Origin of the sequence: Nonomuraea africana (assembly GCF_014873535.1) — a bacterium.
GTDB classification, from domain to species: Bacteria; Actinomycetota; Actinomycetes; order Streptosporangiales; family Streptosporangiaceae; genus Nonomuraea; species Nonomuraea africana.
Map to the genome: position 1 here is coordinate 4,461,437 of NZ_JADBEF010000001.1, position 56,320 is coordinate 4,517,756.

Here is a 56,320-nt window from a genome sequence, read left to right on the forward strand (position 1 = left end):
CCTGCGGGCGCGCATCGCGCCGAACACCCTGTCGGCCGAGGCCGCGCCGAGCGCGAAGTCGATGCGGCAGCCGCGCTCCAGCAACGCGTCGGCGAGCGGGAACAGGGCGGCCGCGCCGTACTCCGCGCCGACGAGCACGCAGCTGGCGGGGTCGCGGGGGAGCGGGAAGGGCCGCCCGAGCGGCCCTACCAGGTCGAGCGTGTCGCGGGCGCGCCGCTCGGCCAGCCACGACGTGCCGGGGCCCGTGGCGGTGAAGACCAGCTCCACCGTGCCGCCGTAGTCGGGCTTGACGTCATGGATGGACAGGGCGCGCCTGGTCACCATCGAGGTGCGCGGCCCCCCGACGGCGACCGAGACGAAGTGGCCTGGCCTGAACCGCTCCGCGACGCCCGGCGCCACCACGGTCAGCGCATGGTAGGCGTCGACCCGGCGCGTCGTCAGCACCGTGCCCGTCACCTGAACCGGAGTGCCGGCCAGACTCGATCACCCCCGCAGGGCTCGTGCGTGCTCCTGAAGGGACCGTACGCCCACATCGCCCCGCACGATGGCCTGGATGCCCGCAGCCGCCGCGGCGAGTCCCTGGACCGTCGTGATGCACGGGATGCCGCGCAGCACGGCCGCGGTGCGGATGTCATAGCCGTCGAGACGCGGCCCCGACTGGCCGGGGCTGCCGAACGGCGTGTTGACGATCAGGTCCACCTCGCCGTTCAGGATGCGCTGCACGATCGTCGGCTCACCGTCGGGTCCCGTTCCCTCGCTCTGCTTTCGCACGATCTTGGCATGGACTCCGTTGCGGCGCAGCACCTCCGCGGTGCCCTCCGTGGCGAGAATCTCGAAGCCGAGGTCCGCGAGCGCGCGGACCGGGAAGATCATCGAGCGCTTGTCCCTGTTGGCGACCGAGACGAAGGCCCTGCCCTTGGTGGGCAGCTCGCCGTAGGCGCCGGCCTGGGACTTGGCGTAGGCGATGCCGAAGAACTCGTCGATGCCCATGACTTCGCCGGTCGAGCGCATCTCGGGGCCGAGCACGGTGTCGACGCCGCGGAAGCGGTTGAACGGCAGCACCGCCTCCTTGACCGCGATCGAGGCGTCGAGCGGCAGGGTGCCCCCGTCGCCCGTCGCGGGCAGCATGCCCTCGGCCCGCAGCTCGGCGACCGTGGCCCCCATCATGACGCGGGCCGCCGCCTTCGCCAGCGGCACCGCCGTCGCCTTGGAGACGAAGGGCACCGTACGGCTGGCCCTCGGGTTGGCCTCGAGGACGTACAGCACGCCCGCCGCCATCGCGTACTGCACGTTGAGCAGGCCGCGGACCCCGACGCCCCTGGCGATGCCCTCGGTGGCGGCGCGGATGCGCTTGATGTCGTTGCCGCCGAGGGTGATCGGCGGCAGCGCGCAGGCGGAGTCGCCCGAGTGGATGCCGGCCTCCTCGATGTGCTCCATCACGCCGCCGAGGTAGAGCTCCTCGCCGTCGAACAGGGCGTCGACGTCGATCTCGATGGCCTCGTCGAGGAACTTGTCGACCAGGACGGGGTGACCGCCCTCCTGGGCCGCCATGTAGGTGGTGAGCGTCTCGTCGTCGTACACGATGGCCATGCCCGCGCCGCCGAGGACGTAGGAGGGTCGCACCAGCACCGGATAGCCGATCTCCTCGGCGATGGCGAGGGCCTCGGCGACGGTCAGCGCGGTGCCGTGCTTGGGCGCCGGCAGCCCCGCCTCCGCCAGCACGCGGCCGAACGCGCCGCGCTCCTCGGCGAGGTGGATGGACTCCGGCGAGGTGCCGACCACGGGCACGCCCGCGTCCTTCAGCGCCTGGGCCAGGCCGAGCGGCGTCTGCCCACCGAGCTGGACGATGACGCCCGCGACGGGGCCCGTCTGCTGCTCGGCGTGGACCACCTCGAGGACGTCCTCGAGGGTGAGCGGCTCGAAGTAGAGCCGGTCGGAGGTGTCGTAGTCGGTCGAGACCGTCTCGGGGTTGCAGTTGACCATGACGGTCTCGAACCCGGCCCTGGACAGCTCGAAGGAGGCGTGCACGCAGGCGTAGTCGAACTCGATGCCCTGGCCGATGCGGTTGGGCCCGCTGCCGAGGATGAGGACCTTGGGCCGCTCGCCGTAGGGAACCTCGCTCTCCTCGTCGTAGGTGGAGTAGAGGTAGGGCGTCTTGGCCGCGAACTCCGCCGCGCAGGTGTCGACCGTGTTGTAGACCGGGCGCAGGCCGAGCGCGTGGCGCAGGTCGCGCACCCGCGACTCGTCCATGCTGCGGATCTCGCCGATCTGGGCGTCGGAGAAGCCGAGGTGCTTGGCCCGCTCCAGCGTCTCGCGGGTCAGCTCGGGCGCCTCGGCCAGCCCGCGCGCCTCCTCGTCCAGCAGCATCAGCTGGTCGATGAACCACGGGTCGACGTTGGTCGCCTCGAACAGCTCCTCGGCGCCCGCGCCCGCCCTGATCGCCTGCTGCATGGTGCGCAGCCTGCCGTCGTGGGGCGTGCGGCAGTCGTCGAGCAGTTCCTGCTTGGGCGCGACGTGCCCGGCCCAGGTGAAGGACGAGCCCTTCTTCTCCAGCGACCGCAGGGCCTTCTGCAGCGCCTCGGGGAAGGAGCGGCCGATCGCCATGGCCTCGCCCACCGACTTCATGTGCGTGGTGAGCGTCTGGTCGGCGCCGCGGAACTTCTCGAAGGCGAACCTCGGCACCTTGACCACGATGTAGTCGAGGGTCGGCTCGAAGGAGGCGGGGGTCTCCTTGGTGATGTCGTTCGGGATCTCGTCGAGCGTGTAGCCGATCGCCAGCTTCGCCGCGATCTTGGCGATGGGGAAGCCCGTCGCCTTGGAGGCCAGCGCCGACGAGCGCGACACGCGCGGGTTCATCTCGATGACGATCATGCGACCCGAGCGCGGGTTGACCGCGAACTGGATGTTGCAGCCGCCGGTGTCGACGCCGACCTCGCGGATGACCGCGATGGCCACGTCGCGCATGTTCTGGTACTCGCGGTCGGTCAGGGTGAGCGCCGGGGCCACGGTCACGCTGTCGCCGGTGTGCACGCCCATCGGGTCGATGTTCTCGATGGAGCAGACGATGACGACGTTGTCGGCCTTGTCGCGCATGACCTCGAGCTCGTACTCCTTCCAGCCGAGGATCGACTCCTCGAGGAGCACCTCGGTGGTCGGCGAGGCGTCGAGGCCCGCGCCCGCGATGCGGCGCAGGTCGTCCTCGTCGTAGGCGAAGCCGGAGCCGACGCCGCCCATGGTGAAGGAGGGACGCACGACCAGCGGGTAGCCGAGCTCGCCCGCGGCCGCCACGCACTCGTCCATGGTGTGACAGACGACGGACCTGGCCGACTCTGCGTTGAGCCCCTGCTCGCGCGCGACCTTGGCGACGATCTCCTTGAAGCGCTCGCGGTTCTCGCCCGCCTGGATGGCGTCGAAGTCGGCGCCGATCAGCTCGACGTCGTAGCGCTCGAGCACGCCCCCCTCGTGCAGGGCGACCGCGGTGTTGAGCGCGGTCTGCCCGCCCAGGGTTGGCAGCAGCGCGTCGGGGCGCTCTTTAGCGATGATCTTCTCGACGAACTCGGGGGTGATCGGCTCGACGTAGGTGGCGTCGGCGAACTCCGGGTCGGTCATGATCGTGGCAGGGTTGCTGTTGACCAGGATCACCCTGAAGCCCTCGGCGCGCAGCACGCGGCAGGCCTGGGTGCCCGAGTAGTCGAACTCGCACGCCTGCCCGATGACGATCGGTCCTGAGCCGATGACCAGGATCGACCTGATGTCCTCACGCTTGGGCACGGCTCATGACCTCACAGAACTCGTCAAAAAGGTAGGCGGCGTCGTGCGGGCCGGCGGCCGCCTCGGGGTGGTACTGCACGCTGAAGGCGCGCCCGTCGATCAGCCGCAGCCCCTCGACGCACTGGTCGTTGAGGTTGACGTGGCTGACCTCGGCGCGGCCGTACGGCGTGTCGAAGTGCTCGCCGAGCGGCGCGCGCACGGCGAAGCCGTGGTTGTGCGCCGAGATCTCGACCTTGCCCGTGCGGACGTCCTGGACCGGCTGGTTGACGCCGCGGTGGCCGTAGCGCAGCTTGTAGGTCGACAGGCCGAGGGCGCGGCCGAACAGCTGGTTGCCGAAGCAGATGCCGAAGAACGGGATGCCGGCCTCGAGCACCTTGCGCAGCGTCGTGACGTCGGCCGTGGCGGGGTCGCCGGGGCCGTTGGAGAAGAAGACGCCGTCGGGCCGTACGGCCATGACGTCCTCGAACGTCGCGGTGGCCGGCAGGACGTGCACCTCGCAGCCGCGCTCGGCCATCCGGTGCGGGGTCATGCCCTTGATGCCCAGGTCGACCGCGGCGACGGTGAAGCGCTTCTCGCCGATGGCCGGTACCACGTAGGTCTCCTGGGTGGCCACCTCGGCCGCCAGGTCGGCGCCCTCCATGGCGGGCGACCGGCGCACGCGCTCGACGAGGGCCTCCACCGGCTCCGAGGGAGCGGTGAAGATGCCCGCGCGCATGGCGCCACGCTCGCGCAGGTGGCGGGTCAGGGCGCGGGTGCCGGAGATCGCGATGCCGACGACCCCCTGCTCCTTGAGGTAGTCGTCGAGGGAGCGGTTGGCGCGCCAGTTGGAGACCACCCTGGACGGCTCGCGCACGACGTATCCGGCGACCCACACCTTCGAGGACTCGGGGTCCTCGTCGTTGACGCCGGTGTTGCCGATGTGCGGCGCGGTCATGGCGACGATCTGGCGGTGGTAGGACGGGTCGGTGAGGGTCTCCTGGTAGCCGGTCATGCCGGTGTTGAAGACCATCTCACCGAACGTCTCACCGCTGGCGCCGTAGGCGGTCCCGTGGAAGACGCGACCGTCCTCCAGCACAAGAACGGCGTTACTCAAGCGAGCTTCCCTTCGAGGACGGTGGGTGTGCCGCGCAGGAAGGTCGCCACGACCCGGCCGGGGAGGGTCATGCCCTCGTACGGCGTGTTGCGGCTCTTCGATGCGAAGGCGGACGGATCCACCTCGGTGCGCACGGACGGGTCGTACAGGACGATGTTGGCCGGAGCGCCCACCTCGAGCGGCTGGCCGTGCCCGGGAAGGCGGCCGATGCGCGCGGGGGCGGCGGACATGCGCTCGGCGACGCCCGCCCAGTCGAGCAGGCCGGTGTCGACCATGGCCTCCTGGACCACGCTGAGCGCGGTCTCGAGCCCGACCATGCCCATGGCCGCCGCGGCCCACTCGGTCTCCTTGTCCTCGACCGGGTGCGGCGCGTGGTCGGTGGCGACGACGTCGATCGTGCCGTCGGCCAGGGCCGAGCGCAGCGCCTCGACGTCGGCGCGGGTGCGCAGCGGCGGGTTGACCTTGTAGATCGGGTTGTAGGAGCCGTTGGGCGACTCCTCGACCAGGTCGTCGGTGAGCAGCAGGTGGTGCGGGGTCACCTCGGCGGTGACGTTCCAGCCCTTCGTCTTGGCCCAGCGGATGATCTCCACGGAGCCGGCCGTGGAGACGTGGCAGACGTGCAGGCGGGAGCCGACGTGCGCGGCCAGCAGGCAGTCGCGGGCGATGATCGCCTCCTCGGCCACCGCGGGCCAGCCCGCGAGACCGAGCCTGCCGGAGATGACGCCCTCGTTCATCTGGGCGTCCTTGGTGAGCTTGGGCTCCTGGGCGTGCTGGGCGACGACGCCGTCGAAGGCCTTGACGTACTCGAGGGCGCGGCGCATCAGCACGGCGTCGTCGACGCACTTGCCGTCGTCGGAGAAGACGCGCACGCGGGCGGCCGAGTCGGCCATCGCGCCGAGCTCGGCGAGTTGCCTGCCCTCCAGGCCCACGGTGACGGCGCCGACCGGCTGCACGTCGCAGTGGCCGAACTCCTGGCCGAGCCGCCAGACCTGCTCGACGACGCCCGCGGTGTCGGCCACGGGCATGGTGTTGGCCATCGCGTGGACGGCGGTGTAGCCGCCGCGCGCGGCCGACTGGGTGCCGGTCTGCACGGTCTCGGCGTCTTCACGGCCGGGCTCGCGCAGGTGGGTGTGCAGGTCGACCAGGCCGGGCAGCGCGATCGCGCCCCGCCCGTCCACCACCTCGGGAACCCCGGCCCCCGTACGGCTTTCCCGCGAGGAAGCACCGGAAGACCCCGGCCCGGCGGCGCCGGAGAGCGGGCCTCCGGGCGTGGGGGCTCCGGCGTCCGAGGCGGGGGTGATCTCCGCGATGAGGCCGTTCTCGACCAGGATGTCGACGGGCTCGCCGCCCAGGATGCGAACGTTCTTGATCAGCATCAGATCTCTCCCCCGAGCAGCAGATACAGGACGGCCATGCGGATGGTCACGCCGTTGGCGACCTGCTCGACGATCGTCGAGCGCGGCGAGTCGGCCACCTCGGCCGCGATCTCCATGCCCCTGTTCATCGGCCCGGGGTGCATGACGATTGCGTCGTCGGGCATCTTGGCGAACCTGTCGCGGTCGAGCCCGTAGCGGCGGGAGTACTCGCGCTCGCTGGGGAAGTAGGCGGCGTTCATCCGCTCCTTCTGCACGCGCAGCATCATCACGACGTCGGACTTGGGCAGCACCGAGTCGAGGTCGTAGGACACCTCGCAGGGCCACGTGCCGACCGAGACCGGCACCAGCGTCGGCGGCGCGACCAGGGTCACCTCGGCGCCGAGCGTGGCCAGCAGCAGCACGTTGGAGCGGGCGACGCGGCTGTGCAGGACGTCGCCGACGATCGTGACCTTGCGCCCCTCGAGGCCGCCCAGGCGGCGGCGCATGGAGAAGGCGTCGAGCAGCGCCTGCGTGGGGTGCTCGTGGGTGCCGTCACCGGCGTTGACGACGCTGCCGCGCACCCAGTTGGCCAGGCGGTGCGGCGCGCCGGAGGCGCCGTGGCGGATGACGACGGCGTCGGCGCCCATCGCCTCCAGGGTCAGCGCGGTGTCCTTGAGCGACTCGCCCTTGGAGACGCTCGAGCCCTTGGCGGAGAAGTTGATGACGTCGGCCGACAGGCGCTTGGCCGCGGCCTCGAAGGAGATGCGGGTGCGGGTGGAGTCCTCGAAGAACAGGTTGACCACCGTGCGGCCGCGCAGCGTCGGCAGCTTCTTGATGGAGCGTTCCGATACCCTGGCCAGCTCCTCGGCGGTGTCGAGGATGAGCAGGGCGTCGTCCTTGGTGAGGTCCGCCGCCGAGATGAGATGCCTGTTCACTTGATCAGCTCCACTGCGTCGCGCCCGTCGGTCTCCTCGAGGTAGACCTTCACCTTCTCGCTCTTGGCGGTCGGGAGGTTCTTGCCCACGTAGTCGGCCCTGATGGGCAGCTCGCGGTGGCCCCTGTCGACCAGGATGGCCAGCTGGACGGCCGTGGGCCTGCCGAGGTCGTTGAGCGCGTCGAGCGCGGCGCGGACCGAGCGGCCGGAGAAGAGCACGTCGTCGACCAGGACGACGACCCTGCCGTCGACGCCGTCGGCGGGCAGGTCGGTACGGCCGAGCGGGCGGGCCGGCCGGAGCCTGAGGTCGTCGCGGTACATCGTGATGTCGATCGCGCCGACGGGGACCTTGACGCCTTCGAACTGCTCGATGCGGTCGGCCAGACGGTGGGCCAGCGTGGCGCCTCTGGTGGGGATGCCGAGGAGGACGACGCCGTCGGCGCCCTTGGTGCGCTCGAGGATCTCGTGCGCGATGCGGGTCAGCGCCCGGTGGATGTCCGGGCCTTCGAGAACGGCCCTGGGTTCGGACATGGGTGTAGCTCACCACCTTTCCCGCCTCACAGGACGGGGCTTAAAGGGTGTTGGGTCGCAGTCACATTACCAGCAGCTACCAGCAGCGATATGCAGGGGTCACCTCGGCGCTACCCTGGATGATCACACCACGTAGTCGGGGGGGTACGTTGGGCGCCCAGCTCCGCCGGATCCGGCAGCGGATCAGATCGGTGAGGTCGACCGCGAAGATCACCAGAGCGCAGGAGCTCATCGCGGCGTCGCGCGTGGGCAAGGCGAGGGACCGGGCGATGGCCGCCGAGCCGTACAGCAGGGAGATCTCGCGGGCGGTCTCCACGCTCGTCAGCCACCACATGCGGATGGACCACGCGCTGCTCAACCTGCGTCCCGACACCTCCAGGGTGGCGGTGCTGCTGATGACCAGCGACCGCGGCTTCTGCGGCGGCTACAACAACAACGTGATCCGCAGGAGCGAGGCGCTGTCCGAGCTGCTGCGCGACCAGGGCAAGGAGCCCGTCGTCCACGTCGTCGGGCGCAAGGGCGTGGAGTGGCACCGCTTCAGGGAGCGCGAGCTGGCCGGGCAGTGGACCGGCATGTCGGGCCATCCCGACTACGCGACGGCGGCGGAGATCGGCCAGACCCTCATCGACGCCTTCGACCTGCCGACGCGCGAGGGCGGCGTGGGCGAGGTGCACGTGGTCTACACGCACTTCCTGTCGATGCTGTCCCAGCGCACGACCGCCCACCGGATCCTGCCGATGGAGGTGGAGGAGGTGGAGGAGGAGGTGAGCGCGGAGGAGGCGCGGGCCGGCGGCGGCCTGCCCAAGGCGCCCTACGAGTTCGACCCCTCGCCCGAGGCGGTGCTCGACGAGCTGCTGCGCACGTACGTCCGTTCGCGGATCTGGTTCATGATGCTGGCCTCGGCGGCGTCGGAGTGGGCGGCCCGCCGTACGGCGATGTCGTCGGCGACGGAGAACGCCCACGACCTGATCGACCGGCTCACCCGGGAGGCCAACGACGCCAGGCAGGCCGAGATCACCACGGAGATCGCCGAGATCGTCGGCGGCGCGGAGGCGTTGCGGCCCGGCTGAACAATTTGGAAAAAGCAGACAAAAGAGATAAAACCTCCTCCAAGTCTTTTCTTGGGGAGGTCGCAGCATGGCCCTGTCCGATCGCGAGCGTCAGGTTCTCGACGGCATCGCCCGCCAGCTCGCCATGGAGGATCCCGCGTTCGCGCGCAGCTTCGCCGAGCACGGCGAGGGCCTCGCGACCGCCGAACGCGGCGCGGGACGACGGGACACGTGGCCCGCGGCGCTGATCGCGGTCTGCCTCGCGCTGTTCGCCGTCGTGCTGCTCGTCTCCGGCTCCCCTCGGACCTGAACGGCGTTTTGGCGCTCTCCGCATAGGGGAAGTCACCCGATGTCATATGACACGGGGGATTTCTGCGTCGGGGGGCGCTATGCGGGAACCACGACGTCCAGCCGACGTCGGCCTTGACACGGCCGGATCCGAGGTGGCCGGGATCTCCCCCACCGAGGGACGCAGCCTCGGTCTCGGCTCGGGCATCGCGCTCGTCGTCGGCAACGTCGTCGGTACGGGGATCTTCCTGCTGCCCGCAGCGCTCGCCGCCTTCGGCACCGTCAGCCTGGTCGCGATGGCGGCGGTGACCGTCGGCGCCATCGCGATGGCGATGGTCTTCGGCAGGCTGGGCGCCAGGATTCCCGCGGGCGGCGGCCCCTACGCCTACGCGCGCAACGCCTTCGGCGAGTTCACCGGCTTCTGGAACGCCTGGTCGTTCTGGCTGACCGCGTGGATCGGCAACGCCGCCATCGCGGTGGCATGGGTCGGGTACGTGCAGTACTTCGCCCGGCAGGTCTTCGGCCTCGACTGGAGCGGCACGGCCGCCGCGATCGTCATCGCGCTGATCGGCGTCTGGATCCCCGCGGTGGTCAACCTGCTCGGCGCCAGGAACATGGCCGCCTTCCAGTCGGTCACCACGATCCTGAAGTTCGCGCCGCTGCTGTTCGTCGCCGTCGTGGGCCTGTTCTTCGTCCAGGGGGCCAACTTCGGCCCCTTCAACGCCACCGACGGCAGCTGGGTCGGGGCGCTCTCCCTGGCGGGCGCGGTCGCGCTGTTCATCTACTCGGGCGTGGAGAGCGTCTCCATCGCCGCCGAGAAGATCAAGGACCCGGCCCGCAACATCGGCAGGGCCAGCATCATCGGCGTCCTGGCCTGCGCGGCCCTGTACATGCTGAGCACCGTCGCGGTCATGGGCACCGTCCCCCACACGCGGCTGGTCGACTCCACCGCGCCGTTCGCCGACGCGCTCAACAACATGTTCGGCGGCTCGGCCGGCGGCGTGCTCATGGCCGCCTGCGCGATCATCTCCGGCGTCGGCGCGCTCAACGGCTGGACCATGCTGGTGGCCGAGATGCCGATGGCCGCGGCCAAGGACGGGACGTTCCCCCCGATGTTCGCCAGGGAGTCGCGGCGCGGCGCGCCGGTCACCGGCATCCTCGCCGGGACGGTCCTGACCTCCCTGATGCTCCTGGTGGCCTACGCCTCCGAGAACGCCTTCAGCACGATCGTGCTGCTCGCCTCCTTCACCACCGTCATCCCCTACTTCTTCTCCGCCGCCGCCCAGCTGTACTGGCTGGTCACGGGGGCCCGCGCGGTCGACAGGGGCCGGCTGACGCGCGACATCGTCATCAGCGTGATCGCGCTGGTGTTCGCGTTCTGGATGGCCTACGGCTCCGGCGCCGACGCGGTGCTGGGAGGCACGCTGATGCTTCTGGTGGGCGTGCCCGTCTACATCTGGGTGAAGGCCCAACGAGGCGAGTACGGCCCGCAGGTCTAGGAAAGGAAGACACGTTATGACCTTTCATGTCGATTCCGAAGTGGGCAGGCTCTCCCAGGTCATGCTGCACAAGCCCGAACTGGCGCTGAAGCGGCTCACCCCGACGAACAAGGACGCCTTCCTCTTCGACGACGTGCTGTGGGTGCAGCGCGCGGTCGAGGAGCACGAGGAGTGGCAGCAGACCCTGCGCGACCTCGGCATCACCGTCTACATGCTGGCCGACCTGCTGCGCGAGACGCTCGACATCCCCGAGGCGCGCAAGCACATCCTCGACCACGTCGTCGACGAGCGCTGGCACGGGCCGCTGGCCACCGATGCCATCCGCAACACGCTCGACGCGCTGCCGTCCGGGGAGCTCCAGCAGTTCCTGACGGGCGGCATCACCAAGTCGGAGATCATGGAGCGCGGGGCCGACCCCAAGAGCGTCGCCTTCCACGTCCTCGAGGACACCGACTTCGTCCTGCCGCCGCTGCCCAACCACCTGTTCACCCGCGACACCTCGTGCTGGATCTACAACGGCGTGTCGATCAACGCGATGCGGAAGAAGGCCAGGCAGGCCGAGACGGTCAACCTGGAGGCGGTCTACAGGTACCACCCGACCTTCGCCGCCGAGGCCGGCCGGTTCGAGGTGTGGATGCCCGGCACCAAGGTCGCGCCCGCCACCATCGAGGGCGGCGACGTCCTGGTCATCGGGCGGGGCGCGGTGCTGATCGGGATGAGCGAGCGGACCCAGCCGCAGACGGTGGAGATGCTCGCGCGCAACCTGTTCGCCAGGGGCGCGGCCACGAAGATCGTGGCGCTGAACATGCCGAAGGCGCGCGCCTTCATGCACCTCGACACCGTCATGACCATGGTGGACGCAGACGTGTTCACCAAGTACGCGGGCCTCGGCATGCTGCCCTCGTACACCATCGAGCCCGGCGACAACGAGAAGGAGCTCAAGGTCACCGACCACCCCGCCGAGGACATGCACAAGGCGATCGCCAGGGCGCTCGACCTCGACGACATCAAGGTGCTGACCGCGACCCAGGACGTCTACGCCGCCGAGCGGGAGCAGTGGGACGACGGCTGCAACGTGCTGGCCGTCGAGCCGGGCGTGGTCGTCGCCTACGAGCGCAACACCACGACCAACAACCACCTGCGCGCCAACGGCATCGAGGTCATCACCATCCGCGGCAGCGAGCTCGGGCGCGGCAGGGGCGGCCCCCGCTGCATGAGCTGCCCGCTCGAGAGGGACGGCATCTGACCATGGGCTTCAACCTTCGCAACAGGAGCTTCCTGAAAGAGCTCGACTTCACGCCCGCGGAGTTCGCCTTCCTGCTCAAGCTCTCCGCCGACCTCAAGCAGGCCAAGTACGCCGGAGTCGAGCGGCGGCGGCTCAGGGGCAAGAACATCGCGCTCATCTTCGAGAAGACCTCCACGCGCACCCGCTGCGCCTTCGAGGTCGCCGCGCACGACCAGGGCGCGCACGTCACCTACCTCGATCCGACCGGCTCCCAGATGGGCCACAAGGAGTCGGTCAAGGACACCGCGCGCGTGCTGGGCAGGATGTTCGACGGCATCGAGTACCGCGGCTCCAGTCAGGAGCACGTCGAGGAGCTGGCCGCCTACTCGGGCGTACCGGTCTGGAACGGGCTGACCGACGAGTGGCACCCGACCCAGATGCTCGCCGACATGCTCACCATGCAGGAGCACAGCGACAAGCCGCTGCACGAGATCTCCTTCGCCTACCTGGGCGACGCCCGCAACAACATGGGCAACTCGCTGCTGGTCACGGGGGCGATGTTCGGCATGGACGTACGCCTCGTGGCGCCGAAGTCGCTGCAGCCCGATCCCAAGATGGTCGTCAAGCCCGCCAAGGACCTGGCTAAGCAGACCGGCGCGACGCTGACGATCACCGACGACGTGGGCAAGGGCGTCAAGGGGGTCGACTACCTCTACACCGACGTGTGGGTGTCGATGGGCGAGCCGAAGGAGGTCTGGGACCAGCGGATCAAGCTGCTGAAGCCGTACCAGATCAACGACAAGGTCGTGAAGGCGACGGGGAACGACAAGGTCAAGGTGATGCACTGCCTGCCCGCCTTCCACAACAGGGAGACGAAGGTCGGCGAGGACCTCTACGAGAAGACCGGCCTCGACGCGCTGGAGATCACCGAGAGCGTCTTCGAGTCGCCACGCTCCATCGTCTTCGACGAGGCCGAGAACCGGCTGCACACGATCAAGGCCATCATGGTCGCGACCCTGGGAGATTGACGTGCGCTCAATCCACGCCCTGCGGGCGAACACGATCAAGGCACCTGCATACTTCGCGACCCCGGGAGATTGACGTGCGCTCAATCCACGCCCTGCGGGCGAACACGATCAAGGCACCTGCATACTTCGCGACCCTGGGAGATTGACGTGCGCTCAATCCACGCCCTGCGGCCCACTTCGCGCCTCTGGGAGACTGACTGATGCGGGTTCTGGTCGCCCTTGGGGGGAACGCGCTCATGAAGCGCGGGGAGAAACCGGACGCCCACACGCAGCAGGCGAACGTGGCCGTCGCGGTCAAGACGCTGGCCAAGGTGGCCGAGCGGCACGAGCTGATCATCACCCACGGGAACGGCCCGCAGGTGGGGGTGCTGGCGATGGAGAGCGCGTCCGACCCCAACCTGTCCAAGCCCTACCCGTTCGACACCCTGGGCGCGCAGACCCAGGGCATGATCGGCTACTGGATGCTGCAGGCCCTGCAGAACGGCCTGCCGGGCCGCCAGGTGATCTCGATCGTCACCCAGACCCTGGTGTCGGCGGTCGACCCCGCCTTCGAGAACCCGGCCAAGTTCGTCGGGCAGATCTACGACAGGGCCGAGGCGGAGAAGCTGGCCGAGGAGAACGGCTGGACGGTCAAGCCCGACGGCCAGTACTGGCGCCGCGTCGTGCCCTCCCCCAAGCCGCAGCGCGTGGTGGAGACCAGGCTGATCCGCAAGCTGGTCCGCGACGGCGTCACGGTGGTGTGCGCGGGAGGCGGCGGCATCCCCGTCATCCGCGACCAGAACGGCCGGCTGTCGGGCGTGGAGGCCGTCATCGACAAGGACCTGACCGGGTCGCTGCTGGCCGAGTCGCTGGAGTGCGACGCGTTCCTGATCCTGACCGACGTCCCGCGCGTCATGCGCGACTTCGGCACGCCCCGGCAGAGCGAGATCACCCACACCACGCCGCACGAGCTGCGCGCCATCGACTTCCCCGCGGGCTCCATGGGACCGAAGGTGGAGGCGGTCTGCAGGTTCGTCGAGACGACCGGTGACATGGCCGCGATCGGCAAGCTCGACCAGGCCATGGCGATCCTGGAGGGCACGGCGGGGACGATCATCACGCCGAACGCCACCTGGCCGCTGTCCAGCACCCTGTAAGGAGGCTCGCGTGGCGCTCGTCGAGCGGTTGTTCCGCACCAAGCCCACCGACCAGATCGTGGCCGAGGGCGGGCACGGAGAGGGCGGCGAACTGCGCCGCACCATGTCCCTGTGGCAGCTGACGCTGTTCAGCGTCGGCGCCACGCTGGGCACGGGGATCTTCGTCATCCTCGGCCAGGCCGTGCCGAAGGCTGGGCCCGCGGTGGTGCTGGCCTTCGTCCTGGCCGCCATCACCGCGTTGTTCTCCGCGCTGTCCTACGCCGAGCTGGCGGGGACCATCCCGGTGTCCGGCTCGTCCTACTCCTACGCCTACGCGACGCTCGGCGAGATCGTGGCGTGGGTGTGCGGGTGGTGCCTCATGCTGGAGTACGCGGTCTCGGTGGCGGCCGTCGCCGTGGGCTGGGGCGAGTACCTCAACACGTTCCTGCTGGGCGCCTTCGGCTGGACGCTGCCGGCGTCGATCACCCACTCGCCCGGCGACCAGGGCGGCGTGGTCAACGTCACCGCCATCCTGATCGTGGTGCTCGCCACCTGGCTGCTGCTGCGCGGCGCCTCCGAGTCGGCAAAGGCCAACTCGATCTTCGTGCTGATCAAGGTCGCGGTGCTCGCCTTCTTCTGCGTGGTGGCTTTCACCGCCTTCCAGTCGGGCAACTTCGCCACCTTCGCGCCCATGGGCGCCGCGGGGATCACCGCCGCCGCGGCCCAGGTCTTCTTCTCCTACATCGGCTTCGACGCCGCGTCCACGGCGGGCGAGGAGGCGAAGAACCCCAGGCGAGACCTGCCGCTGGCGATCATCTTCTCGCTCCTCATCGTCACGGTGATCTACGTCCTGGTCGCGCTGACGGCCATCGGCGCCATGCCGTGGACCGACTTCGACCCCGACTCCACCGAGGCCAGCCTGGCGCTCATCGTCGACCTGGCCACCGGCGCCACCTGGCCGGGGCTCATCGTCTCCTTCGGCGCGGTCATCGCGATCGCCAGCGTGGTCATCACCGTCCTGTACGGCCAGACCCGCATCCTGTTCGCGATGTCGCGCGACGGGCTGATCCCCAAGGTCTTCCAGCGGGTCAGCCCGCGCCGCCAGGTGCCGGTCGCCAACACGCTCATCGTGTGCGTGTTCGTCGCCGTGCTGGCCGGGCTCGTGCGGCTCGGCCAGCTCGCCGAGGCCACCAGCATCGGCACACTGTTCGCCTTCACCATCGTCAACATCGGGGTGCTCGTGCTCCGCCGTACCAGGCCCGACCTGCCGCGCACCTTCCGCACGCCGCTCTTCCCCGTCACGCCGGTCCTCGGCGTGATCTTCTGCCTGCTCCTCATGTACGAGCTGGCCTGGGCCACCTGGGTGGCCTTCCTGCTGTGGACCGCCGCCGGCCTGGTGGCCTACTTCCTGTACGGCTACGGCCACTCACGCCTCAACGAAGGGATCGTCCGGTGAAGATCGAGCATGTCCTCGCCGGTTTCCTGCCGGACTCCCGTGGCCACGACGGGCTGGCCCTGGCCGTCCTGCTGGCGGGACAGACGGGGGCGCGGATGACCGTGGCGACCGTCCAGCCGCCGCCGTGGCCCTCGCCCGGCCCTGGCAGGGCCGACGAGAGCGCCTGGCGGGCCTATCTCAAGGAGCAGGCGACGACGGGGTTCGACCAGGCCCGCCAGGTGGCGGGCGAGGACGCGGACTACATCACCCGCTTCAACAGGGGCAGCGGACGCGGCCTCGTGGAGCTGGCTCGCACCTCCGACGTCGACGTCGTGGTGATCGGCTCGGGCCCGCGCGGGTCGAAGGGACACATCTCGTTGGGCAGCACGGCCGACCAGCTGCTGCACGCCTCACCCGCGCCGGTGCTGCTGGCGCCCAAGGGGTACGCCGAGGACCCGCCCACGGGCATCGACAGGCTGACCGTCGCCTACCGGCGAGGGCCTGGCTGCGACTCCGCGCTCAGCCTCGCGGTCGCCCTGGCCGCCACGCTGGACGTGCCGCTGCGTCTGGTCACGCTGGTGGTGGGCGCGGGACGGGCGAAGATCGAGCAGCAGATGCTCGAGGACCTGCGCGCGCAGGCCGCCACCGACCTCGAACGGGCCGCCGAGGGCCAACGGCGCGAGGTCGAGGTGGAGACGCTCGAGGGCGGCAACGTCACGACCGCGATGGGAGGGACCGAATGGCGGCAGGGCGAGCTGATCATCCTGGCCTCCAGCGAGTCGGGACCGCTGCGGAGGGTCTTCCTGGGGGACACATCGGTCAAGATCATACGGGCGGCGCCGCGTCCGGTGCTCGTGCTCACCCGTCAGCCTTTCGGCTCTCGGCAAACACTGACGAAGTAGTGTTATCCAGGGGACAACAGTGACGTTTGAGGCGCACCCTCCCGGACCGGATTCGGCATCTTTTTTCCAATCAGCTTGACCTTCGGCCCCCACCGCTTTACCGTCACTGTCCGTAACCACACCTCGCGGCGTTCTGGGGTAAAACCCCAGTGCCATGGCTACCGAAGGTGCCCGCATGGGCGTCCACCCCCCGGTGGTTCAGGCAATAGCCGCAAGGGAGCACAATCTACTGAGAGCTGTACATACGAGCCGGGGGGCCACACGATGCCGTCTGAGTACGCCAAGTCGCTGGGTGCACGACTCCGCGCCATCCGCACCCAGCAGGGCCTGTCCCTGCACGGAGTCGAAGAGAAGTCGCGGGGACGCTGGAAGGCCGTCGTCGTGGGTTCCTACGAGCGCGGCGACCGTGCGGTCACGGTGCAGAAGCTTGCCGAGCTTGCCGACTTCTACGGTGTGCCGGTCTCCGAGCTGCTGCCCGGCGGCGCGGCGCCCAGCCCGCTCGGGCCGACGCCGAAGCTTGTGATCGACCTGGAGCGCCTGGCGACGCTGCCCAAGGAGAAGGCGGGCGCGCTGGCGCGTTACGCGGCCACCATCCAGAGCCAGCGTGGCGACTACAACGGCAAGGTGCTGTCCATCCGCCAGGAGGACCTGCGCTCGCTTGCCGTCATTTATGACAAGTCGCCCAGTGAACTGACGGAGGAGCTGATCAGCTGGGGCGTACTCGACGCGGAGGCCCGCCGCGCCGTCGAGTCTTTCTAACCCCTCGCACGCTCGCACGAAGGGGCGCCTCCGAACTCCGGAGCGCCCCTTCGCCGTTTCCACTACCGCTCCCCGGCCGCGCCGCCCCACCCTCCGCGTGCACCCCTCCCACCACGCCGCTCCCGCCGCTCCCTTCTCCCGCCGCTCCTTCCTCCGCCCTCCGATCTCCGGCTCTCCCTTCGCTCAGGTCTCGGTCAGGCCTGGGGCTGGTAGCGGGCGAACTCCCATGGGTCGTGGGCGGAGAAGACGCTCACCTCGGCCCCGTGCTCACGTGCCAGCTCCCGCAGCCTGCCCTGGTTCTCGATCCGCAGCCTGGCGTCCACCTGCGAGTCCAGCTGCACGACGTCCAGCAGCGGGTGCGACTCGGGGCTGCCTGGCTCCAGCTCGCGGTGGTAGAAGTAGGCGTCCCCCGCGTGCAGCAACCATCCCTGCCCCTCCCGTACGGCGACCGCCGCGTGCCCGGCGGTGTGCCCGCCCAGCGGCACCAGCAGCACGTCCTCCGGCAGCCCGCGCAGCGCCTGGACTCCCGCGAAGCCGTACCACTCCTCCCCCTCGCCCGCGCCGTACGTCTCCCAGAGCGGCCCGTGCGCCCAGTGCGCGGGACGGTAGCGGCGGCTGGGCCCCTCGGCCATCGCCGCCTCGTACTCCGCCGCCATGACGTGCACCTGCGCCCGCGGGAAGTCGGGCAGCCCTCCCGCGTGGTCGACGTCGAGGTGGGTCAGCACGATGTGCCGCACATCGGCGGGGTCGTGCCCCAGCCGGGCGAGCCGGCTGAGCGCGGTCTCGGCCCTGTCGAGCCGCGGCGAGACCAGCTCCACCCACTCGGGGTCGAGGACCTCTCCAGGCCTGTCGACGGAGTCGTGGCCCAGCCCGGTCTCCACCAGCACCAGGCCGTGCGCGTCGGTCTCGACCAGCAGCGCGTGGCAGACCGCCGCCGCGGACTCGAGACCGTCGTAGGTGGGGTCGATGGTGCGCATGGACCCCAGGTTCAGATGGTGAACTGTCGTCATGCGCCCTAGACTGCGACTTGAAGCGCGGTTCAAGTCAAGGGAGCTCGTGAATGCTGCTCGACATCGGTGAGGTGGCCCAGCGGTCGGGGCTCGCCGCCTCCGCACTGCGCTTCTACGAACGCAAGGGGCTGATCAGCGCCGTCGGGCGCAACGGTCTCAGGCGGGCCTACGAGCCCGAGACGCTCAGCCGGTTGGCGTTGATCGCGTGCGCGCGCAGCGCCGGGTTCACCCTGACCGAGATCGCCGCCCTGCTGCACGCCAAGCCGTCCGACGAGACGCTGCGCGAGCGCGTCGCGCAGAAGGCCGACGAGCTCGACGGGCGCATCGCCCAGCTCACCCGCATGCGCGACAGCCTGCGCCATGCGGCATCGTGCGCCCACGACCCACTCGTCGACTGCCCCGCCTTCCGAGACCTGGTGCGCGGCGACCCGGCGAGCACCACCCCGCCCACGACCTGAGACGCGCGCCGGCGGGTGTCGACGGGGGTGTTGACGCCCGGGCGTTGGGCGGACCGTGAGCCGCGACGGGGGCGGCTCACAGGTCAGCCGGCGAGGGGGACGTCGACGGGGAGGACGGGCTGGCCGGGGACGCCGAGGATCTCCTCGACCGTGGAGACGAACGTCTCGGCCTCCGCCAGCAGCTCGTCGGCGTCGGCGAGGGTCACGCCGCGCACCATGCCGGCCTCCGCGGCGGCACGCTTGGCGGCGCTGATCGAGAAGTAACCCGCCCAGTCGGCGAGCCTCGGCTCCGCCTCGGGCAGCAGCTCCCACGCGCTGCGCAGGCGACGCCTGCGGCCCTCCATCGGGCGGGGACGGGCGGCCAGGATCGCCGCCGCCGCGCGCAGTGCCGCGAGATGGGCGGCCACGTATCGGGACGCAGGAGTGCGGGCCGTCGCGGCCTCGGCCAGGCAGCTGCGTGAATCGGTGAGGTGTGCCCTGACCGCGGGCGACAGTCGGGGCCCGTGCGTGTCGCTGAGCCGTGTCGTCATGCCAGCCTCCTTTGAGGGGTCTTGGCGGCTCCCGGCGTTTCCGCCGGTGGAGCCAACATTCGCAGACCCCACCGACATTTCCGCCGGGCGGCCGGACGAGGAGCTTCCCCTCTCCCCGTCCGGCCAGGGCGCGCCCACTCGTCTCCGCCGACGACGAGGACGCGCCCTTCGCCCGGGGGACCCGACCGCGGGCCCCGCATGGGGGTGGCGACGCCCGCGACCAGGTCCTTCGACGTGAGCCGCGAGCCTCACGTCTTGTCATCGAACATAATTTCGATGACCGTGGATGTCAACCGATTCCGCGAACACAGGTTCGATCAATGGGCCGCCAGGGCGCCCGAGGGGCAGAGGGTGACGGCCCGCCTGACGGCCTGCTCCTGACCGGCCGGCACCTCGGCCGTGAGCACCACGACCAGGCCCTCCTCCTCGCTCTGGTCGAAGACGGCGGGCGCGGTCAGCGCGCACATGCCCGCCCCTATGCACACCCCCGTGTCGGCCGTGACCCTCACCACGTCACCCGCAGGCTGTGGACGCCGTAGATGCTCATGTCCGCGTCGAACCTGCGCTGACGGCTTATCGGATAGGTCATGCCGCACTCCTTCGTGAGATCCACTCCTTCCATGAAACATCATCAGATGCAAAATCTCAATCAGTGCAGTATTTTGGTTCCATGAAGGACGACACGGGACTTCGAGCGCGTAAGAAGGCCCGCACCAGGCGTGCGCTCGTCACCGGCGCGATGCGGCTCTTCGCGCAGAAGGGCTACGAGCAGACCACGCTGGCCGAGATCGCCGCCTCGGCGGAGGTCTCGACTCGGACGTTCTTCAGCTACTTCGCGGGCAAGGAGGACGTGGTCTTCTTCGACACCGAGGAGCGCCTGAGCGAGACCCTCGCCATCGCCGGCCGGCGGCTGCCGGGAGAGTCGGTGACCGCGCTGCTGGCCAGGGCGGTGGAGGCGGGCGCGAAGTGGGAGGACGACCTCGCCGCCGAGCGCTTCCACCTGATCACGGCCGTGCCCGCGCTCCAGGCCAGGGCGCTCCATCTGCTGTTCGACAGCCAGCGACGGCTGGCGGAGGCGCTGTGCGCGGCCTACCCCGACGAACTCGACCCCGTGGCGGCGGCGGCCGCCGTGGGTTCCATGGTGGGCGCGGCGAAGCTGGCGGCCGTCATGACCCTGTCGAGGGGCGAGGATCGCGAGGCCGCCTGGACGGCCGCGCGCCGGGCGATCGAGATCGCCGCGAACGGCCTCGACTCGCTCGGCATCCGGAGCTGACAGCCCGGTCGACCAGGGCACAATTCAATTCTTGACGAAGTTAATTACTGGTAGGATGCGCTCATGCTTGCCCCTGAGCGCCGTCCCGAACCGCTCACCAGCCCCGCCGCCGCCACCGTCTTCACCATGGTCCTGACGCAGGGCCCGGTGTCCAGGGTGGAGATCGCCCGCCGTACGGGGTTGTCGTCCGCCGCGGTCACCAAGGCCGCGCGGCCGTTCATCGAGGCGGGCTACCTCGAGGAGCTCGAGGCCACCGAGCGCTCGGGGCCGGGAGCCGGACGTCCGGCCAGCCCGCTGGCGATCAGGCCGGACAGGGAGTTCTTCGGCGGGGTGAAGATCACCGGGGACGAGCTGATCGGCGTGGTCACCGACCTGCGGGCGCAGGTGCTGACCTCGGCGCGCAGGCCGCTGACCGACTTCGCGGTGGAGAGCGTGGTGGCCGACATCGCCGCCCTCGTCGCCGACCTGCTCGCCGCCTCCCCCGCCTACGGCCAGCGCTGCCACTCTCTCGGCCTGGCCGTCTCCGGTGACGTCGACAGGGCCGCGGGCGACGTGCGCTACTCCCCCTTCCTGTCGTGGCGGCAGGTCCCGCTGGCCAGGCTGGTCGCGCGGGCGACGGGGCTGAGCGTGACGGTCGAGAACGACGTCAAGGCGCTCACCGTGGCCGAGCAGTGGTTCGGCGAGGGCATCGGGGCCCCGTCGTTCGCGCTGGTCACCCTGGGGGTCGGGATCGGCTGCGGGCTCGTGGTCAACAACGAGGTGGTCGCGGGCTCCCACGGGGTGGCCGGCGAGATCGGCCACATCCCGGTCAACGGCGAGGGCCCGGCCTGCCACTGCGGCGGGCGCGGGTGCGTGGAGGCCGTCGCGGGGACCGCGCCCATCCTCAGAGCCGCCCGCGCCGCCACGGGCGACCCCGCGCTGACCATCGACGGGGCGATCGCGGCCGCGCACGCGGGCGACGAGGCCGTCATGGCCGTCTTCGCCAGGGCGGGCCACGCGATCGGCCTGGCGATGGCGGCGATGGCCAACCTGGTCGGCCCCGAGCGGATCATCGTGACCGGCGACGTGGCGGGGCTGGCCTCCTACGGCCTGTTCGAGGAGGCGATCACGTCGGCCTTCGCCGGTCAGGCCTTCGGCGCGGCCGCCGACTGCCGGCTGATTCTGCGGCCCAGGCCCTTCGAGCAGTGGGCCAGGGGGGCCGCCGCGGTGGCCATCCAGACGCTCTTCACGCTCTAGAGAGGACCCCCGTTGACGACCACCCAGATCTGGCAGCCCCACGACCAGGCCGACGGCGGCCTGCGCACCACGGAGATCCCGGCGGGACGGCTCGTTCTCGAAGCCACCTCTTCCTCCCCGCTCGCCTGGAATGTCACAGAAAGCCCCCAGGGCGTCCTGGAGCTCCTGGTACGGCCCGCAGCACCAGGAGTGGTCAGGATCGCCTGGCGGCTGCCCTGCGTGGACGTGACGGCCTACTGGACGCACGACAGCAACGAGCACCGAGGGCTGCCGCCCTTCTGGCGCAAGCCGCGCACCGCCTCCCTGGAGAAGGGCGCGCCCGTCGGCTGCCTGATCGGCGCGGGAGACGTGGCGGTGTGCACGTTCGCGGTCGGCGAGGTGGTCAGGCCGGTCCAGACGCGTACGGGGGTGGTGGAGGAGACCGGCGAGTTCGGGTTCTGGGTGGAGCACGAGGCCGCCCCCGAGACCGGGCTCGCGCTGCGCCTCGACCTCAGCCGCCGGCACTTCGCGCGGACGCTGGCCGACGTGGCCGCGTGGTGGGGCACCCCGGGGCAGGTGCCCCGAGCCGCGCGGATGCCCGCCTACTCCACCTGGTACGCGATGCAGCAGCACGTCACCGCCGAGTCCGTCGAACGGCAGGCCGCGCTGTCGGCCGCGCTGGGCTGCGAGGCCATCATCGTCGACGACGGCTGGCACAGCGACGACAGGGGACGCGGCTACGGCTACGTCGGCGAGTGGGATCCGGCGATCCCCCGCGTCGCCGAGCACGTGGCGCGGGTGCGCGAGCACGGCATGGCCTACCTGCTCTGGTACGCCCTGCCCTTCGTCGGGCGGCACACCGCGCTGTGGGAGCGGGTGCGTCCCTACACGCTGACCTTCAAGGAGCACATGAACGCGGCCATCGTCGACCCGCGCTACCCGTTCGTCCGCGACCTGCTGTCCGACCGGCTGGCCAGAGCCGTCGAGGAGTGGGGCACGGACGGGCTGAAGATCGACTTCATCGACCAGTTCGCGGTCGAGAACCCGCCCGAGCCGGGCCCCGAGGCCGACTGCGCGTCGGTCACCGAGGGCGTGCGCCGCCTGATGGCCCAGCTCGGCGCCAGGCTGCCGGAGGGGTCGCTGGTGGAGCTGCGCCAGCCGTACACGAGTCCTGGGCTGTGGCCGTACGCGACCATGATCCGGGCCTCGGACTGCCCGCTCAGCCCCGCGCACAACCGCCAGCGGACGGTGGACCTGCGGCTGATCGCGGGCCCGCTGGCCGTCCACGCGGACATGATGATGTGGCACCCGTCGGAGAGTCCCGCGCGGATCGCGGCGCAGCTGATCAACGTGCTGTTCGCGGTGCCGCAGATCTCGGTGGACCTGGCCGCGCAGACGCCCGGGCAGACCGAGGTGCTCAGGTTCTGGCTGTCGTTCGTGAAGGAGCACGCCGAGGTCCTGCAGGGCGGGCTGTTCGAGCCGTCCAGGCCCGACCTGGTCTATCCGCAGGTGCGGGCGAGCGCAGGCGGGGTCACGATCGTGGGCAGGTACGCGCCGATGCCGGTGGCCGTGCCCGCCGAGGGGACGCTCCTGGTGGCCAACGCCGACGACTGCGACCAGGTGGTGCTGACCGGCGAGGGGCGCGCGACCGCCACGGTGGCCGACTGCGCGGGCCGGCCCGTGAGCGCGGCCGAGGTGACGCTGCCCTGCGCCGTCACGGTCCCGACCGGCGGCTTGTTGAGGGTTCGGGTGTAGCCGTCGAAGGCCCGGCTCCGGCGGCGAAGCGCGCCGGAGCCGGGAGTTCTCAGAAACCGCCGGAGCGCCGCCGGTCGAGGAGTTGCGCCTCGTAGAGCGAGGGAATGGCCAGCCCCGGCCGGTTGGCGCCCTCGATGTATCCCTCGGGCTGCCTGAAGGGGCCGTCGCCGGTGATCGTGCCCCTGCAGCCGATCGCGTAGTTCTGCGCGGTCGGCGGCTTCTGCACGATGAGCCTGCTCGTCGACACGTCGCAGTTCCACGCCACCGAGTGGGCCGCCGACCAGCCGTGCGAGGTGCCGTAGCGGCCCCTGTTGTACAGCCCGAGCGTGTAGCCGTAATGCGGGTCGAGGTCGCGGTGGCCGTCGAACAGCAGGCCCTGCGACCAGCGGCGGTGCCCCTCGCTGGAGTTGAGGGCGTACTCGGAGGTGCCGCGCAGGAACACCACGCCCGAGACCGTGCTGTGGCCGTTGGAGACGAAGGCGTGCCTGGCCTTGTAGGCGTAGCAGTCGCGGAAGAGCACCTGCTGGGAGTAGGTGTAGGCGTTGAAGTTGTAGCGGCGGCTGCCGGTGACGACGCTGACCGGATCGATGGCCCTGCAGTTCTCGATCGTGGCCCTGGTGGTCTCCTGGGTGGCCACGCCCGCCTGGGTGAAGTGCAGCATCGTGCAGTCGCGCACCCACGAGTCCTCGGTGCCCAGCAGCACGATCGCGTTGTAGGCGTGCTCCTCGTCCTGCTCGGGGTCGCCCGCGTACTCGATGTCGACGCGCAGCCGTTCGACGCCCACCTCGCTGACCAGCCCCGACCTGTCCCACCGGTAGAGGTGGGACTGCGACAGGGCCCGGTCGAGATGGTTGAAGACCGGGACGTCGATGGTCACCGTGGAGCCCGACACCTCACGGACGCGGCGGTTGTAGATCAGGGGGTGCTCCCCCACCTTCCACGGCGGACCGGTGTCGTGCCCGCCGTAGTCGATGGCCCGCAGCCACGCGTCGGTGCACGGGTGGACGATGACGATGGTGTCGCCGGGACGCAGCGTCCCGGCGTCGGCCACCTCGAACCGGCGCTCGCCCACCTGGACGACGTCCGTGGTGATGTCGGTGCGGGTGCCCGGCACCTCGCCCTTCCACCCGCCCGCGCCGGAGCCGACCACGATCACGTCACGGTTCCTCGGGTCGTTGCCGGTGGCCTTGATGATCGTGTTGGCGCTCGGGTCGGCGCCGTCGCCCACGCCGCGCAGCACGATGCCGTCGGCGCGGATTCTGATCGTTCCGGCGACCGGGTAATGGCCGGGCAGCAGGAGCAGCGCGCCGCGCCGTTCGCGGGGCAGCGCGGCGATCTCGTCGAGCGCGGCCTGGAGGTGCGCGGTGTTGTCGCCCTCGATCGGCCGGATCGTCCTGACGACGGGCAGGTGCGGGATGGGCCGTTCGCCGTTGCGGTATCCGGCGTGGCTGAAGTCGGGGACGCGGTTGCCCTCGGCGTCCTGCTCGTAGACGAGGCGCCCATGCGTGCCGTAACGGACGAGCCTGGACTGCCAGGGGGTGGCGGCGTGGGCGGGCAGGGCGCCGGTCCAGCCCGCCGCCATGACGAGCCCGGCGCCGGCGATCAGTCCCCGCCGGGAGACGTGGCCGCTCATCTGATCACGATCTTGTCGAGCTCGGGGGTTCGCGCGCCCAGGTGGAAGAAGCGGATGGTGTTGACGCCGGCGATGAGCGGCACCGGCACCGTCGTGGTGGTGATCCGGTCGGGGGTGCCGGTCATGGGCACCTCGATCGAGTCGGCGCCGTTGACGCTGATCCTGAAGGACTGGGCGCCGTTGACGACCGCGTGGACGGTCAGCTGCCTGGTCGCGGTGGTCTCCGAGAGGATGCCCCTGACCACGGTGTAGTCGTAGGTGTTGCCGCCGATCAGGATGGTCTTGCGCCCGCCCGAGCAGATCCTGCAGTAGACGGGCTCGGCCGCGCCCTCGAAGACGTTGCCGGCCCGCTCGGCCTCGTACGCGCCGGGCGAGCGGTCGGGCTCGGGCAGCTGGACGGGCGGGGTGGCGGGACCGAGCTGCCAGGCTTTGAGGTCCTTGATCAGCATGTGGGTGTCCTGGAGCCCCGCGCTCCTGATGCTTCGGTAGATGCCCCACTTGGGACGGTTGTACTGTTCCTCGCTCCAGTAGAGGTCGATGTGGTCGGCCCGCGCGTCGACGAGCGTCGTACGGCCGTCGTGCATCGCCCAGCGCAGGTAGCCGTCGTCGGACGACTTCCACTCCAGCGTGACCGTGACCCACTTGTTCTGGATCGCGGCCAGGTCGTGGGTGGCGAACGGGTGGACCTGGTTGTCGGCGAGCGTCCAGTAGCGGGCCTCGATCTTCGGCACGCCGTTCTTGATCGGCAGCGTCAGCTGCATGACCGGCGTGCCGGTGTCGGAGGTCTTCACCTGCCAGATGTGGGTGAAGGCGGTGGTCGCGTCGAGGGTGTCGGGGAGGTACATCTGGTAGCTGAGGCGCCAGGTCTCGTCCTTGCGTATCTCCAACGGCCTGCCCGCGGAGTCGCGCATGCCCCGCACCTCGTTGCGCATGCGGTCGGAGCCGTCGCGGTCGACCAGGTGGGCGTCGAACCGGTAGGCGTCGCCCTCGGGGTAGACGTGCGGGAAGCCCTCGGGGTGCGAGCCGCGCCTATCGTCCTCCAGCGCCTCGAAGGCGTTGAGCCCGTCCTTGCGCGGGCTGGGGTTCCAGCGCAGCTCCCACTTGGGTCCGTGGGCGCTCGCGCCGGGGTCGGCGACGACGGGCCCGGTGGCAGCGGGAGCAGCGGCAGCGGGGATGGCGGGCATCAGCAGGGCGACGGTTAACAGCAGGGCTGGCAGGCGGGGCATCGGTGTCTCCTGAGGGTGCTGGTCTAGCGGGTCAGGCGGAGGGTGAAGCCGCCGTCGGCGGCCACGGGGATGGCGAGCTTGTCTCCCGCGATGACCGTCACCGTCTCGGCCAGGACGCGGTCGCCCGGGGCGTCCCTGTAGATGTCGGCCGCCCACTCCCCCTCCGCGAGGAAGTCGAGCGGCACGGTGAGCGTGCGGGCGGGCCCGGCGACGCCCGCGCCGACGTACCAGTGCCCGCCCTCGCGCCTGGCCAGCAGGATGTGGTCGGCGGGGTCGCCGGACAGCAGCCTGGTCTCCTCCCACGCGGTGGGCACCTGGGCGAGGAGCGCGGCGGCCTCGGGCCGCGACCGGTAGCTCTCGATGCTGTCGGCGAAGTGCTGGATCCCCGACTCGAAGAGCACCGCGAGCGCGAGCTCGAAGCCCGCGGAGATGGTCCGCACGGCGGTGAAGGTGCAGGGCGTGAAGTCCATGGGCCCCTGCACGTTGCGGGTGAAGGCGAGCGAGAGGTAGTGCGTGGCTGGATAGAGCGGCTCCTTGCCGGGCTTCGGCTTGATCCACTCCGCGCCCTTGACGGCCTCGGCGGTCATGAAGTGCGGCCAGGTCCGTTCGGTGCCGCGCGGGATGGTGCCGCCGTGGAAGACCACCATGAGCTCCAGCCGGGCGGTGGCGGCCAGGATGGCGTCGAACCAGCGCATCCGGTCCTGTCCGTCGGACTCGGTGAAGTCGATCTTCACACCGGCCGCGCCCCACTCCTTCCACAGCGCGAGCTTCTCTCGGTGCTCCAGCTCGGTGTCCACGTGCTGCCAGTGCGACCAGAGGAACACCCCGACGCCCTTCTGCGCCGCGTAGGAGATCAGCGAGGGCATCCACTCCTTGTTCCAGCCGGCGTCGGCGAGCACGTACGGCCAGCCCTGCTCGGCGGCGAAGTCCACCCAGCGCCGCTGCGCCTCGAGGTCACGGGTGGAGGGCCCGTCCGACCACCACGACCAGGCCGCCGCCCCCGGCCTGATCCACGAGGTGTCGGCCACCCTGGACGGCGCGGCGAGGCTGGTGACCAGGTCGCTCTCCACGATCGAGGCCAGGTCGCCGATGACGGCGGTCCGCCACGGCGTCCGCAACGGGCTGGCCGCCGTGACGTAGGGGTCGGGCAGGTCGAGCCTGAACGCGGTGCCGTCGAAGGCCAGCCTGGAGCCCGCGTAACCACTGTCGAGATCGGCCTCCGTCACCAGCAGCCAGCTCTCCCCCACCTGGAACAGCGAGGGGTAGCCGTAGTGCACGGGCTCGGCCGCGCCGACCGTGGTGTGCCGGTGGATCTCCTCGTAGTCGCAGCGCCCGTTCTCGTACGGCAGCAGCACCGCCCTCGCCCCCGGGTCCAGCACGTACTCGGAGCGCTCCTCGCACACGGTCACCGGACCCGACCACGGCACCTCGTAGCGGTAGGCCACCCCGCCGCCGCCGATCCTCACGCGCAGCACCAGCCGGTGCCCGTTCCTGGCGAAGCCGAGCCGCCACTCGGTCGCGGTGTAGCGGTGCTCGCGGCGCTTGCCCGTCACCGTGCCGTAGGACTCCTCGATCGCCTCGCTCGCGATCCCCTCGAACACCAGCCCCCTGGTCAGGTCCTCGTGGGCGGTCACCAGCCCGAGGCGGGAGCGTCGGATGACTGGACAACCGCCCCGCGAGACCTCCCACGTGAGTTCACCGTCGGGTGACAGGCGCAGGATCGCTTCCAGATCCTCGGCACGAAGGTTCCACGTCGGCATGTCAGGGGCCTCTTTCAGGTCTTTCGCGGAGGGGACCGCCTTCACAGTGGGGCAGAGCCTAAGTTGCAAGCGCTTGCAATTCAATTCTTGACGAAGTTAATTACCCGGTCTACGGTACGGCCATGCCTCACGGACCGCATGCCGACGCGCTGAATCATCGGACCTCTTCGGCGCGTCTGGCGGAGTTCCGCGAGCAACGCCTGGGCCTCTTCATCCACTGGGGCCTCTACGCGCTCGCCGCCCGCCACGAGTGGGTCAAGCAGCGGGAGCACCTCACCGACGCGGACTACCAGCCCTACTTCGACCACTTCGATCCTGACCTGTTCGACCCCGACGCCTGGGCGGAGGCCGCCGCGGGCGCGGGGATGCGCTACATGGTGCTGACGACCAAGCACCACGACGGCTTCTGCCTGTGGGACTCGGCGCTGACGGACTACTCGGTCGCCGGCACGCCGTACGGCAAGGACCTGGTGGGCCCGATCGTGGCGGCCTTCCGCGCCAGGGGCCTCGGCGTGGGCTTCTACCACTCGCTGCTCGACTGGCACCACCCCGACTTCCCCATCGACGGCCTCCACCCGCTGCACGGCAGGGTCGAGGAGCCCTGGCGGGACATCGCGAAATATCGGCGGTACCTGCACGGGCAGGTCGAGGAGCTGCTCACCCGCTACGGCCGGATCGACACGATGTGGTTTGACTTCTCCTACTCCACGCGGCTGCGAGACGGGAAGCCGACCCCGGGCGGCAAGGGCGCCGCCGACTGGCGGTCGGCGGAGCTGATGCGGCTGGTGCGAGAGCTCCAGCCGGGCATCCTGGTCAACAACCGGCTGGAGATCCCCGGCGACTTCGTCACTCCCGAGCAGTTCCAGCCGCCGGCGCCACCCGGCGAGGTGTGGGAGGCCTGCCAGACGCTCAACGGCAGCTGGGGCTACGACCGGGACAATCTCGACTACAAACCCGTCGACCTGCTCGTCAGGATGCTCGTCGACACCGTCTCCAAGGACGGCAACCTGCTGCTCAACGTCGGGCCCGACGGACGCGGCGCCTTCGACCCCAGAGCGCTGGAGACCCTGCGGGGCATCGGCGAGTGGATGCGGCTGCACGGCCGGGCCGTCTACGGCGCCGGGCCCAGCGCCTTCGAGGCGCCACAGGACTGCCGCTACACCCAGCGCGGCGACCGCCTGTACGTGCACCTGCTCGCCTGGCCGTACCGGCACCTGCACCTGCCGGGGCTCGCGGGCCGGGTCCGCTACGCGCAGCTGCTGAACGACGGCTCGGAGATCCGAAGGCTGGTCCCCGACCCCGCGCGCGACAGCGGCCACACCAAGCTCGGGGCGCTCCCGCCGGGCACCCTCACCCTCCAGCTCCCGGTGCAACGACCCGACGTGGCCGTGCCGGTGATCGAGCTCTTCCTGTGAAAGGCCACCCCCCATGGACATGAACCGCCGACAGATCCTGGCTCTCGCGGTGGCGGCCGCCGCCGTCCCTGCGCTGAGCGCGTGCGCGGGGGACACCCGCCAGCAGAAGCAGGCCGCCGCGCCGGTGAAGTCGGGCGTGCCGACCCTCGACCCGAACCGGCCGGGCAACGAGACCTGGCCCTTCGAGCAGGCCGAGGCGCTCAACAGGTCGCTGACCTGGCCGAAGACGAACGTGCCCGACCCGTCGTCGAAGGTCGTGATCACGATCGCGAACACCTCCGACGTGATCGCCGAGGTCCGCAACGCGCAGTTCGACTTCTTCTTCAAGCAGCGGCACCCGAACATCGAGATCAGGCGCGAGACCTCGACGTTCGACTCCTTCCTCACCAAGTACATGGCCCAGGCGGCGGGCGGCTCGCTGCCCGACGTGATGTACAACCACTACTCCTGGACGCAGAACTTCATCGCCAACGGCATCGTCCATCCGCTGGACGAGTTCATCGCCAGGACACCCGACTTCGGGATGGCGGACCTGCCCGAGGCGGGCCTGGCCTACTTCCGGCGGGACGGCAAGCTGTACGGCCTGCCCACCGACATGGCGCCCAAGCTGCTCTACTTCAACAAGGACATCTTCGACAAGGCGGGGCTGAAGTACCCGGACGAGACGTGGACCTTCGAGAAGATGATCGAGACCGCCAAGAAGCTCAAGAGCGGCTCGGGCGCCACGAAGATCTTCGGCTTCTCGCCGTCCCCGAAGCCCGCCCCCGACCTGTCGACGGTCTTCCTCATGCCGTACGGCGGGCGCTTCCTGTCTCCGGACGAGACCCAGGTGGTGATCAACTCGCCCGAGGCCGTCAAGACCATGAGCATGTGGCTGGACCTGCTGGTCAAGGACGGCGTCACACCCAGCCTCGCCGAGGAGCTGCTCCTGGAGAAGGTGGACCCGTGGAAGTCCGGCCACGCGGCCATGCACATCAACGGTGCCTGGATCATGACGGAGCTGTCCAAGCAGAAGGCGTTCAAGTGGGGCGCCACGCACGTGCCGAAGGGCCCGCAGGGCCGCTTCAGCCCGGCGGTCGGCAGCGCGCTGGTGATGCCCGCCTCCTCGCAGAACAAGGAGGCCGCGTGGATCTACATGTACGAGTACCTATCGACCTCCGGCTACCAGTTCCGCAGGATCAGCGCCCCCGCCCGCCAGTCGGCGTGGCTGCCCAACGCCGAGGCGCTCGGCATCCCGAAGGAGACCGCCGAGCTGGTGAAGGAGATCCTGGCCGACTACGCCACCAGTGACGGCGTCATGCGGATGCCGGCGACCAAGAAGATCGTGGACACCGCCAAGCCGATCTGGGAGCGCGCGATGATCGGCAAGGTCGACGCCGAGACGGCGCTCAAGGAGATCGCCGACAAGGTGGCCCCGCTGCTGGCCGAGAACAAGATCGCGTGATGAGCACCGTCCTCGCCCGCCGCGAGGCGCGGCGCTTCCACCTGTTCGTCTCGCCGTGGCTGATCGGGTTCGTCCTGTTCACCGCGGGCCCGATCGTCGCCGCGGTCGTCATCAGCTTCATGCAGTGGAACCTGCTCAGGTCGCCGGTGTGGGTGGGGTTCGCCAACTACGAGCGGATGTTTTCCGACCCGGAGTTCTGGGAGTCGCTGGAGAACACCTTCCAGTACGGCCTGGGCTCGGTGGCGCTCGGCGTGACCTTCACCTTCCTGCTGGCGCTGCTGCTCAACCAGCCGCTGCGCTTCCAGGGCCTGTTCCGCACCGTGATGTACATGCCGTCGGTCGTCTCCGGCCTGGCCACCGCGCTGCTGTGGCTGAACATCCTGCACCCCGACTACGGCCTGATCAACAAGGTGCTGGCGGCCGTCGGCGTCCAGGGCCCGGGCTGGCTGGCCTCGCAGGAGTGGGCGATCCCCGCGCTGGTGCTGATGAGCGTGTGGGGCGCGGGCAACACGATCGTCATCTACCTGGCCGGTCTCCAGGGCATCCCGAAGACGCTCTACGAGGCGGCCGAGATCGACGGCGCGGGCTGGTGGCGCAGGTTCTGGAGCGTCACGGTGCCGATGATGTCGCCCGTCATCTTCTTCAACGTGGTGACGGGCTTCATCGCGGCGCTGCAGGGCTACGTGCTGATCCTGGTCATGACCGAGGGCGGGCCCGGCAACGCGACGATGGTGCTCGGCCTCTACATCTACCGCCACGCCTTCGTCTACTTCGACATGGGCTACGCTGCGGCGCTGTCCTGGGCGATGTTCGCGCTCATCATCGCCGTCACGCTGATCCAGTTCGGCCTGGCCAGGCGCTGGGTCCACTACGAGTTCGCCAGGTGAGGACGCCGTGATGTTCCTGAGGAAGACGGCGGCGCCCGCCCAGCTGACCTCGCAGCAGGCCGAGCGGATCAGGCGGATCAGGCGCTCGGGCGCCTACATCCTGCTGGCGATCGCCACCGTGGTGTTCCTGCTGCCGTTCCTGTGGATGGTGACGACCTCACTGAAGTCGGACGAGGCCAACCTGGCCTTCCCCCCGCAGTGGCTGCCCGACTCCTTCCACTGGGAGAACTACGAGCGCGGCTGGTTTGGCTCCCTGCCGTTCAACACCTTCCTGCTCAACACGGTGCTGATCACCGCGCTGTCGATGCTCGGCAACCTCGTCTCGTGCGTCCTGCCCGCCTACGCCTTCGCCAGGATGCGGGCGAGGGCGGCCGGCCTCATGTTCGCGGCGCTGCTGGCCACCATGATGATCCCGCGCGAGATCACGCTGGTGCCGAAGTTCATCCTGTTCTCCAAGCTCGGCTGGGTCGACACCTACCTGCCCCTGGTGGTGCCCGAGTTCTTCGGCGTGGCGCTCTACATCTTCCTGCTGCGCCAGTTCTTCACCACGATCCCGCAGGAGCTCATCGACGCCGCCCGCATCGACGGCGCCTCGGAGCTGCGCATCCTGTGGCGAATCATGCTGCCGCTGTCGAAGCCCGCGATCGCGGCGATCTGCCTGTTCTCCTTCGTGGGCAACTGGAACCAGTACCTGGAGTCGGTGATCTACATCCGCACGACGGAGAAGTTCACGCTCCCGCTGGGCCTGGCCATGTTCACCGACCAGTACGCCACGCAGTACAACCAGATGATGGCGGTCGCCCTTGTCTCCATGCTGCCGATCGTGATCCTGTTCTTCGTGGCGCAGAAGACGTTCATCCGCGGTGTCACGCTGACCGGCATCGCGGGAAGGTAACCGAACCAGATGGGAACGATGTGAACCACGATCGCCAGCCGTACCGCAGGTGTGGCCGTAGCGGGCTGCTGCTGCCCGCGATCTCCCTGGGGCTGTGGCACAACTTCGGCGACGGCAGGACTCTGGAGAGCCAGCGAGAGATCCTGCTCAAGGCGCTCGACCTGGGCATCACCCACTTCGACCTGGCCGACCGCTACGGCCCGCCGCTCGGCGCGGCCGAGCACACCTTCGGCGCGATCCACCGGCGCGACCTGCGCCCGCTGCGCGACCAGATCGTGGTCTCCACCAAGGGCAGCAACCCCATGTGGGACGGCCCGTACGGCAAGGGCAACTCCCGCAAGCACCTGCTTGCCACGCTCGACCGCTCCCTCGACCGGCTGGGCCTCGACTTCGTCGACATCTTCTACCTGCACCGCGAGGACCCCGAGACACCGCTGGAGGAGCAGGCGGCCACGCTCGACCACCTGGTCCGCACCGGCAGGACGCTCTACGTCGGCGTCTCCAACTTCAGCCCCGAGGCCACCACCGAGATCGCCGCCCTGCTGCGCGGCCTGGGCACTCCTCTGCTGGTCCACCAGCCGCGCTACTCCATGATCAGGCGCGGCATCGAGGAGAAGCTGCTGTCCGTGCTCGAGAGGGAGGGCGTCGGCTGCGTGGTCTACTCGCCGCTGGCGCAGGGTCTGCTGACCGACCGCTACCTCGACGGCATCCCCGACGACTCGCGCGCCGCCGAGGGCCGCTTCCTCGGCAGGAGCGACGTCACCCCCGAGGTCGTCGGCTTCGTCCGCGCGATCGGCGCCATCGCCGCCGAGCGGGGGCAGACCGTGGCGCAGATGGCGCTGGCATGGGCGCTGCGCGACCCGCGCGTCACCTCGGTGCTGGTGGGCGCGTCCAGCGCCGCCCAGCTGGAGTCGAACGTCGCCGCCGTCGACCGGCTCGGTTTCACCGACGACGAGCTGGCCGCCCTCGACCGGGCCGCGAAGGAGGCGGACGTCCTTGCGTAGGCGCCCGGGGAAGGGACGGGAACACGATGGGTAGGGGCACCCCCGGCCCGATGGAGGGACGGGAACACGATGCGTAGGTGCACGCCCGGCCCGGGGAAGGGACGGCAACACGATGCGTAGGAGCACGCTGGCCGCCTTCGGGCACGGGGTGGGGCTGCCCGGCTATCGGGTGCACTCGGGCGGGGTGTCCACGCTGGCGCCAGGCGAGATCAGCCACGCCAGGGGCCCGCACACCCACCCCGACCCCGAGATCTTCCTCATTCTCTCCGGCACCGGCCGCGTCCACCTCGACGGGGAGTCCTCGGGCTTCGCCGCCGGCGACGTGCTGATCGTCGAGCCGGGCGAGGACCACCACCTGGAGGCCGTCTCCGAAATCGTCACCACCTGGCTGCACCTGGAGCGCATGTGACGCTGCCCGCTCTCGGACTCGGGGGCGGGCCCCTCGGCAACTACCTGCGCCCCATCTCCGAGGCCCAGGCCGAGGCGGTCGTCGAGGCGGCGTGGGAGGCGGGCATCCGCAGGTTCGACACCGCTCCCTTCTACGGCCTCGGCCTGTCCGAGCGGCGTCTCGGCCGGGTCCTGCGCGGCCTGCCGCGCACGGAGTTCGTCATCTCCACCAAGGTCGGCAGGCTCGTACGGCCGGGCCCCGGCGCGCCCGTTCCGTTCGCCGTGCCCGGCGACAGGCACGCGGAGTGGGACTTCAGCCGTGACGGCGTGCTGCGCAGCGTCGCCGACTCCCTCGACCGCCTCGGCCTCGACCACGTCGACACGCTGCTGATCCACGACCCCGACCAGCACTGGCCTCAGGCGCTCGACGAGGGCTTCGCCACGCTCGCCGAGCTGCGGGCCCAGGGGGTGGTGAAGGCGATAGGGGTCGGGATGAACCAGTCGAAGATGCTGGTGGAGTTCGTCAGGCACGCCGACCCCGACGTGCTGCTGGCCGCCAACCAGGTCACGCTGCTACGCAGGTCCGCCTTCGAGGAGCTGCTGCCGCTCTGCCTGTCGCGCGGCATCCCCGTGGTGGCCGCGAGTCTGTTCCACCGCGGCGACCTGGCCGCTCCCCCGCCGGACGCCCCGCCCGAGGTGCGACGCTACGCGGAGGCCTGCGCCAGGCACGGGGTGCCGCTGGCGACGGCGGCGATGCGCTTTCCCCTCAGGCATCCGGCGGTGCGCTCGATCCTCATCGGCGCCCACACCCCCGAACAGGTCGCGTCCAACGTCGCCGACTTCCACCACCCGGTCCCCGAGGCGCTCTGGCACGAACTGGAGACCTGACCACCCGAGGCCCCCACCGGGCGCGAACTGGGAAGCGGACTTGCCCGGAGTCCCCATGGGCGCGCGCCGGTGAAGGGCGCGCCCGGGTCGCGCGGGACCGGCGCGGCCGCCCCCGGTCTAGCGGGAGAAGCGGCCGCGGACGTGCACGGGAACGCCCTTGGCGAGCAGGCCGGGCAGCACCTCGGCCACGTTCATCGGCAGCCGCACGCAGCCGTGCGAGGCCGGGTACAGCGGCACCGACAGCGCGCCGTGGAAGGCGATCCCGCCGTTGAAGAAGATCGGGTTGTAGAGCTGCCCCAGGTAGGACCGGTGCCAGCCGGAGGCCCGCCACGTCGTCCTGAAGTTGCCCGTCGGCGTGGTCGCCGACCCGCAGAAGCGCTGGGACTTGCCCTGCCACACGGCCGTCTCGCAGTAGGCCACGCCGCTGCCCGAGGAGATGTGCGTGATCAGCTTCACCTGGTCGTCGACGTAGAGGACCATGATCTGCTTGGACAGGTTGACCTCGGCCCTGGAGGGCTTGCCGTTCGGGACCAGGACCTTGGGCGTCTTCGGGTTCTCCAGCGCCGCCCACGTGCGCTTGCCGATGGTGCTGGACGGCTTGATGCCGTTCACCTTCTGGAAGGCCCACACCGCGGCGAGCGTGGTGCCGCCGTACCTGCCGTCGACCTTGCCCGGCAGATAACGCAGGTTCTTCAGGCGCTGCTGGAGCCACTTGACCGCCGAGCCCTTGGAACCGAGCTTGAGCGTCTTGCCCGGCGCGGTGACCGCACCGGCCTTCACCAGCACGCCGGCCGCGGCGACGGGGGCCTGCACGACCCGCGTGGCCCCCGCCACGGGCCGCACGTCCTGGGGGGCGGCCACCGAGCCACACGCTGAGAGAACGACGGTCCCAGCCGTCAGGAGAGCAGCCAGACCGAGCTGACGTGGAGGCCTCATGCCATCCATCCCCTCAAATGGTTAACAATCGAATCAAAGGACCCTAGCGCACCACCATGCCTCGGCAATCCATTGGTCAATCTGTTTAGAGTGGGCCCATGCCCGAAAAGTTGCACCCCAACGCCGCCCGCGTGGCGTCGGCCCTGCGCGAGCTGGGTGCCACAGGTGAGATCGTGGTCCTGCCGGACTCCGCGCGCACCGCAGCCGAGGCGGCGTCGGCGGTGGGCGTCGACGTCGGCGCCATCGTCAAGAGCATGCTCTTCGACGCCGACGGCGCTCCCCTGCTGGTGCTCACCAGCGGCGCGCACAACGTGGACGTGAATTTGATCGCCCGCACCGCGGGAGCCGCCAAGGTGCGCAGGGCCACGCCCGAGTTCGTGCGCGCGGCGACCGGGCAGCCCATCGGCGGGGTCGGTCCCGTGGGGCACCCCGCGCCCATCCGCACCCTGGTCGACACCTGGCTCGGCAAGCACGAGGTGATCTGGGCGGCGGGCGGCCACCCGCACGCGGTCTTCCCCACCACCTTCGACGAGCTGCTGCGCATCACCGGCGGTACGGCGGTCGAGGTCGAGTGATCGAGATCCGCGGCGCGGGACCTGCGGAGTTCACCGACCGTCTCGAGACGGTGATGAGCATCTACACCGCCGCCATGCACCCTCCTGTGGAGCAGATCACCGGGCGGCAGGCGATCATGCGCGGCCACGGCGCGAACCCGGGCTTCCACTGCCTGTTCGCCGAGCTGCCCGGCGGCACGACGGCGGGCTTCGCCTACGGCTTCCACGGCATGCCCGGACAGTGGTGGCACGACGTCGTCTACCGCGCGATGCAGGAGAAGTCGGGCACCGAGGTGGCCGAGGCGTGGCTCGGCGATTCACTGGAGCTGGCGGAGGTCCACGTCCACCCCGACTACCAGGGCAAGGGCATCGGCAGGACGCTGATCCGCGCGCTGTGCGAGGGGCGGCCCGAGCGCTCGGTGGTGCTGTCGACCCACGACCTCCCCACCGCCGCCCGCCATCTTTACCGCACGCTGGGCTTCATCGACCTGCTCACCCAGTTCGTCTTCCCTGGCGGCTACGAGCACTACGCCATCGCAGGCGCGGTCCTCCCCCTCCGCTGATCCTTTTTCATCCTGTACGGCAAGCCCGGTCATGCCCACCGGGGTCACCGCTGAGCGCCCGTCCATCACGCGTTCTCCAGCGGGACTCCGGCTCGCCGCCGTCACGTCAGGATCGTCGGCCTTGAAACCTTCGCCGTGACAGCGGAGGCGAAGTCCCGCTGGGCGCACCCCCGCGACGGACGGCGCCCCGTGCGGAGCGGGGGCGCCAGACCGGCTTCGCCGTACCGGATGATCTTTGGGGTCAGGCGGACAGCGCCGCCGGCTGGAGGAGTTGGAAGACTTCGCGGGTGGCGCTGGAGCGGTTGAAGGTGATGAAGTGGATGCCCGGCGCGCCCTCGTCGAGCAGCCGCTGGCACAGCTTCGCGCCCTCGTCGATGCCCAGCCTGCGCACCGCCGCCGGGTCGTCGGCGACGGCCTCGAACCGCGCGGCGAGCGCGGCCGGGAACGGCGCGCCCGACAGCTGCTCCGACCTGGCGATCGTGCCGATGTTCGTGACCGGCATGATGCACGGGATGATCGGGGTGTCGCAGCCCTTGGCCGCCACCCTGTCGCGCAGGCGCAGGTAGTCGTCGGCCTGGAAGAACATCTGGGTGATCGCGTAGTCGGCTCCGGCCCGGCACTTGTTGACGAAGTAGTCGGTGTCGGACTCGATGGTGGCCGAGCGCGGGTGCTTGTAGGGGAAGGCGGCGACGCCGACGCAGAAGTCGCCCGACTGCCGGATCAGCTTGACCAGCTCCTCGGCGTAGAGGACGCCCTCGGGGTGCTGGACCCACTCGCCGTTGGGGTCGCCGGGCGGGTCGCCGCGCACGGCCAGGATGTTGCGCACGCCCGCGTCGGCGAAGCGGCCGACGAGGTGACGCAGCTCGCGGATGGAGTGGTTGACCGCCGTGAAGTGCGCGACGGGCGTGAGCGTGGTCTCGTGGGCGATGCGCTCCACGATGTCGACGGTGCGGTCTCGGGTGGAGCCGCCCGCTCCGTAGGTCACGGAGACGAAGGTCGGCCGGAGCGCCTCGAGCTCCCTGATGGAGCGCCAGAGCTGCCTCTCACCCTCCTCGTTCTTCGGCGGCATGAACTCGAAGGAGAAGGAACGTTCGCCGGAGGCAAGCAGATCACGGACGGTGGGGACGCGATCGGGAAGGACGGAGGGTTGACCCAGAGCCATAATCCAAGGCTACCGGTACGAAGCCGGGCCCCGCCGTCACGTCCATATGACGGGAGCGGGAGATCGAAACCCCAGCTACAGCCCGTTACTCTCATGGCATGAGCATGGACACCCTCCGCACCGAGGTGGATCGGTCCCTCGGGGAGTTCCTCGACCGGCAACGCCCCATCGTCAACGGCCCGGATCTCGCACCCTTGCTCAACGCGGCCAGGGAGCTGCTCTCGGGCGGCAAGCGGCTGCGTCCCGCCTTCTGTTACTGGGGCTGGCGCGCGGCGGGCGGCGGCGACGAGCCCGGGATCTTCGTGGCCGCCGCCTCGCTGGAGCTGCTGCAGGCCAGCGCCCTCGTGCACGACGACGTGATGGACAAGAGCGACCTGCGCAGGGGTATGCCCTCGGCGCACCGCCGGTTCCAGCGCCTGCACGAGAAGAGCGACTGGTACGGCTCGGCCGAGCAGTTCGGCGAGGGTGCGGCGGTCCTGCTGGGCAACCTGCTGCTCATCTGGTCCGGGGAGATGTGGCGCTCGAGCGGCCTGCCCCACCTGGAGGTCGCCCAGCCGTACCACGACCACATGCGCACCGAGCTGATGTGCGGGCAGTACCTCGACCTGCTGGAGCAGGCCCACGGCGAGAACACCTTCGACTCGGCGCTGCGGGTGGCGCTGTACAAGAGCGGCAAGTACTCCGTGGAGCAGCCGCTCAGACTGGGCCTCACCCTGGCGGCGGGCGGCGGCGCGCCGTGGATCGAGGAGCTGTGCGTGGAGTACGGCAACCGCGTCGGCATCGCCTTCCAGCTGCGCGACGACATCCTCGGGGTGTTCGGCGACCCGGTGGAGACGGGCAAGCCCGCGGGTGACGACCTGCGTGAGGGCAAGCGCACCATGCTCATCGCCCGCACGCTGGCCGCGGCGACGCCCGAGGACGCGGCGACCGTGCGGCGGCTGCTCGGCGACTCCGACCTCGACGCGGAGGGGGTGGCCAAGCTGCGCGGGATCATCGAGGGGAGCGGGGCGCTCGACGAGTGCGAGGAGATGATCGCCAGGTATCTGGAGGAGTCGCTCGCCTCGCTGGCCGACGCGCCGATCACCGAGGAGGCGCGCTCGGCGCTGGCCGACCTCGCGGTCGCGGCCACCTCTCGCAAAACCTGACCGGGCACCCGGTCCCGAGACCGCTCGCGCCGACAGCGCCGCTTCGGCCCTGTCGCCTGATGGCTGGGGTGGTTGCGGCCGCCGAGGTGTCGTCGGCGGCCTGCCAGGTGGGGCGCGTCAGGGGGCCAGGCGTTTGGCGAATTCGGCCGCCGCCGCGCCGGGGTCCTCCGCCTCGGTGATCGCGCGAACGACCACGACGCGGCTCACGCCGTACGACCTGACCTCGTCGAGGTTGTCGAGGTCGATGCCGCCGATGCCGAACCACGGCCGGCCCTCGCCGAGCCCCGTCGCGTGCCTGAGCAGGTCGGGCCCCGGCGCGTGCCGTCCCGGCTTGGTCGGGGTCGGCCAGATCGGGCCGCAGCAGAAGTAGTCGACGCCCTCCTCCACGGCGGCCGCCGAGGCCTCCGCCGCCGAGTGCGTGGACCTGCCGATGAGGATGTCGTCGCCGAGGATGTCTCGCGCGACGCGCACCGGCAGGTCGTCCTGGCCGAGGTGGAGCACGTCAGGGCGGGCCGCGAAGGCGATGTCGGCCCGGTCGTTGACCGCCAGCAGCGCGCCGTGCCGGTCGCAGGCGTCGCGGAAGACCTCGAGCAGCGCGAGCTCCTCGCGCGCCTCCAGGCCCTTCTCCCTCAGCTGGACGATGTCGACCCCGTTGGCCAGCACCGCGTCGAGGAAGTCGGCCAGGTCACCCCTGGACCGACGGCCGTCGGTGCAGAGGTAGAGGCGGGCGTCAGAAACCGAGCGCTTGGGCACGCCGCTTGACCTCGGTGTGGCGACCGGCCTTGATCGCGTCGATGGGCGAGCCCGGCAGGGACTCGTCGGGCGTGAACAGCCAGCGCAACGACTCGACGTCGTCGTAGCCGGCGTCGAGCAGGAGCGTGAGCGTGCCGGACAGGCCCTTCACCACGTCCTTGCCCTCGAGGAAGGCGGCGGGCACCTGCGGCCCCCCGCCGCCTCGGCGTACGCCGAGGAGCTTGTGGTCCTTGAGGAGCTGCTTGGCCCTGCCGATCGTCAGATCGAGGCGCGCGGCCACTTCGGGGAGAGTGAGCCACTCGCCGACGAGCTGGTCGGTCTCCCGGTCTATCTGTGCAACAGAAAGCGTCACGAATCCACCACTACCACATCGCGTCCTTGCTCAAACAACACAATCACGGAGAGCCACCTCGGGATCGGCCAGGCGCCCCGGATCGAGGCGCTGGCCTGCCTCGATGAGCCTACGGCCCTGGACGAGGTCGCGGGGCCTGTTGACGGTCAGGACGGCGGCCAGCCGGTCGTCGTCGGTCAGCCAGCAGACCGACCACCTGCTCACCGGCGCGGCGGCCGCCGGATCGCCGCGGCGCACCAGGCGGGCGCCCGCGTGGTGACCCGCGTACTGCACCATGTGACCGAACTGCTCCGACCAGAAGTACGGGACGGGATCGTACACGGCCTCGTCGCCCAGCAGGCTGGCCACGGCCACCTCGGGGGCGTTGAGCGCGGTGTCCCAGTGCTCCACCCGCAGCCTGGTGTGGAAGCGGCGCGACCACCAGGCCGCGCAGTCGCCGACGGCGACCACGTTCGGCAGGGAGGTGCGCAGGTGCTCGTCGGCGACGACGCCGTTGTGCAGGTCGATGTCGGAGCCGGCCAGCCACTCGATCGTGGGCCGCACGCCGATGCCGGTCACGACCACGTCGGCCTCGATGCTCCCGCCGCCGACCAGGCTCACGCCGCCGGGGTCCACGGAGCCGACCATGGTGTTCAGCCGCAGGTCGATGCCTTCGTACCAGCGGATGGTCTCGGCGCCCACCTCCGCGCCGACCACGTGCGCGAGCGGGGCGGCGCCCGCCTCCAGCACCGTGACCGCGCAGCCCGCCTTCCTGGCGGCCGTGGCCACCTCGGCGCCGATCCAGCCCGCCCCGATGATCACTACTCGGGCCCCCGGGACGAGCTCGGCGCGCAGGGCCAGCGCGTCGTCGAGGGTGCGCAGGACGTGCTGGCGGCCCTCGCCCGGCAGCCTGATCGGCTCGGCTCCGGTGGCGATGACCAGGCCGTCGTAGGCCATCTCGCCCTCGGTGGTCTCCACCACGCCCTCGGCCAGGCCCTTGGCCGACACCCCCGCCCGGTGCTCGACCTCCATGCCCTCCAGATCGGAGTCGACGAAGCTGGAGTCGGCGTCGCCGAGGAGCACCGCCTTCGACAGGGGCGGACGGTCGTAGGGCCGGTGCCGCTCCTCCCCGATCAACGTGATCGTGCCGCCGAATCCGCGTGCTCTGAGAGCCTCGGCGCTGCGTACCCCTGCCAGTCCCGCACCTACCACCACGACATGGTTCACGGTCAAGACCATAACCAATGGTTCAAGGGTGACGTTCGGCGTGAGTAGGCTGGACGGTGGAAGACGCGCGGGAGTCCGGCCACACCGGGCTGAGAGGAAGGCTTCGACGGGCCTTCGACCGCAAGACACCTGATCCGGATCATGCCGGCGAAGGGAGCGAGATGGACCTGATCGTGGGCGGCGGCGTGGTGGGCCTGTCCGTCGCCTGGCGGCTCGCCAGGGCCGGCCAGGCCGTCACGGTGATCGACCCGGCCCCCGCCTCGGGCGCCTCCCATGCCGCCGCGGGCATGCTGGCCCCCGTCAGCGAGGTCGCCTACACCGAGGAACCGCTGCTCAGGCTGGGCCTGGCCGCGCTGGAGCGCTGGCCGGCCTTCGCCGCGGAGCTGGAGGCCGACAGCGGCCTGTCCGTCGACTACCGCGCCCACGGCACGCTGGACGTGGCCTTCGGCGCCGACGACCTGGCCGCGCTGGAGGAGCTGGCCGCTTTCATGGACAAGCTGGGGCTGCCGGTCGAGCGCCTGACGGGGCGCGAGTGCCGCCGCCTGGAGCCGATGCTCTCGCCGTCCGTGCGGGGCGGGGTGCTGGCGGGCGGCGACGCGTGGGTGGATCCCCGTCGCGTCACCGCGGCCCTGCTGGCCGCGCTGGAGGCGATGGCGGTCCCCCTCGTACGGCGCCGCGCCACCGGCCTGCTCGACGGCGCGGTACGGCTGGCCGACGGCGAGGTCCTGACCGGCGAGCGGGTCGTCCTGGCCGCGGGCGCGTGGAGCGGCGAGCTCGCCGACGTGCCCGTGCGGCCGGTGAAGGGCCAGATCATGCGCCTGCGCTCCCCCTACCCGCTGCTCGGCAGGTGCGTGCGCGGCATGGTGCACGGCTCGCCCGTGTACCTCGTGCCGCGCGGCGACGGCGAGGTGGTGGTCGGCGCGACCCAGGAGGAGCTGGGCTTCGACACCAGGGTGACCGCGGGCGGCCTGTACGAGCTGCTGCGCGACGCCAGGGAGCTGGTGCCCGGCGTCACCGAGCTCGAACTCGGCGACGTGGTGGCGGGGCTGCGCCCGTGCACCCCCGACAACGTGCCGCTGATCGGCCCTTACCGCCGGGGGCTCGCCCTGGCCACGGGACACCACAGGGGCGGCGTGCTGCTGGCTCCACTCACCCCCGCGCTCCTCGAGGGCGAGGAGCCCGAACTGGCCGCCCTGTGCTCGCCACAGCGGTTCTGAACAAGGAAGTGCCGATGCAAGTGACGATCAACGGGGCCGCGCACGAGGTGCCGGACGGCACCACGGTGGCGCAGGCCGTCCAGCGGCTGACGGAGCAGACCACGGGCGTCGCCGTCGCGCTCAACGACGAGGTGGTCACCAGGGGCACGTGGGCGACCACGGCGCTGGCCGACCGCGACAGGATCGAGATTCTCACGGCGGTGCAGGGTGGATGAACTGATCATCGCGGGCGAGAAGTTCTCCTCGCGGCTCATCATGGGCACCGGGGGCGCGCCCTCGCTGGAGGTGCTCGACCAGGCGCTGGCCGCCTCCGGCACCGAGCTGACCACGGTCGCGATGCGCCGCCTCGACCCCGCCGCGCGCGGCTCGGTGCTCGACGTGCTGCGGGCCCGCCAGATCAAGGTGCTGCCCAACACCGCGGGCTGCTTCACGGCGGGCGAGGCAGTGCTGACCGCCAGGCTGGCCCGTGAGGCGCTGGGCACCGAATGGGTCAAGCTCGAGGTCATCAACGACGAGCGGACCCTGCTGCCCGACCCGATCGAGACCTTCGACGCGGCCGAGCGCCTGGTGGCCGAGGGGTTCGTGGTCCTGCCGTACATCGGGGACGATCCGGCGCTGGCCCGCCGTCTGGAGCAGGCGGGGTGCGCGGCGGTGATGCCGCTCGGCGCGCCGATCGGCTCGGGGCTCGGCATCCGCAACCCGCACAACATCGAGCTGATCGTCGAGTCAGCCTCGGTGCCGGTGATCCTCGACGCGGGCATCGGCACGGCGAGCGACGCGGCGCTGGCGATGGAGCTCGGCTGCGACGCCGTGCTCCTGGCCACGGCCGTGACCAGGGCGCAGCGGCCCGACCTGATGGCCGCGGCGATGCGCGCGGCCGTCCAGGCCGGACGGCTGGCCCGCCAGGCCGGGCGGATCCCGAGGCGGCGCTACGCGGAGGCCTCCTCGCCGATGACCCCGTGATGCGCCAAGAGAGGGCTGCCTGAAGGGGCCGTCGTTCATGGGGAGACCTCCTGGGACGCGAGCTCGCTTGCCCGGCGCGGCTCGCCGTTCAAGATCATGGAACAAACGGGCATCGGTTTCGGATTGTCCGGCCCTGCCGGTGGCAAATCGCCCGTAAACTCGGCCGGGTGGACACGACGATTGCGGACCCCCTGGTCGGGAGACTCCTCGACGGGCGCTATCGCATCGAGTCCCGGATCGCCCGGGGCGGGATGGCGACGGTCTACCTGGCACTCGACATCAGGCTCGACCGCACGGTCGCGCTCAAGGTGATGCACCGCTCCCTCGCGGAGGACCCCGCGTTCGTGCGCAGGTTCATCGGCGAGGCCAAGTCGGTGGCCAGCCTGTCGCACCCCAACGTGGTGCACGTCTTCGACCAGGGCACCGACGGCGACGTGGTGTACCTGTCGATGGAGTACGTGCCCGGCAAGACGCTGCGCGACGTGCTGCGGGCGCGGGGCCGGCTGCCCGCCCGCGAGGCGCTGGAGATCATGATCCCGGTGCTGGCCGCGCTCGGCGCCGCCCACCAGCAGGGCATGGTGCACCGCGACATGAAGCCCGAGAACGTCCTGCTCACCGACGACGGCCGGGTCAAGGTCGTCGACTTCGGCCTGGCCAGGGCGATCGAGGCGACCAACCAGACGCGCACCGGCGTGATGATCGGCACGATCGGGTACATGTCGCCCGAGCAGGTCATGACCGGCGGGGCGGACGTCCGCAGCGACGTCTACGCCGCGGGCATCATGCTGTTCGAGCTGGTCACGGGGCGGCAGCCGTACGACGGCGAGACGCCGATGTCGGTCGCCTACCGGCACGTCCACGACACGGTGCCGCCGCCCTCGTCGCTGGTGGAGGCGCCGCCGCTGATCGACACGCTGGTGGCGCAGGCCACCGCGCGCGAGCCGGACGACCGTCCCGCCGACGCCACGGCGATGCTGGTGGCCGCGGTCGACGCGCACCGGATGCTGCCGAGGGAGTCGAGCCCGCCGTACAGCACGGGCCAGCACTTCGCGCCCTCGGGCGAGCATCAGCGCGCCCGTGTCGCTCCCGCCAACCCGACGCTGGTGGCGCCGCGCACCGAGGTGCTGACGGCGCCCGCGGGGCAGTCGGAGCCGCCGCGCAGGGGCGGCTTCAGGCCCAACTGGTTCCTGGTGACGCTGGCCGCGCTGATGGTGGTGGCCGTCGGCCTGACCGGCTGGTACTTCGCGCAGAACCAGTACGTCTTCGTGCCGGAGCTGGTCGGCAAGAACGTCACGATCGCCAAGAACGAGGCCGTCAAGAACGGGTTCGTCGTGAAGGTGGCCGAGGGCCAGTACGACGAGAAGGTCGGCGAGGGCAAGGTGCTGAGCACCGACCCGGTGGGCCGGACCGAGGTGGAGGCGGGCGCGACGATCACGATCGTGCCGTCGCTCGGGGCCAAGCGCGTGACCGTGCCCAACGTCGAGGGCCTCGACCAGAACGACGCAGCGGTCAAGCTCTCCGAGGCGGGCCTGGAGCTGGGCAAGGTGACCAAGGTCGCCAACCCGAAGGTGCAGCGCGGTCTCGTGACGCAGACCAGGCCGAGCATCGGCGACAAGGTCAAGGAGGGCACCAGCGTCAACCTGGTGCTCAGCGCGGGCCTGGTGATGCCCGACGTCAGCGGCATGTCCAAGGACGAGGCCGCCCAGTTCCTGACCGAGCAGGGCTTCCAGGTGCAGGTCAACGAGGTCGACGACGACGCCGAGCCGTGCACGGTCATCGCGCAGAACCCCAGGGCCAAGGCCGAGGTCGATCCCGGCACGATGACCAGCGTCACGGTGTCGCGTTGCGGCGGCGGCTGGAGCGACTGGTTCGGCAGGAACAACGGCAACCACGAGGCCGAGGACCAGGCGGAGTTCAGGATCGTCCCCAACGTGGTGTTCAAGAGCGTGCAGGACGCCACGACAGAGCTGCAGCAGCAGGGCTACAAGGTGAGGGTGCGCAACATCTCGAACGGGGCGCAGGTGCGCTTCCAGAGCCCGCGCGGCGGCGAGGAGCGGCCCCCGAACACCATGGTGACGATCTGGCGCTGACCGTTCGGAACGTGACAGCGCCCGGCGCGGTAGTACGGGTGTGAGACTCTTCCCGGCGGTCGCGGTCCTGCTGGCGGCCTCCGCCTGTGCCTCGGCGGAACCCGCCGCCCCGCCCGTACCCGCTCCCGTCGCGAGCGCACAGAGCACCCCGAGCGGGCCGAACACCGCGAGCGCCGCGCTCGGCCCGTGAGCCCCGTGGACGCCCGGCGGTGTGGACGCCTGGGCGGACGCTCCCCCTAGGCGAGGGTGCCGAACAGGCGGATGCGGGCCAGACCGCCGTCGGGGTAGATGTCGACGCGGACGTACGCCGCGGGCCGGTCGTCGTCCACACGGAAGCGGTGCGGGGTGTCGGGCTGGAGGCGAGTCCTGGGCAGCAGCTCGAACCACGTCTCACCGTCCGCGCTGGCCCGCAGCGAGACCGCGCCGGGCGCGTTGTACAGCAGGTTCGTGGTGTCGAGCTCGATCAGCTTGATCACCCCGAGCGCGGCCAGGCGGATCACCAGCCAGTCGTTGCCACCGTCGCGGCGGCGCGCGGTCTCCCAGCCCTCCGCCTGGTGCCTGGCCAGCCCGGGGGCCAGCGCGTTGTTGGGCGCGGAGTAGAACTCGTTGGAGCAGGAGGTGACCACCGCGCCGTTGGCCAGCGCGGCCAGGTCGAGGCCGAGCCCTTCGTAGACCGACAGGTCGGGGCGCACCTCGCCGTGCACGCGCAGGCGGGCGATGCCGCCGTCGGGGAACATGTTGAGCCTGACGTGGGTGTAGCGGCCCTCGTCGGCGACCTCGAAGTGGTGCTCGGCGTCGCCCTTGAGATCGCTCTTCGGCACGATCTCCACCCACTCGGCCGCCTCCAGCTCGGCGACGCTCGGGTGGCCCTCGACCGCGCAGGCCTCGACCGAGGCGTGGGGCGGGTAGTTGCCCTTGAACCAGGCGGTGTCGATCACGACGCCGCGGATGACGCCGGGCATGCCGAGCCGGACGATCGCCCAGTCGTGGCCTGGCTCGCGGCGGCGGCGGGTCTCCCAGCCGTCGTAGACCTGTCCCTTGTTGCCGAACGTCTCGGCCTGGAAGCCGGGACGGCCCGGCCTGATCAGGCTCTCCTTCTCGGCGAAGGACTCGTCGTTGGCGGCGACGACCGACCCGCCGAGGGTGCGGAGGGACAGATCGGGAAGGGTGGTGAAGCTGGGCATTCGGTGTGCTCTCCTGTCAGAGGAAGGCGCCGCGCGGTGGGGCGGCGAGGTCGACGGGCGCGCCGCGCAGCCAGGTGGTGCGCACGACGCCCTTGAGCAGGCGGCCGTGGTAGGGCGTGACGGGGTTCTTGTGGTGCAGGCCCGCCGCGTCGACGGGGTGGTCGGCGCCGGGATCGAAGGCCACCAGGTCGGCGTCGTTGCCGGGGCGCAGGCCGCCCTTGCGCGGGATCCCGGCCAGCGCGGCGGGGTTGGCCGACATCCAGCGCACGACGTCGGCGAGGCCGTGGCCCCGGCCCGACGCCTCGGTCCAGATCGCCGGCAGGCCGAGCTGGAGCGAGGCGATGCCGCCCCACGCGACGGCGAAGTCGGGGACCTTGAGGTCGGACGGCGAGGGCGAGTGGTCGGAGACGACGCAGCTCAGCACGCCGTTCGCCAGGCCCGCCCAGAGGAGGTCGCGGTTGGCCGCCGAGCGGATGGGCGGGCAGCACTTGAAGGCGGTGTCGCCGTCGGGCACCTGCTCGGCGGTGAGCGTGAGGTAGTGGGGGCAGGTCTCGGCGGAGACGCGCACCCCCTCGCGCTGGGCGGCGGCGAGGGGCTCCAGGCAGTCGGCGCTGGAGACGTGCAGGACGTGGACGCGGGCGCCGGTCTCCCTGGCCAGCTCGATCACCTGCTCGACCGCGCGGCGCTCGGCCGCGCCCGGCCGCGACTCGAGGAACTCCGGATAGGTCGGGCCCGTGGGGTCGGCCAGCAGCGTGGGGTCCTCCGCGTGGACGACCATCAGCCCGTCGAACTCGGCGATGACCTTGAGCGCCTGCCGTACCTCGTCCGGGGTGAGCGGCGGGAACTCGTCCACGCCCGAGGGGGACAGGAAGCACTTGAACCCGTGGACGCCGCGCTCGTGCAGCGGGCGCAGGTCGGCGAGGTTGCCGGGAATCGCGCCGCCCCAGAAGCCGACGTCCACGTGGCACTGGCCGCGCGCGGCCGCCTGCTTGGCGTCGAGGGCGTCCACGTCGACGGTGGGCGGCAGGGAGTTGAGCGGCATGTCGACGATCGTCGTGACGCCGCCCGCCGCGGCCGCGCGGGTGGCCGAGGCGAAGCCCTCCCAGTGCGTCCGGCCCGGCTCGTTGACGTGCACGTGGGTGTCGACCAGGCCGGGCAGCAGGGCCAGGTCGCCGAGGTCGGTGTCCTGCGCGGCGTCGAGCGTGGCGGCGTAGGGGTGCAGCGCGGCGATCCTGCCGTCCCTGACGGCGACCGCCGCGGGACGCTCGCCGTCGGGAGTGACGGCCCTGCGGGACCTGACCACGAGGTCGTACTCGGTCATCTCCTGCCTTCCCACGATGGTCAGAGGCGGTCTGCGGCGACGCGGGCGGCGAGGCGTTCGAGCAGCGGCCCGGCCTCGGCCATGCAGCGTTCGGGGTCGGGTTCGAGGTCGGTGAGGGCGTAGGCGGCCTCGATGCCCGCCGCGCGCAGCGCCTCGTCCGACAGCGTGCGCCGCCCGCAGACGGCGACCACGGGGACGCCCGCCCTGCCGGCGGCCTGGGCGACGCCGACGGGGGCCTTGCCGCGCAGCGACTGCTCGTCGAGCGAGCCCTCGCCGGTCACGACCAGGCGCGCCCCCTTGACGTGCTCGTCGAATCCGAGCAGGTCGAGCAGGTACTCGATGCCGGGGCGGATGTCGGCGTGCAGGAAGGCGAGAGCGGCGAAGCCCACTCCGCCCGCCGCGCCCGCGCCCGGGGCTCCGGCCACGCCCATGGGGCGCGGGGTGCCGTCGTGCTCGACGGCGCCCAGCAGGCCGTGGGTCTGGGTGGCGACGGCGGCGAGGCGGCCGAGCGCGGCGTCGAGGAGGGCGACGTCCTCGGGGGTCGCGCCCTTCTGGGGGCCGTAGACGGCGGCGGCGCCGTGCGGGCCGAGCAGCGGGTTGTCGACGTCACTCGCGACGACCACCTCGACCCCTGAGATGTCGATAAATCCGGAAATATCGATCTTGGCGAGCTCGCGCAGCGCCGCCCCTCCCCTGCCCAGCTCCTCGCCGGCGGAGTTCAGCAACCGCGCGCCGAGCGCCTGGACCATGCCCGCGCCGCCGTCGGTGGAGGCGCTGCCGCCGAGGCCGAGGACGACGCGGCGGGCGCCGCGCCGTACGGCGTCGGCGATGAGCTCGCCCGTGCCGTGGCTGGTGGCGGTCAGCGGCTCGGGGCCGCCGGGAAGGCGGCGCAGGCCCGACGCCTCGGCCAGTTCGACGACGGCGGTGCGCGACTCGTCGAGCCAGGCGTAGGAGGCCGCGACGGGCTCCCCCGTCGGGCCCGTCACCTCCCGCGTGACGCGGGTGAACCCGCAGGCCACAGCAGCGTCCACGGTGCCGTCGCCACCGTCGGCGACGGGCAGCTCGACCGTCGGGACGCCGAGGCCCGCCGACACCCTGCCCGCGACCTCGGCCGCGGACAACGACCCCTTGAACTTGTCCGGGGCGACAAGAACATGTTCAACCACTGCGAAACTCCCCAGCCGATGATGAAGAATGGGCGGACACGCCTTCCTGCCCGGTGCGAGCGGGCAGGAGGGCGTGCCTGCGATGACCCATCATCACACCTCGGCTGGAAGCGGTTCGAACTCGCGTACCGCGTTGATGGACAGCCCGTGCGGGGTGTTGGCCTCGCGCTCGATCATGACCTCCACGAGCACCGGCCGCGACGTGCGCGCCGCCTCCTTGGTCGCCCACTCCAGCGAGGGACGGATCTCGGCGGGGTCGAAGACGCGGACGCCCGCGCAGCCGTACGCCTCCATGATCTTGACGTTGTCGGTGCCGTACTCGTCGAAGTGGATGTCCACCTGGTAGTTCATCTCGTACGGCAGCGACGCCTGCCTGATCAGTCCCAGATACTCGTTGTTGAGCATGATCAGCACGAACGGCACGTCATACTGCGCGGCGACGGCCAGCTCCTCGACCAGGTACTGGAAGCCGTAGTCGCCCACCACCCCGACGACCTGCGCGTCGGGCACGGCCTTCTTGACGCCGATCGCGGCCGGGATCTCCCAGCCGAGCGGCCCGGCCTGCCCGCACACCTGGTAGCGGCGCGGCTTGAAGGCCTTCTGGTGCTGCCCGCCCCAGATCTGGTAAAGCCCGATGGCGGTGACGAAGTAGGTGTCCTCGTCGAAGAAGTCGTTGATCTCCTTGTAGACGCGGGGCGCCTTGACCGGTATGTCGTCGAAGTCCTCGCGCCTGGTGAGCGTCCTGCGCAGCTCCGCCACGCGGGCCGGCCACGCTCCGGGCTCCCGGTTGATGCCGCGGGCCTTGGCCAGGTCCAGCATCGCCCGCAGGAACAGCTTGGTGTCGGAGACGATGCCGAGGTCGGGCTCGAAGACCCGGCCGAGCTGGGTGGGCTCGATGTCGACGTGGATGAAGGTGCGCTCGCCCCGGTAGACGTCGAGCGTGCCGGTGTGGCGGTCGCCGAAGCGGGCGCCGAGGGCCAGGACGAGGTCCGACTCGAGGAAGGAGGCGTTGCCGTACCTCTGGGAGGTCTGGATGCCCGTCATCCCGGAGAACAGCGGGTGGTTCTCGTCGATGGAGCCCTTGCCCATGAGCGTGACCTGCACCGGAACCTGCAGCAGCTCGGCCAGCTCGACCAGTTCGGCCGAGGCGTCGGCGATGACGACGCCGCCGCCCGACAGCAGCAGCGGCCGCTCGGCGGCCAGGAGCAGGTCGAGCGCGCGCTCGACGCGCGGCAGGTGCGGCTCGACCGCGGCCACCGGCAGCGGCACGTCGATCGAGGGGTCGTACTCGATGACCTGCTTGGCGATGTCGACGGGGATGTCGATGAGGACGGGGCCCGGACGGCCGCTCCTGGCGATCCTGAACGCCTCGCGAAAGATCCAGGGGGCCTGCGCCGCCTCCTTCACCTGCACGGCCCACTTGGTGACCGGCTTGGCGATCTCCACGATGTCGACCGCCTGGAAGGCCTCCTGGTGCAGTTTGGTGGAGGCGGCCTGGCCCGTGACGCAGATGATCGGGATCGAGTCGGCGAAGGCGGTGTAGAGGCCGGTGATCATGTTGGTGCCGGCCGGGCCGCTGGTCCCGATCGCCAGGCCGACCCTGCCGTTGGTGCGGGCCCAGCCGTCGGCCATGTGGGTGGCGCCCTCCTCGTGCCTGACGACGAGGTGCTCGATGCCGCCGAGCTCCTCCATCGCCTTGTACAGCGGCAGGATGGCGGCCCCCGGACAGCCGAAGGCGACGTCGACGCCCTCGGACTTGAGGACCTCAACGACCGCGTTCATCGCTGGCATCTTCATCGGCTGACCCTTTCGTTGGCGGAGAGCCCTTCGATCACCAGCAGGAGCGCCGAGTGGTCGAGCGAGCCGTGCCCCTGGGCGCGGGCGGCCGCGACGAGCTGTGCGGTGAGCGCGGACATGGGCAGCGCGACCTCGGCGGTGCGAGCGGCGTCGAGGATGATGCCCATGTCCTTGTGGTGCAGGTCGATGCGGAAGCCCGGCTGGAAGCTCCTGGCCAGCATCGACTCCCTCTTGAGGTCGAGGATCCTGCTGGCGGCCAGCCCTCCGGCGAGCACGTCGAGCCCGGCGGCGGCGTCCACCCCCGCGGCCTCCATCAGCACGATGGCCTCGGCCACGAGGGCGTAGGTGCCGCCGACGACCAGCTGGTTGGCGGCCTTGACGAACTGCCCCGAGCCCGGCCCCCCGACGAGCTTGAAGGTCCTGCCGACCGCCTCGAAGATCGGCTTGGCCGCCTCGAAGTCGGCCTCGGAGCCGCCGACCATGATGGAGAGGACTCCGTCGATCGCCCCCTTCTCGCCACCCGAGACGGGCGCGTCGAGCGTCCGCTTCCACTGGGCGGCCAGCCTGCGGGAGGTCTGGGGGGTGATCGTGGAGAAGTCGATGTAGAGCGCGTCCTGGGGGGTGTTGGCCGTGATCTCCGGGAACACGGCTTCCACCTGCGGGTCGGCGGGCAGCATCGTGATGACGACGTCCGCCTCTCGCACCGCCTCCGCGACGCTCGCCGCGGTGGGGAAGGGCCTTTCGACCACGTCGTAGCCGACGACCTCGTGCCCCGCCTTGACCAGGTGCTCCGCCATGGGCAGCCCCATGATCCCGAGCCCGATGAAACCAATCCTCACGTAACAAACTCCTTGATCCAGTCGAATTCCGGCGCGGGGTCCTTGTACTCCAGACCCACCCACCCGTCGTAGCCGTCCAGCAGCTCGGCCAGCGGCAGAGAGCCGGTCCCCGGACGTCCGCGCCCGGGGTTGTCGGCGATCTGCACGTGTCCCGTCAGCGGGTGCGCGAGCGCGGCGGCCAGGTCCTCGCCCATCCGGGCCAGGTGGTACAGGTCGCACAGGAAGCGCACGTTGGGCTCGCCCACCGCCTCGATCACGTCGGTGGCGGCCTTGACCGACACCAGCGGATAGGACGGCGACTCGTAGACGTTGAGCGCCTCCACCAGCACGACCGCGTCGATCGTGGCGGCCTTGCGCGCCGCGAGCGCGAGGTTCTCCAGCGCCGGCTCGGGCTCGCCGTTGTTGCCGTAGAGAGCGTTGAGCGCCCGGCAGCCGAGCCGTCCCGCGATGCCCACCGCGACGTCGAGGTTGTCCCTGAACCTCCGCACGTCGCCGGGGCGTCCGACGAGCCCTCGCCCGCCTTCTGGGATGTCGTCGACGAAGTTCAGGCCGACGAGCCGGACACCCGCGTCCGTGATCGCACCGACGAAGGCGTCCACCTCCTTGTCGCCGGGCACGGCCGTGTCGAACGGCCACCAGAACTCCACCGCGTCGAACCCGGCGGCCTTGGCCGCGGCCGGGCGTTCGAGCAGCGGGAGCTGGGTGAACAGGATCGAGCAGTTCACGTCGAATCTCACGAGACCCACCTTCCTTGCGCGGTGATGTCGATCAGCGGCACGTGCGAGGTGACCGGCCTGCGCAGCAGCATCGCCAGCGACGAACCGCCGTCTGCCAGCTCGATCACGCCGAGCTCCAGCTCGGGCGGCTCGGCGGGCAGCAGGCTGTCCCGCAGGAGGTCGAGGTCGAGGTCGTAGAGCTCGCCCGCGATGGCCGCGCCGCCGTGGGCGACGGGCGCCAGCGCCGGGCAGCGCCCGCCGACGGAGTAGAAGCGATACTTCGGCGCGGTCTCCGTCTCGGCCAGGAGCGGCGCACCGCCGAGGAGGTGGTGCAGCGGCCCGCCTCGCATCGCGCCGCCGTTGAGGAACATCAGGGCCATCGCAGGCTCCTCTCGTCGGAGAGGCCCGTAGGTCTGCCAGAGGCAGCGCGGTACCTGGTGTGCCACCCAGTAGACACAGCCGCCGCCCGCCGGGTCTACCGGCAGGAAGTCCGAAGCTGCCGAGCCGACCGGCGGGCCCTGTTGTGCGTTGGTCCAAACTGATTCTGTCGGTACCGGCGGCTACCCTCGCCCTGTGAGCTCGCCCCCTGCCTTCCCGCGCCCCGTCACCCGGCGTCCCTCGGGCGGTCGCCGGTGAGCAGGCCCAGGATGATCACCATGGCCGAACGGCGTGCCAGGCTGGGCCTGCGCCATGCTCTGGCCGCCCGCGCCGGCAGCGTGGAGGCGGCCGTCGAGTCCGTCGTGGCGCTGCACGGCACCGACCCCGCCACGGTCTTCCTGTCGGCGGGCGCGCGTACGGCCTCAGCCGGCCCCCAGCCGGTCGAGCGGGCGCTCTACGAGGACAGGACGCTCGTCAGGATGACCGGCATGCGCCGCACGATCTTCGTGGTGCCCCGCGATCTGGCCCCCGTCATCCACCACTCCAGCGCGCTCGCCGTCGCCGTGCGCGAGCGCAAGCAGCTCACCCAGCACTTCATGGACGGCGCGGGCTTCGACGCGCAGTGGATCTCCAGGGTCGAGGGCGAGGTGCTCGAGGCGCTGCGCGAGCACGGCGAGCTGACCGCGGCGGCCCTCGGGGAGCTGGTCCCCGGCCTGCGGGCGCAGATCGTCTACGCGCCGGGCAAGCCGTACGAGGCCAAGCAGGGGGTGGGCAGCAGGCTGTTGTTCCTGATGGCGGCCGAGGGCCTGATCGTCAGGCAGGGCCGTCCCTCGGGCTCGTGGATCAGCGGCCAGCACCGGTGGGCGCTCGCCCCCGAGATGCCGGTGCTGACGGTCCGCGAGGCGCAGGCCGAGCTGGTGCGCAGGTGGCTGGCCGCCTACGGGCCCGGCACCGAGGCCGACCTGAAGTGGTGGACCGGCTGGACCCTCGGCGACGTGCGCAAGGCCCTCCAGGCGGTGGACGCGGTGCCGGTCGAGCTGGAGGAGAGCGCTCCCGGCTACGTGCTGCCCGACGACGTGGAGCCCGTGCCGCCCGCCGAGCCGTGGGCGGCGCTGCTGCCCGCGCTCGACCCGACGCCGATGGGCTGGCAGGGGCGCGACTGGTACCTTCCGCAGGCGCACCGGGCCGAGCTGTTCGACCGGTCGGGCAACGTCGGACCCACGGTCTGGTGGAACGGCGCGGTGGTGGGCGGCTGGGGGCAGCGCGCCGACGGCGAGGTGGTGTGGCGGCTGCTCGAGGACGTGGGCGCCGAGGCGGGCGCGGCGATCGAACGCGAGGCCGCCGCGCTCATGCGATGGCTCGACGGGGTGACGGTGACACCTCGCTTCCGCACACCCCTCGAACGCTCGCTCCGCTAGCACCGCGCCGCTCTCCGGCCGACGTCCTCAGGGGATGAGCCAGACCGGCGGCAGACGGGCGACGAGGCAGGCGCCCCCGAGACAGGCCCCGAGACCCGGGGCAGGCGCAGAGACGGGTGGCGGCGAGACGCTCGGCTCCACCAGAGGTGACGGCGCACCTCGCCACGGGGCGCCGTCGCCGGGCAGCTCCAACCGAGGCACGGCGCACTTCGCCACTGGGTGCCGTCGCCAGGCAGGCGGCGGCACCCAGTCGCCAGGCAGGCGACGATCACGTCCTTCGCGGACCGGTTCCGGGTCTCCTAGCTCCGCTGGATGGCCAGCGAGCGGTGGATGGGGCCGTCCGTCTCCGACAGCGGGCGCCCGCCGGCCCCTCGCCGGGTCGCGATGATCTCCGCGACGATCGACACGGCCGTCTCCTCAGGTGTGCGGGCGCCGAGGTCCAGGCCGATGGGCGAGCGGAGCCTGCCCAGTTCCTCCTCCGTTAGCCCCGCCTCGCGCAGCCGCCGCGTCCTGTCCTCGTGCGTACGGCGGGAGCCCATCGCCCCCACGTACCCCGCGTTCGTCCGAAGCGCCACCTCCAGCAGGGGCACGTCGAACTTCGCGTCGTGGGTGAGGACCGCGACGACCGTGCGGGAGTCCACCTCGGTGCGCGACAGGTAGCGGTGCGGCCACTCCACGACCACCTCGTGGGCGTCGGGGAAGCGGCGGCGGGTGGCGAAGACCGGGCGGGCGTCGCACACGGTGACGTGGTAGCCGAGCAGCCGCCCCGCCTTCGTGAGCGCCGCCGCGAAGTCGATGGCGCCGAAGATCAGCATCCGCGGCGGAGGGGCGTGCGACTCGACGAACAGCTCGACGTCGCAGATCTCCCGCAATCCGGTCGTGCCCGCCTCGAGCATCGCCCTGGTCTCGGCCACGACGACCGCGTCCAGGCCGGCATCGCCCATGGTGCCCTCGTGCCGGTCGGGCCACACGAGCACGGCGCCCGCCGCGGGCCCGAGCCTCCTGGCGAGCGCCACGGGCTCGCCCGGCCGTACCGACTGGAGGAGGCGCAGGCCCGGCCACACCAGCACCTCGATGATGCCGCCGCAGGTCAGGCCCACCGCGAACGCGTCGTCGTCGCTGTAGCCGAAGGTCTGGCGCACGGGCACGCCGGTCGAGAGCACCTCCAGGCACAGCTCGTAGACCGCGCCCTCGACGCACCCGCCCGACACGCTGCCGATGGCCTCGCCGTCCTCCGACACCGCCAGCGCCGCGCCCGCCTGGCGGGGGGCGCTGCCGGTGGTCGAGACGACGGAGGCGACGGCGAACCGCCTGCCTGCGGCGGCCCAGGCCGCCAGCTCCTCCAGAAGGTCGAACATCAGCTGATCAGACCCTCGATGAAGCCGATGCCGAAGTACGCGACGAAGATCGCGCTGATCACCCAGAGCAGCCAGTGGATCTCGTACAGGCGGCCCCGCGCCGCCTTGATCACCGTGTACGCGATGACGCCGGCCCCCACCCCGTTGGTGATGGAGTAGGTGAACGGCATCAGCGAGATCGTCAGGAAGGCGGGGATCGCCAGGTCCAGCGAGTCCCACTCGATCTTGCGGACCGCGGTCATCATCAGCGCGCCCACCAGCACCAGCGCGGGTGCCGCGGCCTGGGCGGGCACGACGGCCGCCAGCGGGGTGAGGAACATCGCGGCGGCGAACAGCCCTCCGGTGACCAGGCTGGCGAGGCCGGTGCGAGCGCCCTCCCCGACTCCGGCGGCCGACTCGACGACCACGGTGTTCGCCGAGGCCCCGGTGCCGCCGCCG

Annotated in this window: 55 protein-coding genes and 1 riboswitch (2 of these 56 cut by a window edge); of the genes, 29 read left to right on the forward strand and 26 right to left on the reverse strand. The window is 70.9% G+C overall.

The annotated features are described in order from the left end of the window. The 6 genes in view from H4W81_RS21040 to pyrR are tightly spaced (at most 6 nt apart) and all read right to left on the reverse strand, a layout consistent with a single transcriptional unit that may run on beyond the window. Positions 1-477: the 5' portion of a dihydroorotate dehydrogenase electron transfer subunit gene (locus H4W81_RS21040; RefSeq protein ID WP_192780951.1), read on the reverse strand. 390 nt of this gene lie to the left of the window's left edge; only the first 477 of its 867 coding nucleotides appear in the window; its start codon is at positions 475-477; its stop codon lies off the left edge, out of view. A gap of 6 nt (positions 478-483) precedes the next feature. Then, positions 484-3,771 carry a carbamoyl-phosphate synthase large subunit gene (gene carB / locus H4W81_RS21045; RefSeq protein WP_192776377.1) on the reverse strand — a complete coding sequence of 1,096 codons (3,288 nt, stop codon included), beginning with the start codon at positions 3,769-3,771 and terminating at the stop codon, positions 484-486. Beyond that, complete coding sequence (gene carA, locus H4W81_RS21050; protein WP_192776378.1) at positions 3,758-4,864, reverse strand: glutamine-hydrolyzing carbamoyl-phosphate synthase small subunit; 1,107 nt, start codon at positions 4,862-4,864, stop codon at positions 3,758-3,760. The genes carB and carA overlap by 14 nt, the downstream gene beginning before the upstream one ends. Further along, positions 4,861-6,240, reverse strand: coding sequence for a dihydroorotase (locus H4W81_RS21055; protein ID WP_192776379.1), 1,380 nt, complete (start codon positions 6,238-6,240; stop codon positions 4,861-4,863). Before H4W81_RS21055 ends, carA begins: the two co-directional genes overlap by 4 nt. Further along, positions 6,240-7,154, reverse strand: a complete 915-nt coding sequence (locus H4W81_RS21060; protein WP_192776380.1) for an aspartate carbamoyltransferase catalytic subunit — start codon at positions 7,152-7,154, stop codon at positions 6,240-6,242. Before H4W81_RS21060 ends, H4W81_RS21055 begins: the two co-directional genes overlap by 1 nt. Beyond that, entirely contained in the window at positions 7,151-7,684 is a 534-nt protein-coding gene (pyrR, locus tag H4W81_RS21065; protein ID WP_192776381.1) for a bifunctional pyr operon transcriptional regulator/uracil phosphoribosyltransferase PyrR, read from the reverse strand. The genes H4W81_RS21060 and pyrR overlap by 4 nt, the downstream gene beginning before the upstream one ends. A 149-nt stretch (positions 7,685-7,833) precedes the next feature. Here pyrR and H4W81_RS21070 point away from each other — a divergent pair, with 149 nt between their 5' ends. The 9 genes from H4W81_RS21070 (at position 7,834) to bldD (ending at position 16,984) form a co-directional block, all read left to right on the forward strand. Continuing rightward, a complete protein-coding gene (locus H4W81_RS21070) occupies positions 7,834-8,754 on the forward strand; it encodes a F0F1 ATP synthase subunit gamma (RefSeq protein WP_192776382.1) in 921 nt (306 codons plus the stop codon). A gap of 67 nt (positions 8,755-8,821) precedes the next feature. Further along, a complete protein-coding gene (locus tag H4W81_RS21075) occupies positions 8,822-9,043 on the forward strand; it encodes a DUF3040 domain-containing protein (RefSeq protein ID WP_192776383.1) in 222 nt (73 codons plus the stop codon). 79 nt (positions 9,044-9,122) lie between these two features. Next, a complete protein-coding gene (locus H4W81_RS21080) occupies positions 9,123-10,520 on the forward strand; it encodes an amino acid permease (protein WP_192776384.1) in 1,398 nt (465 codons plus the stop codon). Positions 10,521-10,536: 16 nt separating this feature from the next. Further along, positions 10,537-11,766 carry an arginine deiminase gene (locus H4W81_RS21085; protein ID WP_192776385.1) on the forward strand — a complete coding sequence of 410 codons (1,230 nt, stop codon included), beginning with the start codon at positions 10,537-10,539 and terminating at the stop codon, positions 11,764-11,766. A 2-nt stretch (positions 11,767-11,768) separates the two neighbouring features. Beyond that, positions 11,769-12,773, forward strand: a complete 1,005-nt coding sequence (argF, locus tag H4W81_RS21090) for an ornithine carbamoyltransferase (protein ID WP_192776386.1) — start codon at positions 11,769-11,771, stop codon at positions 12,771-12,773. 200 nt (positions 12,774-12,973) lie between these two features. Then, positions 12,974-13,909, forward strand: a complete 936-nt coding sequence (gene arcC, locus H4W81_RS21095; protein ID WP_192776387.1) for a carbamate kinase — start codon at positions 12,974-12,976, stop codon at positions 13,907-13,909. Between the two features lie 10 nt (positions 13,910-13,919). Next, positions 13,920-15,344: an amino acid permease gene (locus H4W81_RS21100; protein ID WP_192776388.1), complete on the forward strand. Its 1,425-nt coding sequence runs from the start codon at positions 13,920-13,922 to the stop codon at positions 15,342-15,344. Next, positions 15,341-16,225: a universal stress protein gene (locus H4W81_RS21105; protein WP_192776389.1), complete on the forward strand. Its 885-nt coding sequence runs from the start codon at positions 15,341-15,343 to the stop codon at positions 16,223-16,225. The genes H4W81_RS21100 and H4W81_RS21105 overlap by 4 nt, the downstream gene beginning before the upstream one ends. Positions 16,226-16,489: 264 nt before the next feature. Further along, positions 16,490-16,984: a transcriptional regulator BldD gene (gene bldD / locus H4W81_RS21110; protein ID WP_026214021.1), complete on the forward strand. Its 495-nt coding sequence runs from the start codon at positions 16,490-16,492 to the stop codon at positions 16,982-16,984. A gap of 194 nt (positions 16,985-17,178) precedes the next feature. Here bldD and H4W81_RS21115 read toward each other — a convergent pair whose 3' ends face one another. Further along, complete coding sequence (locus H4W81_RS21115) at positions 17,179-17,961, reverse strand: MBL fold metallo-hydrolase (protein ID WP_225958723.1); 783 nt, start codon at positions 17,959-17,961, stop codon at positions 17,179-17,181. 83 nt (positions 17,962-18,044) lie between these two features. Here H4W81_RS21115 and H4W81_RS21120 point away from each other — a divergent pair, with 83 nt between their 5' ends. After that, positions 18,045-18,452, forward strand: coding sequence for a MerR family DNA-binding protein (locus tag H4W81_RS21120; RefSeq protein ID WP_192776391.1), 408 nt, complete (start codon positions 18,045-18,047; stop codon positions 18,450-18,452). A gap of 83 nt (positions 18,453-18,535) precedes the next feature. Here H4W81_RS21120 and H4W81_RS21125 read toward each other — a convergent pair whose 3' ends face one another. Then, complete coding sequence (locus H4W81_RS21125) at positions 18,536-18,982, reverse strand: SAV_6107 family HEPN domain-containing protein (RefSeq protein WP_192776392.1); 447 nt, start codon at positions 18,980-18,982, stop codon at positions 18,536-18,538. 317 nt (positions 18,983-19,299) lie between these two features. Beyond that, entirely contained in the window at positions 19,300-19,491 is a 192-nt protein-coding gene (locus H4W81_RS47415; protein ID WP_318781862.1) for a ferredoxin, read from the reverse strand. 161 nt (positions 19,492-19,652) lie between these two features. Here H4W81_RS47415 and H4W81_RS21135 point away from each other — a divergent pair, with 161 nt between their 5' ends. The 3 genes from H4W81_RS21135 (at position 19,653) to H4W81_RS21145 (ending at position 23,225) form a co-directional block, all read left to right on the forward strand. After that, positions 19,653-20,255 (forward strand): TetR/AcrR family transcriptional regulator, encoded by a 603-nt coding sequence (locus tag H4W81_RS21135; protein ID WP_192776393.1) that lies wholly within the window; start codon positions 19,653-19,655, stop codon positions 20,253-20,255. Positions 20,256-20,318: 63 nt separating this feature from the next. Continuing rightward, positions 20,319-21,491, forward strand: coding sequence for an ROK family transcriptional regulator (locus H4W81_RS21140; protein WP_192776394.1), 1,173 nt, complete (start codon positions 20,319-20,321; stop codon positions 21,489-21,491). Between the two features lie 12 nt (positions 21,492-21,503). Further along, positions 21,504-23,225, forward strand: a complete 1,722-nt coding sequence (locus tag H4W81_RS21145) for a glycoside hydrolase family 36 protein (RefSeq protein ID WP_192776395.1) — start codon at positions 21,504-21,506, stop codon at positions 23,223-23,225. A gap of 49 nt (positions 23,226-23,274) precedes the next feature. Here H4W81_RS21145 and H4W81_RS21150 read toward each other — a convergent pair whose 3' ends face one another. From H4W81_RS21150 to H4W81_RS21160, 3 genes are read right to left on the reverse strand one after another with little or no spacing between them, the layout of a single operon-like run. Beyond that, the gene (locus tag H4W81_RS21150; protein ID WP_192776396.1) at positions 23,275-24,858 is read right to left on the reverse strand and encodes a pectate lyase family protein; all 1,584 of its coding nucleotides are present in this window, start codon (positions 24,856-24,858) and stop codon (positions 23,275-23,277) included. Beyond that, the gene (locus tag H4W81_RS21155; protein WP_192776397.1) at positions 24,855-26,084 is read right to left on the reverse strand and encodes a heparin lyase I family protein; all 1,230 of its coding nucleotides are present in this window, start codon (positions 26,082-26,084) and stop codon (positions 24,855-24,857) included. Before H4W81_RS21155 ends, H4W81_RS21150 begins: the two co-directional genes overlap by 4 nt. A gap of 23 nt (positions 26,085-26,107) precedes the next feature. After that, complete coding sequence (locus H4W81_RS21160) at positions 26,108-27,844, reverse strand: glycoside hydrolase family 97 protein (protein ID WP_192776398.1); 1,737 nt, start codon at positions 27,842-27,844, stop codon at positions 26,108-26,110. 122 nt (positions 27,845-27,966) lie between these two features. Between H4W81_RS21160 and H4W81_RS21165 the strand changes: the two genes are divergently transcribed. From H4W81_RS21165 to H4W81_RS21195, 7 genes are all read left to right on the forward strand, one after another. Continuing rightward, positions 27,967-29,259, forward strand: coding sequence for an alpha-L-fucosidase (locus H4W81_RS21165; protein WP_192776399.1), 1,293 nt, complete (start codon positions 27,967-27,969; stop codon positions 29,257-29,259). A 19-nt stretch (positions 29,260-29,278) separates the two neighbouring features. Continuing rightward, positions 29,279-30,703, forward strand: coding sequence for an ABC transporter substrate-binding protein (locus tag H4W81_RS21170; RefSeq protein ID WP_192776400.1), 1,425 nt, complete (start codon positions 29,279-29,281; stop codon positions 30,701-30,703). Continuing rightward, the gene (locus H4W81_RS21175) at positions 30,703-31,590 is read left to right on the forward strand and encodes a carbohydrate ABC transporter permease (RefSeq protein ID WP_192776401.1); all 888 of its coding nucleotides are present in this window, start codon (positions 30,703-30,705) and stop codon (positions 31,588-31,590) included. Before H4W81_RS21170 ends, H4W81_RS21175 begins: the two co-directional genes overlap by 1 nt. Positions 31,591-31,600: 10 nt before the next feature. After that, positions 31,601-32,485 (forward strand): carbohydrate ABC transporter permease, encoded by an 885-nt coding sequence (locus H4W81_RS21180; protein ID WP_192780953.1) that lies wholly within the window; start codon positions 31,601-31,603, stop codon positions 32,483-32,485. Between the two features lie 20 nt (positions 32,486-32,505). Then, on the forward strand, positions 32,506-33,489 hold the full coding sequence (locus tag H4W81_RS21185) for an aldo/keto reductase (RefSeq protein ID WP_192776402.1): 984 nt from the start codon (positions 32,506-32,508) through the stop codon (positions 33,487-33,489). Between the two features lie 112 nt (positions 33,490-33,601). Beyond that, a complete protein-coding gene (locus H4W81_RS21190) occupies positions 33,602-33,898 on the forward strand; it encodes a cupin domain-containing protein (protein ID WP_192776403.1) in 297 nt (98 codons plus the stop codon). Continuing rightward, the gene (locus H4W81_RS21195) at positions 33,895-34,764 is read left to right on the forward strand and encodes an aldo/keto reductase (RefSeq protein ID WP_192776404.1); all 870 of its coding nucleotides are present in this window, start codon (positions 33,895-33,897) and stop codon (positions 34,762-34,764) included. The genes H4W81_RS21190 and H4W81_RS21195 overlap by 4 nt, the downstream gene beginning before the upstream one ends. Before the next feature lie 117 nt (positions 34,765-34,881). Here the strand turns inward: H4W81_RS21195 and H4W81_RS21200 are convergent, their stop codons facing one another. Beyond that, positions 34,882-35,625, reverse strand: a complete 744-nt coding sequence (locus H4W81_RS21200; protein WP_318781863.1) for a L,D-transpeptidase family protein — start codon at positions 35,623-35,625, stop codon at positions 34,882-34,884. A gap of 173 nt (positions 35,626-35,798) precedes the next feature. On the opposite strand from H4W81_RS21200, the gene H4W81_RS21205 reads away from it, so the two are divergent. Both H4W81_RS21205 and H4W81_RS21210 read left to right on the forward strand, forming a co-directional pair. After that, complete coding sequence (locus tag H4W81_RS21205) at positions 35,799-36,275, forward strand: YbaK/EbsC family protein (RefSeq protein WP_192776406.1); 477 nt, start codon at positions 35,799-35,801, stop codon at positions 36,273-36,275. After that, positions 36,272-36,817, forward strand: coding sequence for a GNAT family N-acetyltransferase (locus H4W81_RS21210; RefSeq protein WP_192776407.1), 546 nt, complete (start codon positions 36,272-36,274; stop codon positions 36,815-36,817). Before H4W81_RS21205 ends, H4W81_RS21210 begins: the two co-directional genes overlap by 4 nt. 241 nt (positions 36,818-37,058) lie before the next feature. Here H4W81_RS21210 and metF read toward each other — a convergent pair whose 3' ends face one another. After that, positions 37,059-37,979 carry a methylenetetrahydrofolate reductase [NAD(P)H] gene (metF, locus tag H4W81_RS21215; protein WP_192776408.1) on the reverse strand — a complete coding sequence of 307 codons (921 nt, stop codon included), beginning with the start codon at positions 37,977-37,979 and terminating at the stop codon, positions 37,059-37,061. A gap of 98 nt (positions 37,980-38,077) precedes the next feature. Between metF and H4W81_RS21220 the strand changes: the two genes are divergently transcribed. Beyond that, entirely contained in the window at positions 38,078-39,124 is a 1,047-nt protein-coding gene (locus H4W81_RS21220) for a polyprenyl synthetase family protein (protein WP_192776409.1), read from the forward strand. A 117-nt stretch (positions 39,125-39,241) separates the two neighbouring features. Here H4W81_RS21220 and thiE read toward each other — a convergent pair whose 3' ends face one another. Genes thiE through H4W81_RS21235 form a run of 3 tightly spaced genes read right to left on the reverse strand, consistent with a single transcriptional unit; the run spans position 39,242 to position 41,435 of the window. Beyond that, on the reverse strand, positions 39,242-39,877 hold the full coding sequence (gene thiE / locus H4W81_RS21225) for a thiamine phosphate synthase (protein WP_192776410.1): 636 nt from the start codon (positions 39,875-39,877) through the stop codon (positions 39,242-39,244). Further along, complete coding sequence (locus H4W81_RS21230) at positions 39,855-40,229, reverse strand: Rv2175c family DNA-binding protein (protein WP_192776411.1); 375 nt, start codon at positions 40,227-40,229, stop codon at positions 39,855-39,857. The genes thiE and H4W81_RS21230 overlap by 23 nt, the downstream gene beginning before the upstream one ends. A 30-nt stretch (positions 40,230-40,259) precedes the next feature. Continuing rightward, a complete protein-coding gene (locus tag H4W81_RS21235) occupies positions 40,260-41,435 on the reverse strand; it encodes an NAD(P)/FAD-dependent oxidoreductase (protein ID WP_318781864.1) in 1,176 nt (391 codons plus the stop codon). A 57-nt stretch (positions 41,436-41,492) separates the two neighbouring features. Next, a riboswitch (TPP riboswitch) is annotated at positions 41,493-41,608 on the forward strand. Here H4W81_RS21235 and thiO point away from each other — a divergent pair. The 5 genes from thiO (at position 41,597) to H4W81_RS21260 (ending at position 45,895) form a co-directional block, all read left to right on the forward strand. Further along, entirely contained in the window at positions 41,597-42,652 is a 1,056-nt protein-coding gene (gene thiO, locus H4W81_RS21240) for a glycine oxidase ThiO (protein WP_192776413.1), read from the forward strand. Its footprint overlaps the riboswitch before it by 12 nt. A 14-nt stretch (positions 42,653-42,666) precedes the next feature. Then, positions 42,667-42,867, forward strand: a complete 201-nt coding sequence (thiS, locus tag H4W81_RS21245; protein ID WP_192776414.1) for a sulfur carrier protein ThiS — start codon at positions 42,667-42,669, stop codon at positions 42,865-42,867. Beyond that, positions 42,860-43,615 (forward strand): thiazole synthase, encoded by a 756-nt coding sequence (locus tag H4W81_RS21250; RefSeq protein ID WP_192776415.1) that lies wholly within the window; start codon positions 42,860-42,862, stop codon positions 43,613-43,615. Before thiS ends, H4W81_RS21250 begins: the two co-directional genes overlap by 8 nt. Before the next feature lie 167 nt (positions 43,616-43,782). Continuing rightward, positions 43,783-45,705 (forward strand): Stk1 family PASTA domain-containing Ser/Thr kinase, encoded by a 1,923-nt coding sequence (gene pknB, locus H4W81_RS21255; protein WP_192776416.1) that lies wholly within the window; start codon positions 43,783-43,785, stop codon positions 45,703-45,705. A 40-nt stretch (positions 45,706-45,745) separates the two neighbouring features. Beyond that, positions 45,746-45,895 (forward strand): hypothetical protein, encoded by a 150-nt coding sequence (locus H4W81_RS21260; RefSeq protein ID WP_192776417.1) that lies wholly within the window; start codon positions 45,746-45,748, stop codon positions 45,893-45,895. 46 nt (positions 45,896-45,941) lie between these two features. Here H4W81_RS21260 and alc read toward each other — a convergent pair whose 3' ends face one another. The 7 genes from alc to H4W81_RS21295 all read right to left on the reverse strand — a co-directional run bounded on the left by alc (position 45,942) and on the right by H4W81_RS21295 (position 53,108). Next, positions 45,942-46,889: an allantoicase gene (gene alc, locus H4W81_RS21265; RefSeq protein ID WP_192776418.1), complete on the reverse strand. Its 948-nt coding sequence runs from the start codon at positions 46,887-46,889 to the stop codon at positions 45,942-45,944. 16 nt (positions 46,890-46,905) lie between these two features. After that, positions 46,906-48,210, reverse strand: coding sequence for an allantoinase AllB (allB, locus tag H4W81_RS21270; RefSeq protein ID WP_192776419.1), 1,305 nt, complete (start codon positions 48,208-48,210; stop codon positions 46,906-46,908). A gap of 20 nt (positions 48,211-48,230) precedes the next feature. Further along, entirely contained in the window at positions 48,231-49,376 is a 1,146-nt protein-coding gene (locus H4W81_RS21275) for a glycerate kinase (protein WP_192776420.1), read from the reverse strand. Between the two features lie 93 nt (positions 49,377-49,469). Next, a complete protein-coding gene (gene gcl, locus H4W81_RS21280; protein WP_192780954.1) occupies positions 49,470-51,167 on the reverse strand; it encodes a glyoxylate carboligase in 1,698 nt (565 codons plus the stop codon). A 2-nt stretch (positions 51,168-51,169) separates the two neighbouring features. Beyond that, positions 51,170-52,012, reverse strand: coding sequence for an NAD(P)-dependent oxidoreductase (locus tag H4W81_RS21285; protein WP_192776421.1), 843 nt, complete (start codon positions 52,010-52,012; stop codon positions 51,170-51,172). Continuing rightward, a complete protein-coding gene (locus H4W81_RS21290) occupies positions 52,009-52,749 on the reverse strand; it encodes a hydroxypyruvate isomerase family protein (protein ID WP_318781865.1) in 741 nt (246 codons plus the stop codon). The genes H4W81_RS21285 and H4W81_RS21290 overlap by 4 nt, the downstream gene beginning before the upstream one ends. Next, the gene (locus H4W81_RS21295; protein ID WP_192776423.1) at positions 52,746-53,108 is read right to left on the reverse strand and encodes an allophanate hydrolase-related protein; all 363 of its coding nucleotides are present in this window, start codon (positions 53,106-53,108) and stop codon (positions 52,746-52,748) included. Before H4W81_RS21295 ends, H4W81_RS21290 begins: the two co-directional genes overlap by 4 nt. Before the next feature lie 276 nt (positions 53,109-53,384). Between H4W81_RS21295 and H4W81_RS21300 the strand changes: the two genes are divergently transcribed. Beyond that, positions 53,385-54,524: a winged helix DNA-binding domain-containing protein gene (locus H4W81_RS21300; RefSeq protein ID WP_225958724.1), complete on the forward strand. Its 1,140-nt coding sequence runs from the start codon at positions 53,385-53,387 to the stop codon at positions 54,522-54,524. 299 nt (positions 54,525-54,823) lie between these two features. Here H4W81_RS21300 and H4W81_RS21305 read toward each other — a convergent pair whose 3' ends face one another. Together H4W81_RS21305 and H4W81_RS21310 are read right to left on the reverse strand one after the other, a co-directional pair. Beyond that, on the reverse strand, positions 54,824-55,882 hold the full coding sequence (locus H4W81_RS21305) for an XdhC family protein (RefSeq protein ID WP_192776424.1): 1,059 nt from the start codon (positions 55,880-55,882) through the stop codon (positions 54,824-54,826). Beyond that, on the reverse strand, positions 55,882-56,320 hold the end of the coding sequence (locus H4W81_RS21310; protein WP_192776425.1) for an NCS2 family permease. The gene runs 959 nt beyond the window's last position; 439 of the gene's 1,398 nt are visible here — the last part of the coding sequence; its start codon lies off the right edge, out of view; its stop codon occupies positions 55,882-55,884. The genes H4W81_RS21305 and H4W81_RS21310 overlap by 1 nt, the downstream gene beginning before the upstream one ends.

Coding starts and splice junctions, on each gene's coding strand:
- H4W81_RS21305 (WP_192776424.1), bottom strand. CDS start 55,882: ATGTTCGACCTTCTGGAGGAGCTGGCGGCCTGGGCCGCCGCAGGCAGG.
- argF (WP_192776386.1), top strand. CDS start 11,769: ATGGGCTTCAACCTTCGCAACAGGAGCTTCCTGAAAGAGCTCGACTTC.
- H4W81_RS21160 (WP_192776398.1), bottom strand. CDS start 27,844: ATGCCGACGTGGAACCTTCGTGCCGAGGATCTGGAAGCGATCCTGCGC.
- H4W81_RS21135 (WP_192776393.1), top strand. CDS start 19,653: ATGAAGGACGACACGGGACTTCGAGCGCGTAAGAAGGCCCGCACCAGG.
- H4W81_RS21300 (WP_225958724.1), top strand. CDS start 53,385: ATGGCCGAACGGCGTGCCAGGCTGGGCCTGCGCCATGCTCTGGCCGCC.
- H4W81_RS21150 (WP_192776396.1), bottom strand. CDS start 24,858: ATGAGCGGCCACGTCTCCCGGCGGGGACTGATCGCCGGCGCCGGGCTC.
- H4W81_RS21170 (WP_192776400.1), top strand. CDS start 29,279: ATGAACCGCCGACAGATCCTGGCTCTCGCGGTGGCGGCCGCCGCCGTC.
- H4W81_RS21175 (WP_192776401.1), top strand. CDS start 30,703: ATGAGCACCGTCCTCGCCCGCCGCGAGGCGCGGCGCTTCCACCTGTTC.
- H4W81_RS21080 (WP_192776384.1), top strand. CDS start 9,123: ATGCGGGAACCACGACGTCCAGCCGACGTCGGCCTTGACACGGCCGGA.
- H4W81_RS21205 (WP_192776406.1), top strand. CDS start 35,799: ATGCCCGAAAAGTTGCACCCCAACGCCGCCCGCGTGGCGTCGGCCCTG.
- H4W81_RS21120 (WP_192776391.1), top strand. CDS start 18,045: ATGCTGCTCGACATCGGTGAGGTGGCCCAGCGGTCGGGGCTCGCCGCC.
- arcC (WP_192776387.1), top strand. CDS start 12,974: ATGCGGGTTCTGGTCGCCCTTGGGGGGAACGCGCTCATGAAGCGCGGG.
- gcl (WP_192780954.1), bottom strand. CDS start 51,167: ATGCCAGCGATGAACGCGGTCGTTGAGGTCCTCAAGTCCGAGGGCGTC.
- H4W81_RS21190 (WP_192776403.1), top strand. CDS start 33,602: ATGCGTAGGAGCACGCTGGCCGCCTTCGGGCACGGGGTGGGGCTGCCC.
- allB (WP_192776419.1), bottom strand. CDS start 48,210: ATGACCGAGTACGACCTCGTGGTCAGGTCCCGCAGGGCCGTCACTCCC.
- H4W81_RS21180 (WP_192780953.1), top strand. CDS start 31,601: ATGTTCCTGAGGAAGACGGCGGCGCCCGCCCAGCTGACCTCGCAGCAG.
- H4W81_RS21165 (WP_192776399.1), top strand. CDS start 27,967: ATGCCTCACGGACCGCATGCCGACGCGCTGAATCATCGGACCTCTTCG.
- H4W81_RS21295 (WP_192776423.1), bottom strand. CDS start 53,108: ATGGCCCTGATGTTCCTCAACGGCGGCGCGATGCGAGGCGGGCCGCTG.
- metF (WP_192776408.1), bottom strand. CDS start 37,979: ATGGCTCTGGGTCAACCCTCCGTCCTTCCCGATCGCGTCCCCACCGTC.
- bldD (WP_026214021.1), top strand. CDS start 16,490: ATGCCGTCTGAGTACGCCAAGTCGCTGGGTGCACGACTCCGCGCCATC.
- H4W81_RS21140 (WP_192776394.1), top strand. CDS start 20,319: ATGCTTGCCCCTGAGCGCCGTCCCGAACCGCTCACCAGCCCCGCCGCC.
- H4W81_RS21085 (WP_192776385.1), top strand. CDS start 10,537: ATGACCTTTCATGTCGATTCCGAAGTGGGCAGGCTCTCCCAGGTCATG.
- thiO (WP_192776413.1), top strand. CDS start 41,597: ATGGACCTGATCGTGGGCGGCGGCGTGGTGGGCCTGTCCGTCGCCTGG.
- pyrR (WP_192776381.1), bottom strand. CDS start 7,684: ATGTCCGAACCCAGGGCCGTTCTCGAAGGCCCGGACATCCACCGGGCG.
- H4W81_RS21115 (WP_225958723.1), bottom strand. CDS start 17,961: ATGCGCACCATCGACCCCACCTACGACGGTCTCGAGTCCGCGGCGGCG.
- alc (WP_192776418.1), bottom strand. CDS start 46,889: ATGCCCAGCTTCACCACCCTTCCCGATCTGTCCCTCCGCACCCTCGGC.
- H4W81_RS21220 (WP_192776409.1), top strand. CDS start 38,078: ATGAGCATGGACACCCTCCGCACCGAGGTGGATCGGTCCCTCGGGGAG.
- H4W81_RS21125 (WP_192776392.1), bottom strand. CDS start 18,982: ATGACGACACGGCTCAGCGACACGCACGGGCCCCGACTGTCGCCCGCG.
- H4W81_RS21155 (WP_192776397.1), bottom strand. CDS start 26,084: ATGCCCCGCCTGCCAGCCCTGCTGTTAACCGTCGCCCTGCTGATGCCC.
- H4W81_RS21055 (WP_192776379.1), bottom strand. CDS start 6,240: ATGCTGATCAAGAACGTTCGCATCCTGGGCGGCGAGCCCGTCGACATC.
- thiS (WP_192776414.1), top strand. CDS start 42,667: ATGCAAGTGACGATCAACGGGGCCGCGCACGAGGTGCCGGACGGCACC.
- H4W81_RS21075 (WP_192776383.1), top strand. CDS start 8,822: ATGGCCCTGTCCGATCGCGAGCGTCAGGTTCTCGACGGCATCGCCCGC.